General features: G+C 67.3%; 47 protein-coding genes (2 of these 47 only partly in view). 29 read left to right on the top strand and 18 right to left on the bottom strand.

The genetic code is table 11. The features are described 5' to 3' along the window. From K5L94_RS20240 to ampE, 4 genes are all read left to right on the top strand, one after another. Nucleotides 1–43, top strand: the 3' portion of a protein-coding gene (locus tag K5L94_RS20240) for a bactofilin family protein (protein WP_008268410.1). The gene continues 422 nt to the left of window position 1, outside the view; the window shows 43 of its 465 coding nt (coding positions 423–465); its start codon lies off the left edge, out of view; its stop codon occupies nt 41–43. Nucleotides 44–74: 31 nt separating this feature from the next. Then, nucleotides 75–467 (top strand): iron-sulfur cluster insertion protein ErpA, encoded by a 393-nt coding sequence (erpA, locus tag K5L94_RS20235; protein ID WP_049456218.1) that lies wholly within the window; start codon nt 75–77, stop codon nt 465–467. A gap of 136 nt (nt 468–603) precedes the next feature. Beyond that, complete coding sequence (gene nudC, locus K5L94_RS20230; protein ID WP_274511248.1) at nt 604–1509, top strand: NAD(+) diphosphatase; 906 nt, start codon at nt 604–606, stop codon at nt 1507–1509. A gap of 133 nt (nt 1510–1642) precedes the next feature. Next, nucleotides 1643–2530, top strand: coding sequence for a regulatory signaling modulator protein AmpE (ampE, locus tag K5L94_RS20225; protein WP_053450985.1), 888 nt, complete (start codon nt 1643–1645; stop codon nt 2528–2530). A gap of 495 nt (nt 2531–3025) precedes the next feature. On the opposite strand, the gene K5L94_RS20220 is transcribed toward ampE, so the two are convergent. The 9 genes from K5L94_RS20220 to K5L94_RS20180 form a co-directional block, all read right to left on the bottom strand. Next, nucleotides 3026–3451: a DUF2752 domain-containing protein gene (locus K5L94_RS20220; protein WP_053450984.1), complete on the bottom strand. Its 426-nt coding sequence runs from the start codon at nt 3449–3451 to the stop codon at nt 3026–3028. 43 nt (nt 3452–3494) lie between these two features. Next, nucleotides 3495–3773, bottom strand: a complete 279-nt coding sequence (locus tag K5L94_RS20215; protein WP_006473644.1) for a CD225/dispanin family protein — start codon at nt 3771–3773, stop codon at nt 3495–3497. Between the two features lie 34 nt (nt 3774–3807). Further along, nucleotides 3808–4095 (bottom strand): CD225/dispanin family protein, encoded by a 288-nt coding sequence (locus K5L94_RS20210; protein WP_008265497.1) that lies wholly within the window; start codon nt 4093–4095, stop codon nt 3808–3810. Between the two features lie 181 nt (nt 4096–4276). Beyond that, entirely contained in the window at nt 4277–6166 is a 1890-nt protein-coding gene (locus tag K5L94_RS20205; RefSeq protein ID WP_053511604.1) for an MFS transporter, read from the bottom strand. Between the two features lie 154 nt (nt 6167–6320). After that, entirely contained in the window at nt 6321–7115 is a 795-nt protein-coding gene (locus K5L94_RS20200) for an SDR family NAD(P)-dependent oxidoreductase (RefSeq protein ID WP_274511247.1), read from the bottom strand. Nucleotides 7116–7258: 143 nt separating this feature from the next. Next, nucleotides 7259–9436: a YccS family putative transporter gene (yccS, locus tag K5L94_RS20195; protein WP_274511246.1), complete on the bottom strand. Its 2178-nt coding sequence runs from the start codon at nt 9434–9436 to the stop codon at nt 7259–7261. 164 nt (nt 9437–9600) lie between these two features. Then, nucleotides 9601–12723 carry an efflux RND transporter permease subunit gene (locus tag K5L94_RS20190; protein ID WP_053511607.1) on the bottom strand — a complete coding sequence of 1041 codons (3123 nt, stop codon included), beginning with the start codon at nt 12721–12723 and terminating at the stop codon, nt 9601–9603. 31 nt (nt 12724–12754) lie between these two features. Continuing rightward, a complete protein-coding gene (locus K5L94_RS20185; RefSeq protein ID WP_053450980.1) occupies nt 12755–15988 on the bottom strand; it encodes an efflux RND transporter permease subunit in 3234 nt (1077 codons plus the stop codon). A gap of 74 nt (nt 15989–16062) precedes the next feature. Next, on the bottom strand, nt 16063–17307 hold the full coding sequence (locus K5L94_RS20180; RefSeq protein ID WP_274511245.1) for an efflux RND transporter periplasmic adaptor subunit: 1245 nt from the start codon (nt 17305–17307) through the stop codon (nt 16063–16065). A gap of 186 nt (nt 17308–17493) precedes the next feature. On the opposite strand from K5L94_RS20180, the gene K5L94_RS20175 reads away from it, so the two are divergent. From K5L94_RS20175 to K5L94_RS20120, 12 genes are all read left to right on the top strand, one after another. After that, nucleotides 17494–18813, top strand: coding sequence for a M20 family metallopeptidase (locus tag K5L94_RS20175; RefSeq protein WP_006473586.1), 1320 nt, complete (start codon nt 17494–17496; stop codon nt 18811–18813). 501 nt (nt 18814–19314) lie between these two features. Next, nucleotides 19315–20133: an NADPH-dependent 7-cyano-7-deazaguanine reductase QueF gene (queF, locus tag K5L94_RS20170; RefSeq protein ID WP_133935748.1), complete on the top strand. Its 819-nt coding sequence runs from the start codon at nt 19315–19317 to the stop codon at nt 20131–20133. 197 nt (nt 20134–20330) lie between these two features. Then, on the top strand, nt 20331–20624 hold the full coding sequence (locus tag K5L94_RS20165; protein ID WP_006473550.1) for a LysM peptidoglycan-binding domain-containing protein: 294 nt from the start codon (nt 20331–20333) through the stop codon (nt 20622–20624). Nucleotides 20625–20670: 46 nt separating this feature from the next. Then, nucleotides 20671–21183 (top strand): hypothetical protein, encoded by a 513-nt coding sequence (locus K5L94_RS20160; RefSeq protein ID WP_006473548.1) that lies wholly within the window; start codon nt 20671–20673, stop codon nt 21181–21183. Nucleotides 21184–21328: 145 nt separating this feature from the next. After that, complete coding sequence (locus K5L94_RS20155; RefSeq protein WP_274511244.1) at nt 21329–21847, top strand: hypothetical protein; 519 nt, start codon at nt 21329–21331, stop codon at nt 21845–21847. Nucleotides 21848–22077: 230 nt separating this feature from the next. Continuing rightward, on the top strand, nt 22078–24300 hold the full coding sequence (locus tag K5L94_RS20150) for an NADP-dependent isocitrate dehydrogenase (protein WP_006473546.1): 2223 nt from the start codon (nt 22078–22080) through the stop codon (nt 24298–24300). Nucleotides 24301–24582: 282 nt separating this feature from the next. Beyond that, nucleotides 24583–25548, top strand: a complete 966-nt coding sequence (locus K5L94_RS20145) for a hypothetical protein (protein WP_274511243.1) — start codon at nt 24583–24585, stop codon at nt 25546–25548. Further along, complete coding sequence (locus K5L94_RS20140) at nt 25541–26089, top strand: GTP-binding protein (RefSeq protein WP_274511242.1); 549 nt, start codon at nt 25541–25543, stop codon at nt 26087–26089. The genes K5L94_RS20145 and K5L94_RS20140 overlap by 8 nt, the downstream gene beginning before the upstream one ends. Continuing rightward, nucleotides 26082–26498 carry a roadblock/LC7 domain-containing protein gene (locus K5L94_RS20135; RefSeq protein WP_274511241.1) on the top strand — a complete coding sequence of 139 codons (417 nt, stop codon included), beginning with the start codon at nt 26082–26084 and terminating at the stop codon, nt 26496–26498. Before K5L94_RS20140 ends, K5L94_RS20135 begins: the two co-directional genes overlap by 8 nt. 54 nt (nt 26499–26552) lie before the next feature. Next, complete coding sequence (locus K5L94_RS20130; protein ID WP_274511240.1) at nt 26553–26912, top strand: hypothetical protein; 360 nt, start codon at nt 26553–26555, stop codon at nt 26910–26912. Between the two features lie 146 nt (nt 26913–27058). Then, nucleotides 27059–28789 (top strand): bifunctional isocitrate dehydrogenase kinase/phosphatase, encoded by a 1731-nt coding sequence (gene aceK, locus K5L94_RS20125; RefSeq protein WP_274511239.1) that lies wholly within the window; start codon nt 27059–27061, stop codon nt 28787–28789. Between the two features lie 61 nt (nt 28790–28850). Further along, the gene (locus tag K5L94_RS20120) at nt 28851–29741 is read left to right on the top strand and encodes an energy transducer TonB (RefSeq protein ID WP_053450973.1); all 891 of its coding nucleotides are present in this window, start codon (nt 28851–28853) and stop codon (nt 29739–29741) included. Nucleotides 29742–29775: 34 nt separating this feature from the next. On the opposite strand, the gene K5L94_RS20115 is transcribed toward K5L94_RS20120, so the two are convergent. The 3 genes from K5L94_RS20115 to K5L94_RS20105 all read right to left on the bottom strand — a co-directional run bounded on the left by K5L94_RS20115 (nt 29776) and on the right by K5L94_RS20105 (nt 35536). After that, on the bottom strand, nt 29776–31350 hold the full coding sequence (locus K5L94_RS20115) for a sensor domain-containing diguanylate cyclase (protein ID WP_008265935.1): 1575 nt from the start codon (nt 31348–31350) through the stop codon (nt 29776–29778). A gap of 114 nt (nt 31351–31464) precedes the next feature. Continuing rightward, entirely contained in the window at nt 31465–32481 is a 1017-nt protein-coding gene (locus K5L94_RS20110; protein ID WP_274511238.1) for a cupin-like domain-containing protein, read from the bottom strand. A 64-nt stretch (nt 32482–32545) separates the two neighbouring features. Further along, nucleotides 32546–35536 carry a TonB-dependent receptor gene (locus K5L94_RS20105; RefSeq protein WP_164086862.1) on the bottom strand — a complete coding sequence of 997 codons (2991 nt, stop codon included), beginning with the start codon at nt 35534–35536 and terminating at the stop codon, nt 32546–32548. A gap of 488 nt (nt 35537–36024) precedes the next feature. Here K5L94_RS20105 and K5L94_RS20100 point away from each other — a divergent pair, with 488 nt between their 5' ends. After that, entirely contained in the window at nt 36025–37221 is a 1197-nt protein-coding gene (locus K5L94_RS20100; RefSeq protein ID WP_274512644.1) for a sugar MFS transporter, read from the top strand. A 17-nt stretch (nt 37222–37238) separates the two neighbouring features. On the opposite strand, the gene K5L94_RS20095 is transcribed toward K5L94_RS20100, so the two are convergent. Next, nucleotides 37239–38246 (bottom strand): LacI family DNA-binding transcriptional regulator, encoded by a 1008-nt coding sequence (locus tag K5L94_RS20095; protein ID WP_274511237.1) that lies wholly within the window; start codon nt 38244–38246, stop codon nt 37239–37241. A gap of 341 nt (nt 38247–38587) precedes the next feature. Between K5L94_RS20095 and K5L94_RS20090 the strand changes: the two genes are divergently transcribed. After that, the gene (locus K5L94_RS20090) at nt 38588–41119 is read left to right on the top strand and encodes a glycoside hydrolase family 3 protein (RefSeq protein WP_274511236.1); all 2532 of its coding nucleotides are present in this window, start codon (nt 38588–38590) and stop codon (nt 41117–41119) included. Nucleotides 41120–41229: 110 nt separating this feature from the next. On the opposite strand, the gene rho is transcribed toward K5L94_RS20090, so the two are convergent. Together rho and trxA are read right to left on the bottom strand one after the other, a co-directional pair. After that, nucleotides 41230–42975: a transcription termination factor Rho gene (gene rho, locus K5L94_RS20085; RefSeq protein ID WP_053450968.1), complete on the bottom strand. Its 1746-nt coding sequence runs from the start codon at nt 42973–42975 to the stop codon at nt 41230–41232. A 228-nt stretch (nt 42976–43203) separates the two neighbouring features. Continuing rightward, nucleotides 43204–43533 carry a thioredoxin gene (gene trxA, locus K5L94_RS20080; protein WP_005411275.1) on the bottom strand — a complete coding sequence of 110 codons (330 nt, stop codon included), beginning with the start codon at nt 43531–43533 and terminating at the stop codon, nt 43204–43206. A 511-nt stretch (nt 43534–44044) separates the two neighbouring features. On the opposite strand from trxA, the gene rhlB reads away from it, so the two are divergent. The 8 genes from rhlB to K5L94_RS20040 all read left to right on the top strand — a co-directional run bounded on the left by rhlB (nt 44045) and on the right by K5L94_RS20040 (nt 51122). Then, nucleotides 44045–45766 carry an ATP-dependent RNA helicase RhlB gene (gene rhlB / locus K5L94_RS20075; protein WP_274511235.1) on the top strand — a complete coding sequence of 574 codons (1722 nt, stop codon included), beginning with the start codon at nt 44045–44047 and terminating at the stop codon, nt 45764–45766. Between the two features lie 132 nt (nt 45767–45898). Beyond that, the gene (ftsE, locus tag K5L94_RS20070; protein WP_006473446.1) at nt 45899–46585 is read left to right on the top strand and encodes a cell division ATP-binding protein FtsE; all 687 of its coding nucleotides are present in this window, start codon (nt 45899–45901) and stop codon (nt 46583–46585) included. Nucleotides 46586–46588: 3 nt separating this feature from the next. Further along, nucleotides 46589–47536: a permease-like cell division protein FtsX gene (gene ftsX / locus K5L94_RS20065; RefSeq protein ID WP_053450966.1), complete on the top strand. Its 948-nt coding sequence runs from the start codon at nt 46589–46591 to the stop codon at nt 47534–47536. Nucleotides 47537–47543: 7 nt separating this feature from the next. Then, a complete protein-coding gene (locus K5L94_RS20060) occupies nt 47544–48386 on the top strand; it encodes a response regulator (protein ID WP_053450965.1) in 843 nt (280 codons plus the stop codon). Continuing rightward, nucleotides 48383–49096, top strand: coding sequence for a uracil-DNA glycosylase (ung, locus tag K5L94_RS20055; protein WP_164086854.1), 714 nt, complete (start codon nt 48383–48385; stop codon nt 49094–49096). Before K5L94_RS20060 ends, ung begins: the two co-directional genes overlap by 4 nt. A gap of 278 nt (nt 49097–49374) precedes the next feature. Further along, the gene (rpoH, locus tag K5L94_RS20050) at nt 49375–50250 is read left to right on the top strand and encodes an RNA polymerase sigma factor RpoH (RefSeq protein WP_274511234.1); all 876 of its coding nucleotides are present in this window, start codon (nt 49375–49377) and stop codon (nt 50248–50250) included. A 166-nt stretch (nt 50251–50416) separates the two neighbouring features. Beyond that, nucleotides 50417–50806, top strand: a complete 390-nt coding sequence (locus K5L94_RS20045; protein WP_274511233.1) for a type II toxin-antitoxin system RelE/ParE family toxin — start codon at nt 50417–50419, stop codon at nt 50804–50806. Continuing rightward, entirely contained in the window at nt 50790–51122 is a 333-nt protein-coding gene (locus tag K5L94_RS20040; RefSeq protein ID WP_006473426.1) for a helix-turn-helix domain-containing protein, read from the top strand. The genes K5L94_RS20045 and K5L94_RS20040 overlap by 17 nt, the downstream gene beginning before the upstream one ends. A gap of 85 nt (nt 51123–51207) precedes the next feature. Here K5L94_RS20040 and purD read toward each other — a convergent pair whose 3' ends face one another. Genes purD through purH form a run of 3 tightly spaced genes read right to left on the bottom strand, consistent with a single transcriptional unit; the run spans nt 51208 to nt 55028 of the window. Further along, nucleotides 51208–52491, bottom strand: coding sequence for a phosphoribosylamine--glycine ligase (gene purD, locus K5L94_RS20035; protein WP_271261621.1), 1284 nt, complete (start codon nt 52489–52491; stop codon nt 51208–51210). Nucleotides 52492–52549: 58 nt separating this feature from the next. Then, entirely contained in the window at nt 52550–53428 is an 879-nt protein-coding gene (locus K5L94_RS20030) for a hypothetical protein (RefSeq protein WP_274511232.1), read from the bottom strand. 16 nt (nt 53429–53444) lie between these two features. After that, nucleotides 53445–55028 (bottom strand): bifunctional phosphoribosylaminoimidazolecarboxamide formyltransferase/IMP cyclohydrolase, encoded by a 1584-nt coding sequence (gene purH / locus K5L94_RS20025; protein ID WP_274511231.1) that lies wholly within the window; start codon nt 55026–55028, stop codon nt 53445–53447. 209 nt (nt 55029–55237) lie between these two features. Between purH and K5L94_RS20020 the strand changes: the two genes are divergently transcribed. The 3 genes in view from K5L94_RS20020 to K5L94_RS20010 are tightly spaced (at most 34 nt apart) and all read left to right on the top strand, a layout consistent with a single transcriptional unit that may run on beyond the window. Beyond that, entirely contained in the window at nt 55238–55855 is a 618-nt protein-coding gene (locus K5L94_RS20020; protein WP_053450961.1) for a CDP-alcohol phosphatidyltransferase family protein, read from the top strand. 34 nt (nt 55856–55889) lie between these two features. Further along, entirely contained in the window at nt 55890–57641 is a 1752-nt protein-coding gene (locus tag K5L94_RS20015; RefSeq protein ID WP_274511230.1) for a bifunctional alpha/beta hydrolase/class I SAM-dependent methyltransferase, read from the top strand. After that, nucleotides 57641–57671, top strand: the beginning of a protein-coding gene (locus tag K5L94_RS20010) for a phosphatase PAP2/dual specificity phosphatase family protein (RefSeq protein ID WP_274511229.1). It continues 1313 nt past the right edge of the window; the window shows 31 of its 1344 coding nt (coding positions 1–31); its start codon is at nt 57641–57643; its stop codon lies off the right edge, out of view. Before K5L94_RS20015 ends, K5L94_RS20010 begins: the two co-directional genes overlap by 1 nt.

Here is a 57671-nt window from a genome sequence, read left to right as displayed (position 1 = left end):
CGACACCGCCGCGCGTCGCAAGCTGGCAGAGGCGATGGCTTGAAAGCCATCCTCGGCACCCCCATGCTGACGGCATGAGCACGCTAGTCTCCCTGCCCGGCGCCACCCCGGCCGCCGCGCCCGATTACCAGTCGCTGGAGCGACCGCTGAACTTCACCGAGTCGGCGGCCGCCAAGGTCAGATCCCTGATCCAGGAAGAGGGCAACCCCGACCTGGCCCTGCGCGTGTACATCGAAGGTGGCGGCTGTTCGGGCTTCCAGTATGGCTTCGAGTTCGACGAGAACCGTGCCGAGGACGATCTGGCGGTACAGACCAGCGGCGTGACGCTGCTGGTCGACCCGCTGAGCCTGCAGTACCTGATGGGTGCCGAGGTGGACTACACCGAAAGCCTGACCGGTGCCCAGTTCGTGATCCGCAATCCGAACGCGAAGACCACCTGCGGCTGCGGCAGCAGTTTCAGCATGTAGTAGATCCACGCCATGCGTGGATGCGCCGGGCCCGTCCCCTGCGCGACAAGGTGTGTGGAGCAGGCTCCACACCCACCGCTGGTTTCCGCAAAGCCTGCGGCTTGCCACCTGCATCGATTGGCGGCACGCTTGCCGGATGCCCAATACTTCTTCGCCGCTTTCCGGTTTCGCCTTCGTAGGCGAACCGCTGGAGCGCGCCGATGCCCTGCGCGACGATGCCGATGCACTGGCGCGCCTGTGGCCGGGCGCGCGCATCCTCGTGCTTGATCAGGACGGCAGCGCCTTCACCGGCGATGACGATCAGCCACTGGCGCTGACCGGCGCCGACATCGGCGGGGGCCCCGGTGCCGCGATCTTCCTCGGCCTGCGTGGCGACCAGGCGTGGTTTTCAGTTGAAGCCGCCAGCGTGACCATCACCGCACCACGCCGTCTCGACCTGCGCCAGGCCGCGCTGCTGTGGTCGATGGCCGATGCGACCGCCTTCAGCTATGCCCGCGGCATGTCCTACTGGCACTCGCGTACCCGCTTCTGCGGCGTGTGCGGCGGTGCCGTGGCGTTCGCCCGTGGCGGCTTCGTCGGCCGCTGCGCGCAGTGCTCCACCGAGCATTACCCGCGGGTGGATCCGGCGGTGATCGTGGCGGTGGAGAACCAGGGCCGGCTGCTGCTGGGCCGGCAGTCGAACTGGGCGCCGCGCCGCTACTCGGTGCTGGCCGGCTTCGTCGAGCCCGGCGAGACCTTCGAGCAGACCGTGGTGCGCGAGGTGCACGAGGAGAGCAAGGTGCGGGTGAACGCCTGCCAGTACCTCGGCTCGCAGCCCTGGCCGTTCCCGGGGGCGCTGATGATCGGTTTCCGTGCACAGGCGCAGGATGATCTGCCGAGCGTGGACGGTGAGCTGGAAGATGCGCGCTGGTTCAGTGCCGACGAGGTGGGCGCGGCGCTGGCACGCGATGTCGAGGACGATGGCCAGGGCATCCGCGTGTCGCCGCCGATCTCGATTTCGCGTGGCCTGATCGAGCACTGGTACCGCCAGCAGAAGGGTTGAAGCGGGCCAGGCGCGGCGGCTGTATTGCCGCCACCTGAACACGGCCCGGGTTAGAGTCCGGTTCACCGCTGAGGGCGCCGCTGCGACAGGTAAGGTAGCGGCGCGAGCGTTCTGTTTCGTAGGGAGACCCGCCATGTTCACCACTCTGGCTGCCGTGCTGGTGGCGCTGGCCCTGGGCCATGTCGCCCCGGCCGCTGCTGCCTCGCTGCGCCGTTTCGACGGCTTCCGGCGCTGGCTGGGTTGGCTGGATGCCCGGGGTGGCAAGGCCTGGCAGAGCCCCGCAGGCGTGGCCCTGGCCCTGCTGCCGCCGCTGCTGCTGATGGCCCTGCTGGCCTGGCTGCTGCGCGGGGTGCTGTTCGGCCTGCCGTCGCTGCTGCTGGGCGTGGTGGTGCTGGCATGGTGCTGGGGGCCGCGCGACCTGGACCGCGATATCGAAGCGATCATCGACGCCGACGATGCCGCGACGCGGCAGGCGGCGGTGCGCAACCTGCAGACGGCCGGTGGCAGCCTGCGCGAGGACGTGCCGTCACTGGTCGAAGCAACGGTGCTCAATGCGCTGCGGCGCTGGTTCGCGGTGTTGTTCTGGTTCCTGCTGCTGGGCCCGGCCGGTGCGCTGGGTTACAGGCTGCTGGCGCTGATGGCCGAAAGCCCGATGCGCGCCCGCGTGCCGGTGGAACCGCTGGCGCTGGCGCAGCGCCTGCTGGGCTGGATCGAGTGGCCGGTGGCGCAGCTGATGGCGTTCTCGATGGCGCTGGTGGGCAACTTCGATACGGCGTGGAAGGCCTGGCGCCAGGCCCATGGCGAGCGCCTGGCCGGGAACATCGGTTTCCTCGGAGCGGTGGCGCGTGCCAGCGTCAATGCCGAGCTGCGCGAGGATGCGCACGACTACACCGAGGCGGGACTGCTGCCGGTGTGGCAACGGCTGCCGGACCTGCGTGATGCGATGAGCCTGGTGTGGCGAATGCTGCTGCTGTGGCTGGCGATCCTGGCCCTGCTGGTGATTGCAGGCTGGGTGACGTAGTTGTATTGCAGGGCTTGCAGCCCTGCACCTGCAGAGGCAACAGCAACGGCAACAGCAGCTCTGGATTGCTGAGGGTTGGGCGGGGCGGTGTGGGGCTGCAGGACACGCCGTAAACCCGTCCCTGGGGGCTCGATGGCGCCATCCATGGCGCCAACGGTCCTGCAGCCCCACACCGCCCCACCCCCGACAGATTCCGGCGGCTGTTGGTAGGTGTCGACCTTGGTCGACACGGTAGATCCACGCCATGCGTGGATGCGGAGCGAAGCGATCCGCTTTTGCTTTTGATTTTTTTCTTTTCCGTGGTGGACGCACACGGAAACTGTCCGTGGCCGGGTGGGATGGGTTTGCGGGGGTGTCCGCGGCATGGATGCCGCGGCCAAGCCTCCACGGACGGATTCACGGCGTCCCCCGCAAACCCATCCCGCCTGGCCAACCCCTAGGCTTCTGCCTTCAGATACCGACCCACCACGAGGGGCTGCGCCGTTGGCTGGAAACCTAGATCGGTGCCAGCGCGGTGAACGGCGGCCACGGCAGGTTGCGCAGCAGCGCATACCCGGGCAGCACCCAGAGCCAGAACACGGGATTGGCCAGTACCCGCATCAGCGGGTCGAGCACGCGCGGGCGAATGCCGGCGATGTTCAGCAGCATCAGCAACAGGAACGGCAGGCTGATGACCAGCAGCGGGTTCATCGCCATCGCGCCCGGAAGGTCGAAATGGACCAGCGAATACAGGCAGCGCGTGCTGCCACAGCCCGGGCAGTACAGGCCGGTCAGCGCGTACAGCGGGCAGCTCGGCAAGGGATTGCCGGCGACATACGGATTGACGTTGCGCAGCACCACCGTGGCACCCACGGCCAGGCCGGCGGAGACCAGCAGCGGCGCCCAGCGGGCGAGTCGGGAACGGGCGGGAAGCGCGGACATGCAACAACGGATCCGGCGCAGGCGCCGGATCCGTCCAGGCGTATCAGTAGCCGCTGTTGCTCATCGCGCCCATGCCGCCGAGCACAACGAAGAACAGCACGTACAGCACGACCACCACGACCCAGGCAATGGCCGACCAGATGGCCCACTTCTTGGCCTTGGCGGCCGAATCCTGGGCGCCGGCGATGTCGCCCGCAGCCAGCTTGCCGTTGACCTGTGCGGCGTAGACGATCGAGACGATGCCGGCCGGCAGACAGCAGAACAGGGTGGTCAGGATGGCCCAGACCAGGTTGTTCGGGACCTGCGGAGTAGCGGTGTTCATGGGTTCAAGCTCCTTGATGGGTGGTGGTTGTGAATCATTGGTCGGAAAGAGCGCCCAGTACGGCCAAGCCGCCGAACAGCCCGAACCACAACAGCAACAGGACCGGCAGGGTCACGGCCGAAGCCACCGCCCACCAGCCCGCCTTGCGCGACGCGCTATACGCCCCCGGCAGGTCGCCGGCCGCGCGGCGGCCATCGACCTGGGAAGCGTAGACGATCGACACCACGCCCAACGGCAGGCAGCAGAACAGCGTCGTCAGGATCGCCCAGACCAGATGGTTGGGGATGTAGACCGGACGGCTGAGCGGTGGTGGTTGATTCAAAGCGAGACTCCATTCCTTGGTGGCCGGCCATGATGCATCGGCCGGACCTCCCCCCTGTGGGTGCGTAATCTACCGCAACCGGCGTTGCATGTATGCGTTTACATGCACGGCATGACGTGCTCCCCACTGGACGGTGGCGTATGCGGGGAGGTCGCCGGGCCCGCCTGGCGGGCCGTTCCGGTCAGGCGTGATCCCCACGCAGGGCGCGCACCCGGGCTTCCAGCGCAGGGGCATCGGTGCCGTGGCCGTCCACGGCCGGAGCCGCCACCACCTCGACGGTGGCGCGGAAGCGGCGCGGCACGCGCATGCGCCCGAGGCGGCTGTCGCGGCGGCTCCACATGCTCGACCACATGCCACGCAGCGCCATCGGTACCACTGGCACCGGCCGCCGTTCGAGGATCTTCTCGACGCCGGACTTGAACGGCGCCATCGTGCCGTCCCTGGTCAGTGCGCCTTCCGGGAAGATGCAGACCAGCTCGCCCTCGGCCAGCGCGGCATCGATCTCGTCGAACGCGCGCTGCATCAATGCCGGGTCTTCGCGCGCACCGGCGATCGGGATCGCCTTGGCGGTGCGGAAGATCCAGCGCATCACCGGGATGTTGAAGATCTTGTAATACATGACGAAGCGCACCGGGCGCGGGATCGTCGCCGACAGGATCAGCGCGTCCATGTAGCTGACATGGTTGCAGACCAGCAGCGCGGCGCCTTCGTCGGGCACATTGGCCTCGATGCCGTGCGGGCGCAACCGGTACAGGGTGCGCACCATCACCCAGCTGAGGAAGCGCATCAGGAATTCGGGGACGATGGTGAAGATGTAGATCGCCACCAGCGCGTTGGCAATGGCCAGTGCCAGGAACTGCTGCGGAATGGTCCAGTGCAGCAGCTTGTGCGCGGCCAGCGACAGCAGGGCCGCGCCGACGATGAAGCCGGAATTCTGGATGTTCAGCGCGGCGAACACGCGTGACATCTGTGCCTTCGGCGTGCGGCTCTGGATCAGCGCGAACAGCGGCACCACGAAGATGCCGGTGAACAGGCCGATGCCGATCAGGTCGATGACGATGCGAAGGCTGCCGGGCTGTTGCAGGAAGGTGCCGACGGTCAGCCCGTGCACGGCGGCCTCGCCGCTGCGGGCGAAGTACAGATCAAGCAGGAACGCGGTCATGCCGAACGCGCCCAGCGGCACCAGGCCGATTTCCACCGTGCGTGCCGACAGCTTTTCGCACAGCAGTGAGCCGACGCCGGTGCCGACCGAGAACAGGGCGAGGGCGAAGATGTACAGGGTCGGCTCGCCGCCGAGATTGGTCACCGCGTAGGCCGGCAGCTGCGAGGTCAGCACGGTACCGACGAACCAGAACCAGGACACGCCCAGGATCGCGTTGCGCACCGCTTTCTGCTGGCGCGCCATGCGCAGCACCGCCAGCGATTCCGGCAGCGGGTTCCAGTTGATCTTCAGGTTCGGGTCGCCGGCGTCGACCTTGGGAATCAGCCGTGCGGCGATGTTGCCGCAGATGGCCAGGCCGATGATCGCGCACGCCGCCACCACCGTGCCGTGGCTGCCGGCCACGGTGAATACCAGGCCGCCGACGATCATGCCGGACAGGATCGACATCGACGTGCCCATCTCGACCAGGCCGTTGCCACCGGTCAATTCCTCGGGCTTGAGCACCGACGGCAGTACCGAGTACTTCACCGGGCCGAACAGGGTCGACTGCATGCCGGTGCAGAACAGCGCGATCAGCAGCACCGGCAGGCTCTGGGTCAGGAAGCCGGTGGCGGCCAGCGACATGATCACGATCTCCATGGTGGTGGTGATCACGATCAGCCGCGATTTTTCCAGCTTGTCGGCAATCTGCCCGGCCAGTGCCGAGAACAGGAAGTACGGCAGGATGAAGATGGCCGGTGCCAGCGTGGCGTACAGCCCCAGTTCTTCCTCCGGCACGGCCATGAACAGCAACATGCTGATGATCGCCTGCCGGTAGACGTTGTCATTGAATGCACCGAGCGCCTGGACCACGAAGAACGGCAGGAAACGGCGCTGGCGCAGCAGGGCGAACTGGTTGTGACCGGACATGGAGCCTCCTTGACCGGCGCAGCCTAGCATTCCTGCCCATCCACCGGGACCATGGCCGGATGCATCCACGCATGGCGTGGATCGACTGAAGCCCCACGACGGTGGGTGTGGACCTGTGGGTGCGGACCGTTGGTCCGCACACCTGCCGGCTGACTCAGACGATGTCGTCGACCACGCCGCCATCCACGCGAAGCGCCGCGCCGGAGGTGGCCGAGGCCTGCGGCGAGGCCAGGTACACCACCATGTTGGCCACTTCCTCGACCGTTGCGGCACGCTGGATCACCGAGGACGGGCGATGCTCCATCACGAACTCGCGGCCGATCTGCTCCAGCGGCTTGCCGCTGCGCTGGCGTTCATCTTCAAACATCGCGGCGAAACCGTCAGAGAGCGTCGGACCGGGCAGTACGGCATTGACGGTGACGCCACTGCCGGCCACGCGCTTGGCCAGGCCGCGCGACAACGACAGCTGCGCGGTCTTGCTGACCCCGTAATGGATCATGTCGGCCGGGATGTTGCGCGCCGATTCGGAGGAAATGAACAGCACGCGGCCCCAGCCGGCATCGACCATGGCCGGCAGCAGCGCACGCGACAGGCGCACGCCGGACATCACGTTGGTCTGCCAGTAGCGCTCCCAGGTGGCGTCGTCGGTCTCGAAGAAGTCCTCGGGGCCGAAGATGCCGGCGTTGTTGACCAGGATGTCGACCTTGGGCAGGCCGGCGAGCAGCGTTTCGACGCCGGCCGCATCCGAGAGGTCAGCCGCGACACCAAGCACATGGGCACCCGGTACCGTGGAGAGCAGGTGCTGGCGTGCGCGTTCAATGCTGTCGGCACTGCGGCCGTTGAGGACCACCGTGGCACCGGCCGCGGCCAAGCCTTGCGCGATCGCCAGGCCGATGCCGGCGGTGGAGGCGGTGACCAGTGCGGCGCGGCCGCCGAGTTCGATCTTCATGGGGACATCCAGGGCAGGGGGGATGCCCCAGTATCGATCCGGCGGCGTGATCGGGATGCAGCGCAGGGCGCAACGCGTTGTTGCACGCGGCGCGGTGGATCCACGCCATGCGTGGATGGCATGCCCGATTCAGCGGTGAGGGATCAGGTCAGGCTGGTCACCGCTTCATTGGCCGCCGCCCGTACCTTCGGCAGCAGGCGCAGCACCAGCGCCATCTGTGTGCGGATCAGCTGCAGCTTCGGTGGCATCGCCTCGTCGAGCTGCTCCAGCTCGGCGGCGACCGCGCGATCCGCATCGTTGTCGTCCTCCGCGACCGGCTGCCGTGCGATCAGCGCCGTCGCCAGCTGCTGCAGTGCCTTGCGCACGCGATCACCGGCGGCCAATGCCAGCGGATCGCCGGCATAGCTGTCCACCTGGTCGCGATGTGCGCCCAGGGCCGACAGGTGGCCGAGCAGGGTGTTGGACAGGGCCAGGAAGTGGAAGCCGGCGTCCAGGTTGCGGCGCACGTGGCCGGGCTCGCGCAGCATGTTCGACAGTGCGGTGGACAGCGCCGCGTCGGCGTTGTGCATGTCACGGCGGGCGATGCGGTAGGCCAGGTCGTCGCGCATGCCGCTGCGGTACTGGCCCAGCACCGAGTCCAGGTAACGTGCGGCGGTGTCCAGCACGCGCGCCAGTACGAGATGCAGCTGGCGGCCCTGCCAGTCGGGCAGGATCAGGAACGCCGCCGCCGCTGCGATCGCACAGCCCAGCACGGTGTCGACCATGCGCGGCACGATCAGCACGAAGCCATCGCCGATCAGGTTGAAGCAGGTCAGTGCCATCACCGTGATGGCTGCCGACGCCACCAGGTAGCGGTCGGTGCGGGTGAAGAAGAACAGCAGTGCCGACAACAATGCGATCAGCAGCTGCACGTGCAACTGCGGGAACAGCTGCAGCAGTGCCCAGGTCAGTACCAGCCCGGCGAGCGTGCCGACGATGCGCTGGGCCAGGCGTTGGCGGGTGGCGCCGAAGTTGGGCCGGCACACGAACACGATGGTCAGCAGCACCCATGAACCGTTCTGCGCATTGAACAGGCGGATCGCTACAAAGCCTGCGATCAGCGCCAGTGCCATGCGCAGGCCGTGGCGGAACAGCACCGAGCCGGGCGTGAGCTGCTGGCGCAGGCGCACGCCCATCTCGCGCAGCGTGTGCGGGTTGCTGTCACGCAGGCGGGTATCGACGTTGTCGAGGCTGGCCTCGGAGCGTTCGGCGTCGAGCAGGCGGCGCTCGATGCTGCGCAGGTTGTGCACCAGCAGGTCCAGCGAACCGAGCAGGCGCTGCCACTGTGGCCGCTGCTGGTCACGGAGGTAGGCCAGCGCATCGGCCAGGTCGCGCCCGGCCTGCTGGTTGTTCTCGCCATACACGAACGGGCGGCGCAGGCGGATCGCTTCGCCCAGCCGCGCGCAGGCCTGGCCCTGCAGATCGAGCAGGCGCTGGCAGCGGTACAGCACGTCGCTGTGGAAGAAGGCATCGACCAGCGCGCCATACGGGTAATGCGAAGAACTGGCGCGTTCGTGGAAATCCTGCGCCATGTAGTACAGGCGCAGGTACAGGCCGGAGTTGACGCCGGGCCGGCCGGAACGGCCGAAGCGCGCCAGGATCGCCGTCTTCGCCTCGTTCAGCGCGCCGACTACGCGCCGGTTCTGCTCGGCCAGGTCGAGCTGGCGGCGTTGCAGGTCGGCCTCGCGCACCGGTTCGAACAGGGCGGCTTTCAACTGCAGGTAGCGGCCCAGTTCCTGGTACAGCCGTGCCACGCGCTCGCGCACCGGCCGATTGGCGAACAGCGCGGTCCACAGGATCGACAGCAGGCCGTACCAGACCGCACCGGCCAGCAGGTGGCTGACGGCGTCCAGTGCGCTGTGCAGGTCGCTGGCACCATGCTGCTCCAGGCCGATCATGGTGTAGATGGCCAGCGTCACCGTGGCCTGGGCAATGGACGCATAGCGCTCGCCGAGCGCACCGAGCAGGGTCAGGCCGAAGGTGGACAGCGCCAGCGCGCCGATGAAGACCCACGGCCACGGGAACAGCCAGATCACCGAGGCCGCGGCGATGCAGAAGCACAGCAGTGACAGCAGCACGGCCTTGGTCCGGCCCCACCAGTTGTCGTCGGTCTCGGCGATGGCGCTGGCGATGATGCCCAGGAATACGCCGGGCAGGGCGGTCAGCGCATCCAGCTGCCAGCACGCGGCCACCGCTGCCGTGAGGGCGATGAACACCCGCAGGCCGTAACTGGCCTTCTCGTGGGCCCACAGGCGGCTGAGACGGGATTGTCGGGCGGACATGCAGGCTCGGTGGAAGGATCTGCCACCATTATTGCGGGCTGCGCGTGAAATATGGGGCCGGAGTGCGGACCAACGGTCCGCACCCACTCTTCGCAGCCATGGTAGTGCCGGCCGCTGGCCGGCAGATGCGCCGGGGAAGCCGGCCAGCGGCCGGCTCTACCGGGCTACGCCCGTTGCGCGCGCTTGAGCAGCTTCGCCTCGCGCTTGCGTGCGCGACGTGCCCGCCAGCGTTCGGCCAGGCACGAGAAGATCACGTACAGCGCCGGCGTGCTGAGCAGGGTCAGGCTCTGCGAGAACAGCAGGCCGCCGATCATCGCGATGCCCAGCGGGCGCCGCAGTTCGGAGCCTTCGCCGAGGCCGATCGCCAGCGGCACGGCGGCCAGGATCGCCACCATGGTGGTCATCATGATCGGGCGGAAGCGCACGATGCTGGCCTCGCGGGCGGCGTCGCGGGGCGCCAGCCCGTGCTCGCGCTGTGCTACCAGCGCGAAGTCGATCATCATGATCGCGTTCTTCTTGACGATGCCGATCAGCAGCACCAGCGCGATCATCGAGATCACCGACAGCTCGGTGTTGGTGCCGAACAAGGCCAGCAGCGCACCCACGCCCGCCGCCGGCAGCGTGGACAGGATGGTGACCGGGTGGATCAGGCTCTCGTAGAGCATGCCCAGCACCAGGTACACGGTGAGGATCGCTGCCAGCACCAGGATCAGCATGTCGCTGGGGTCGGAGTTGAACCCGAAGCCCGCATCATCGGCGAGGCGGATGTCGCCCGGCATGCGCATGCCGGCCACGGTCGCATCGATGATCGCCTTGGCCTCGCCCATGCTCACGTCCGGAGCCAGGTTGTAGCTGAGATCCATCGTCGTGTACTGGTTTTCATGGGTGATCTGCGACGGTGCCAGCCCCGGAATCTGGGTGGCCACCGCGGTGATCGGCACCATGTCGCCGTTGCGCGCCCGCACGTACACCTCATCCAGCGCCGCCGGCGTGGCGGTCTGCGAGGGCAGGGCGTTGACCACCACGCTGTACTGGTTGATGTCCGAGTAGATGGTCGAGATCTGGCGCTGGCCGAAGGCTCCGTACAGCGCGCCATCGATGGCGCCGACGGTGATGCCCAGGCGCGCGGCCTTGGCGCGGTCGATCTGGATGTTCTGGCGCAGGCCGGCGTTGTCGACATCGGTGCCGACGTCACGCAGTTTCGGGTTCTTCTTCAATTCCGCCTGAAGCTTGGGCAGCCATTCCTGCAGCGCGGCCAGGTCGTTGCCCTGCAGCGAAATGCGGTACTGCGCGCCCTGGCTGGAGCCACCGCCATCGTTGCTGGGCAGGTCCTGGATCGCGCGCAGGCGCAGCTGCAGGTCCGGGTAGCGGTCGGCCTTGGCACTCAACCGCGCCAGCGCATGCGCGGTGGTTTCGCGGCGGCCGTCGCTGCGCGATTTCAGCTCGATGTTGAACTGCGCGCTGGAGCCCTGGCGGCCGCTGCCCAGGCGTACGCCCACGGTCTTCACCGCCGGGTCGGCCATCAGCATGTCGGTGATGCGGCGCTGGCGGGCGACCATGTCCTCGAAGGAGACGGTGGCGCTGGAGTTGGCGCGGCCCCAGATCAGGCCGGTGTCCTGCGGCGGGAACGCACCCTTCTTCACTGCACCGAACAGGAACACGGTGACGCCGATCAGGATCAACGGGGTCAACGACATCAGCAGCGCGTGGCGCAGCGAGAAGTCGAGGAACACGGTGTAGACGCGCAGCATGCGCTCGTGGCCGGCGTCGAGCCAGCGGCCGAAGCGAGACGGTGGCGCCGCGTGGTCGTGCGCGCTGAGGAAGCGGCTGCACAGCGCCGGAGTCAGCGTCAGCGAGACGATCATCGAGACCACGATGGCCGCCACCAGGGTGACGGTGAACTCGCGGAAAAACGCGCCCATCATGCCGCTGGCGAACAGCAGCGGGATGAACACCGCCACCAGCGAGGCGGTGATCGAGACGATGGTGAAGCCGATCTCGCGTGCACCGGTCAGCGCCGCCTGCATGCGCGGCATGCCCTCGTCGAGGTGGCGCATGATGTTCTCGATCACCACGATCGCATCGTCGACCACGAAGCCGATCGCGATCACCAGCGCCAGCAGGCTCAGGTTGTTCAGGGTGAAGCCCATCACGTACATCACCAGCGCGGCACCGGCCAGCGACAGCGGCACGGTCACCGCGGCGATCAGCGTCGGTGCCAGCCGGCGCAGGAACAGCGCCATGGTCAGCACCACCATCGCCAGGCTGATCAGCAGGGTGATCTGCACTTCATGCAGCGAGGAACGGATGGTCGGCGTACGGTCGAAGTACGGCGTCATCGTGGTGCCCGGCTGCAGGTAGTCGCGCAGGGTCGGGATCTGCGCCTTGACCCGGTCCACGGTCTCCACGATGTTGGCGCCGGCACGGGTGAACACGTACATCACCACCGCCGGCTTGTGGTCGAACCAGGCCGCCTGGTAGGCGTCCTGCTGGCCGTCGTAGACGTTGGCGATGTCCTTCAGGCGGATCACCCGGCCATCGCCCTGGGTCTTGACCACCAGGTCGGCGAAGTCGGCCGCACGCGCCACCGAATCGTTGGCGATGATCGCGGTGGTGGTGTTGCCATCGCTGAGGAAGCCGGTGGGCGAGGTCACGTTGGCCGCGCGCACGGCGTTGCGCAGGTCGTCGGCGGTCAGGCCGAGGGCGTTCATCAGGCGCAGGTTGACGTCCACGCGCACGGCCGGCGTCGAGGCACCGGCAATGTCGACCGAGGCGACGCCGCTGATCTGGCGGATGCGCTGCGCCAGCAGTGAGTCAGCGACGTTGTACAGCTCGTCGGCCGACTGCGTCTGCGAAGTCAGCGCGATGGCGATCACCGGGTCATCGTTCGGATTCGCCTTCTGGTACATCGGCGAGCCCATGCCCGAGGGCAGGTCGGCCTGCGCCGAGTTGATCGCGGTCTGTACGTCCAGCGCCGCCGAATCGATGTTGTGACCGCTCTGGAAGATCATGAACACCAGCGAGCTGCCTTCCGAGCTCGACGAGCGCATGCGGTCGATGCCCGGCAGCTGGCCCAGGTGGCGCTCCAGCGGTGCGGTGACCGTGGTCGCCATGGTGGCTGCATCGGCGCCGGACTGGCTGGCGTGCACGAAGATCACCGGGATCTCGATGTTCGGCAGTGCCGACACACCCAGGCGCAGGTAGCAGATCAGGCCGACCATGAACAGGCCGATGGCCAGCAGCGCGGTGCCGATCGGGCGGCGGATGAAGGGGCCGGACAGGTTCATCGTGCGGCCCCCCGCAGCAGCGGGGCGTGGATCATGCCTGCGGCTCCTGCAGCGAACCGTTGCGCAGCGCACGCTGTTCGCGGCGGCGCGCAAGCCACTCGGAGAAGCGCTCCATGTACAGGTAGATCACCGGAGTGGTGTAAAGCGTGACCAGCTGCGACAGCAGCAGGCCGCCGACGATGGCGATGCCCAGCGGGCGGCGCAGCTCCGAGCCGATGCCGGTGCCCAATGCCAGTGGCAGCGCGCCGAGCATGGCGGCGGCGGTGGTCATCATGATCGGGCGGAAGCGCAGCAGGCAGGCGCGACGGATCGCTTCATGCGCGTTGGCGCCGGCGCGGCGCGCCTCGATCGCGAAGTCGACCATCATGATGCCGTTCTTCTTGACGATGCCGATCAGCAGCACGATGCCGACGATGCCATCCACCGACAGGCTCAGGCCGCACAGCATCAGCGCCAGCAGCGCACCGACACCGGCCGGCGGCAGGGTGGAGATGATCGTGATCGGGTGGATGTAGCTCTCATAGAGCACGCCCAGCACGATGTAGATCACCACCAGCGAGGCCAGCAGCAGCCACACCACATCGGTCTGGCTGCCGGTGAACTCGGCGGCCTTGCCGATGAACTCGGCATGCAGGTGGGTCGGCATGTCCAGGCTGTCCTTGGTCTCCTGGATTGCACGCACGGCCTCGGACAGCGAATAGCCCGGCGCCACGTTGAACGAGACCGTCACCGCCGGCAGCTGCTGCTGGTGGCTGACCACCAGCGGTGCGCTACTCACCTTGCCCTCGGCCAAGGCCGACAGCGGGATGATGTTGCCGGCGCCGACAGTGATGCCGGTGTTCTGCGCGCCGATGCCGGTGGCGGTGGACGAATTGGACGAGGTGACCTGGCCGAAGCTGGTGGCATTGGTGCCGGTCAGTGCGCCGGCGCCGTTGGAGGCCACGGCCAGCTGCTGCATCAGCGCGGTGCTGGTGCGGAACTCCGGTGCCACTTCCAGCACCACGCGGTACTGGTTGAGCTCGGTGAAGATGGTCGAGATCTGGCGCTGGCCGAACGCATCGTAGAGCGTGTCATCGATGGTCTGCATCGGCACGCCCAGTACGCTGGCCTTGTCGCGGTCGATGTTCAGCTCAAGCGCGCGGCCCTGGTTGGACAGGTTGTTGTCGACGTCGGCCAGTTCCGGGCGCTGGCGCAGCGCTTCGGTCAGGCGCGTGGCCTGGGTGGCCACCGTCGCCGAATCCACGTCCGACAGCGAGTACTGGTACTCGGTGGCAGCCACGCGGGTATCCAGGGTCACGTCCTGCACCGGCTTCAGGTACAGCGCCACGCCCGGAATGCCTGCCACTGCCTTCTGCAGGCGTGGCAGGATCTCGTCCAGGCCGTCGCGCTGGCTGCGCTCCTTCAGCACGATCGACAGCTGGCCCTGGTTGAGCGTGGGGTTCATGCTGCCGGCACCGATGAATGCAGAAACGCCGGTGACGTCCGGGTCCTGACGCAGTGCTTCTGCGACCTGCTTGGTGCGCTGCTCCATCTGCGGGAAGGCGATGTTCTGGTCGGCCTGCACCACGCCGGTGATCAGGCCGGTGTCCTGCTCGGGCAGCAGGCCCTTGGGAATCAGCACGTACAGCAGCACGGTCAGCACCAGCGCGCCGCCGGCCACGGCCAGGGTCAGGCGCTGGTGGCCCAGCACCCAGTCCAGGCTGTGCTCGTACAGGCCGACGGTGCGTGTCCACAGGTTCTGCTTGCCGGCCGCCGCTGCGCGCTCATGCGCGTCCTCGCCCTCGGGCAGGGCATCGGGCTTGAGCAGGTAGGCGCACATCATCGGGGTGAGCGTCAGCGAGATCAGCATCGACAGCACCACGGCGATGCTCAGCACCCACGCGAACTCATGGAACAGGCGGCCGGTGACGCCAGGCATCAGCAGCAGCGGCAGGAACACCGCCACCAGCGAGACGGTCAGCGACAGCACGGTGAAGCCGATCTGGCGCGCACCGATTTCGGCCGCCTCCTTGCCACTCTTGCCCTGCTCGATGTAGCGCACGATGTTCTCGATCATCACGATCGCATCGTCGACCACGAAGCCGGTGGCCACCACCAGCGCCATCAGCGAAAGGTTGTCCAGCGACATGCCGGCAAAGGCCATCACCGCGAAAGTGCCGGCCAGTGACAGCGGCACCGCCACCGACGGGATGATCGTGGCCCACAACCGGCGCAGGAACACGAAGATCACTGCCACCACCAGGCCGATGGTCAGGATCAGGGTGAACTGCACTTCGTGCACCGAGGCGCGGATGGTCTCGGTGCGGTCGTTGAAGATCTCCAGGTGCACGTCGGCCGGCAGCACGCCCTGCAGCTGCGGCAGGATCGCGCGGATGCGCTCGACGGTCTGCACGATGTTGGCGCCGGGCTGGCGGCGCACTTCCAGCAGTACCGCCGGCTTGCCATCGGCCCACGCGGCCAGCTGGTCGTTCTCCACGCCATCGACCACGTCGGCCACGTCCGACAGCCGCACCGGGCGGCCGTTCTTGTAGCTGATGATGGTGTCGCGGTACTCGGCGGCACTGGCCAGCTGGTCGTTGGTGCCGATGCTGTAGGACTGGGTCTTGCCGTTCAACGAACCCTTGGGCGCATTGACGTTGGCCTGGGTCAGCGCACTGCGCAGCTGTTCCAGGGTCAGGCCCATGTTCGACAGCTGCGCCGGGTTGACCTGGATGCGTACTGCTGGGCGCACGTTGCCGGCGATCGAGACCAGGCCCACGCCCTGCACCTGCGACAGGCGCTGAGCCAGGATCGAGTCGGCGTAGTTGTTGACGTCGCGCAGCGGGCGCGTGTCAGAGGTCAGCTTCAGGGTGACGATGGCCGCGTCGGCCGGGTTCACCCGGTTGTAGACCGGCTGGTAGGGCAGCGACGAGGGCAGGGTGGCCTGGCGGATCGCCGCCTGCACGTCCTGCGCGGCGATGTCGATGTCGCGGTCCATCGAGAACTGCAGGATGATCGTCGACAACCCGGCCGAGGAGTCGGAGGTCATCAGCTCCAGCCCGGAGATCTGCCCGAACTGGCGCTCCAGTGGCGTGGTGACCAGCGAAGCCATGGTGGTGGCATTGGCGCCGGGGTACTGGGTGGTGACCACCAGGCTGGGTGCATCGATTTCCGGCAGCGCCGACACCGGCAGCTTGCGGTAACCGAGGATGCCCAGCAGCAACAGCCCCGCCATCAACAGCGAGGTGGCGATGGGGCGGCGGATGAAGATCGTCGAAAAGCCCACGGACTGATCCTTGCTGGCACTTCATTGGCAGCGCCGGCGGGGATGCCGGCGCGGGAGAGGTCAGTGGCCTGCGCTCAGCGCGGGCCACCACCACGACGGCCACCGCCGCCACCGTTCTTCTGCTCGGCGGCCTTCAGTTCGGCCTCGGTCGGCGCGGCCGGCGTTTCGCCCGGCTTCAACGCGGTGACCTTGCTGCCCGGCTTGAGGCGGAACTGGCCTTCACTGACCACGCGCTCGCCACCCTTCAGGCCTTCGGCGATCTGCACCTGGCTGTCGCCCACTTCCACGCCGCTGCGCACGGTCTGCATCTTTACCGTGTTGTCGCCCTGCACGATGTAGACGTACTCGCCATCCGGGCCACGCAGCACCGCCTGGGTCGGGATGACCACGCCGCCACCGATGGTACGCAGCTGCATGCGCACGTTGACGAACTGGCCCGGCCACAGCCCGTTGTCGGTGTTGTCGAAGATCGCGCGGGCCTTGAACGTGCCGCTGTCGGCGCTGATCAGGTTGTCGACCACGTCCAGCTTGCCGTCACCGGAGAGCACGTGCGAATCGGCGCGGTCCAGCGCGGCCACCGGCACCGTGCCGGCCGCCTGCGCCTGGCGCACGTCGCCGAGCTGGCGCTCGGGCAGGTTGAACAGCACGTGGATCGGATGGATCTGGGTCAGCGTGACCAGCGCGGTACCCGCGTTGACCACGTTGCCGGCGTCGACCGCGCGGATGCCGGCAATGCCGGAGATCGGTGCGGTGACCTTGGTGTACTGCAGCTGCACCTGTGCCGAGCGCATGCTGGCCTCGTTCGCTGCGACCGCGCTTTCGTACTGTGCCACTTGGTTTCGCTGTGTATCCAGATCGGTCTTGGCAACGTACTGGCGATACTCGGGTGCGTTCGAGCGCTGGAAGTTGGAGCGTGCGGTGGCCAGCAGGGCTTCGTTCTGGCGCTTGGCCGCCGCCGCCTGGTCATAGCTGGCCTGCGCGGTGCGCGGATCGATCACCGCCAGCACGTCACCCTGCTTCACTTCCTGGCCTTCGCGGAAATTGAGGCTCATCAGCTGGCCGCCCACCTGCGGGCTGACGGTGACCGTGTTCATCGCCGTCACCGTGCCCAGCGCGCTGGCGTACACCGGCACGTCCTGGCGCGTGGCGTCGACCACGGTCACCGGCACCGGACCGGCATCCGGGTCTTCGCCGCCCTGGCGTGCGTCCGCAGCGGGTTTTCCAGCCTTGTCCTTGCCTCCGCCGACGACGCGCAGGCCGATCACGGCCAGCACCAGTACCGCCACGACCAGCAGCACGATCTTCCAAACACGTGACATTACGAGGACTCCAAGAGGGCTGGACCGGGCGGGACCCCGGGGGCAATGCGCAAAGCATACCTGTGCCACATCACGTTTCCTGCATGACGGATGGGACGGGCGCTAAGACCGGATCCAGCCGCGGAGGTTCCCGTGGCGGCAGTGTTGCCCTACATTCAGCTGGAACCCCTTGCCGTGGAGATTGCGATGCGCCGTTCGCTGCTGTTGTCCGCCCTGTTGCTGGCCCTGCCGGCGCTTGCCCATGCCCAGGACGGGCAGCGCCCGGAAGTGACCGCCGCCGCACAGCGGCTGCAGGCCCGGGTGGTTGAATGGCGCCGCGATTTCCACCAGCACCCGGAGCTGTCCAACCGCGAGGCGCGCACCTCGGCCGAGGTCGCCAAGCGCCTGCGTGCGATGGGCCTGAAGCCGAAGACCGGCATCGCCCATCACGGCGTGGTGGCGATCATCGAAGGCGGCAAGCCGGGCCCGAAGATCGCGCTGCGCGCGGACATGGATGCGTTGCCGGTGACCGAGCAGACCGGCCTGCCGTTCGCCTCCAAGGCCACCGACCAGTACCGCGGCCAGACCGTGGGCGTGATGCATGCCTGCGGCCATGATGCGCACACCGCCACCCTGCTCGGCGTGGCCGAAGCGCTGGTGTCGATGAAGAAGGACCTGCCGGGCCAGGTGATGCTGATCTTCCAGCCGGCCGAGGAAGGCGCACCGCCACCGGAAGAGGGCGGTGCGGCACTGATGTTGAAGGAAGGACTGTTCGCCGACTTCAAGCCGGAGGCGGTGTTCGGCCTGCATGTGTTCTCCAGCGTGCAGGCAGGGCAGATCGCAGTGCGTGGTGGCCCGCTGATGGCCGCCTCGGACCGCTTCGGGATCAAGGTGATCGGCCGCCAGACGCACGGTTCGGCACCGTGGAATGGCGTGGACCCGATCGTGGCCACCGCCGATCTGGTCGGCACCGCGCAGACCATCGTCAGCCGCCGCGCCAACCTGTCCAAGCAGCCGGCGGTGCTGACCTTCGGCGCGATCAACGGCGGCATCCGCTACAACATCATTCCGGATGAAGTGGAAATGGTCGGCACCATCCGTACCTTCGACGAAGGCATGCGCCAGCAGATCTTCGCCGACCTGCGCAACGTGGCCGAGCATACTGCTGCCGCGCACGGCGCGAAGGCAGTGACCGACATCTACGAGTCGGAAGGCAACCCGGCGACGGTGAACGACCCGGCGCTGACCGCGAAGATGCTGCCGAGCCTGCAGGCGGTGGTCGGCAAGGACAACGTGTACGAGCCGCCGCTGCAGATGGGCGCGGAGGACTTCTCGCTTTACGCGAAGGAAGTTCCGGGCATGTTCTTCTTCGTGGGTTCGACCAGCGTGGGCATCGACCCGGCGACGGCGCCGGCCAACCATTCGCCGAAGTTCCTGCTGGATGAGAAGGCGCTGGATGTTGGGCTGCGGGCGTTGCTGCAGGTGAGCCTGGATTACCTGCACGGTGCCGGCACTCCTGCGGGCTGAGGGTTTCCGGCAGGGCTTGCAGCCCTGGGTACGCGACATCGCATACGCGCTGTCGCTCCCACAGTTCGCTGCGCGAACCGTGGGCCCCCCTTACCAGCTTCCAGACCCCCGCCGCTTCGCGGCCGCCCCCTGACTCAGGGGGCTTTCCTCTAGACCCGATCCCGTGGCTTGCCGGTAGATCCACGCCATGCGTGGATGGCAGACATCCGGAATGTCTGAAGGATCGGCTTTTGATTTTGATTTTCCTGATCTTTCCCGTGGTGGTGGCCGCGCGTAGGGAACTGTCAGGGGCCGGGTGGGTAGGCGGGGCGGGGGTGTCCGCGGCATGGATGCCGCGGCCAAGCCCCCAGGGATGGGTTTACGGCGTCCCCCGACCCGCCTGCCCACCCGGCCAAGCCGAGAGACCGCCTTCCGCGACCAACCAACACACCCACCACAGAGGGGCTCCGCCGTTGGCCGGCCCGGCCGAAGGCCCGCTTCTGGCGCGATACAATGACGCCCATGAACACCCCACAGGATTCCAGCCTCGGTCGCGAGGTCAGTTACCCGTCGCAGTACGATCCCGGCCTGCTGTTCCCCATCCCCCGCAGCGGCGCCCGCGCCGAGATCGGCCTCGATGATGCGGCGCTGCCGTTCGTCGGCCATGACCGCTGGCATGCCTTCGAGCTGAGCTGGCTCGACCCGCGCGGCAAGCCGCAGGTCGCCGTCGCCACCGTGCAGGTGCCGTGCACCTCGCCGCGGCTGATCGAATCGAAGTCGTTCAAGCTGTACCTCAACTCCCTCAACAGCACCCGCATCGACACCGCCGAAGCGCTGCGCGCACGCATCGTCGCCGACCTGTCGGCCTGTGCCGGTGCGCCGGTCCATGTGGCGTTCGGTCTGCCGGGCCTGCGCGAGACGCCGCTCGGCGAATCGATTGACGGGCTGGAGGTGGAGATCGACTGCTATGGCCCCCCGCAGGCGGACTTCCTTGCCGCTGATGCCGGCCAGGTGGTGGAAGAGACCCTGGTCTCGGCGCTGCTGAAGTCCAACTGCCCGGTCACCGGCCAGCCGGACTGGGCCACGGTCAGCCTGCGCTACCGCGGGCCGAAGATCGACCGCGCCGGCCTGCTGCGCTATCTGGTCAGCTACCGCGAGCACGCCGAGTTCCACGAGCAGTGCGTTGAGCGGATCTTCAGCGAGGTGTCCACGCGCTGCCAGCCGGAGTGGCTGGAAGTGGAAGCGCGCTATACCCGTCGTGGAGGCCTGGACATCAATCCCTGGCGGGCCAGCCCCGGCATCGCCGCCCCGGCTGCGACCTACCGCGAACTGCGCCAGTAACCGGTAGTGCCGGCCGCTGGCCGGCAACCGCGCGCAACCCGCATCCAGGGCAGGCCGGCCAGCGGCCGGCATGACCAGGCACCCGCTCTCCCGATTGTTCAGCCGCCCCGGGGGGCGGCTTCACATCTGCACCATCCCCATTTAACAACCTCCATGGCAACGTGCGAACCACGTAGTCATGCAGACGGGAGTTGTGGATGAGTACCGAGAAGAAAGCCGATTTCTCCGGCGTCAGTGCCAGCGTCGACAGTACCGCCGAGCAGGTGCCGAAGGCGGACTTCTCCGGCGTCAGCGCTTCGGTGGACAGCACCGCCGAGGTTGTCAGCGGCGGCACCTACACCGTGCAGAAGGGAGATTCGCTGTCGAAGATCGCCAAGCAGCACCTGGGCGACGCCAATGCCTGGAAGAAGATCTTCGAAGCCAACCGCGATGTGCTCGATGACCCGGACAAGATCTTCCCGGGCCAGACCCTGAAGCTGCCGCCGAAGTAAGCCGGCAATCGAACGCCGTCCGACAATCCCCTGGGAGGAACCCCGAATGATCAAGACCACCCCGCTCCAGACCGCCCTGATCGCCGCCCTGCTGGGCAGCGTTGCCCTGGTCGGTTGCAAGAAGAAGGAAGAGTCGACCGACAGCAACGCCGCACCGGCAGCAACCGCGCCGGCTGAACCGGCAGCGCCGGCGCCGATGACCGGCGCACCGCCGCCGATGGCCGAAGCCGCTGCGGTCAGCGTCTCCACCGTTACCGTGGGCAAGACGGCCGCCGCCGACAAGTCGGTCGCACCGGCTGCCCTGTTCGCACCGAAGGATGACGTCATCGTCTCGATCAAGACCGACGGCGCCGCCAACAATGTCAATGTCGGCGCCAAGCTGACCTACCAGGACGGCCAGGTGGCCGGCGAACAGACCGCGACCCTGAACGCCAGCGGCGCGGAAACCACCAACGTCACGTTCAAGAATGCAAAGGGCTGGCCGGCCGGCAAGTACCGCGCCGAGGTCATGGTCGATGGCAAGGCGGCCGGAACGCCGCAGGAGTTCGAGGTCAAGTAAGTCCTGCCGACTCTCTCCCGGCAGGACTCACGATGGGCGCAGCCGCGAGGCTGCGTCCTTTTTTATTGGGCGATGCTCGCTCGACATGGATCTCGGGTACCCTCAGCCGCATACGGACAGGTCGGGGGACAGGATGCTCAGCTGGATGGCACTCACCCTCGCAATCGCACCCGCTGATCTGTGGAGCTACAGCTGCGACCACTTTCTATACGGTGCCTGTCTGCGCGTGCCTACGGGCATGTCCGTGACCTACGAGGCACCTGTCGACTTTGGTCTGCACCGCGTCAGGCGTGGCGATAGGGAAGTCGCCTTGATCTACGAGGGCGATGCACCTGAAAAGCCTGCGCCCGGAAGCACGCCGGATCTGCGCTTCACGGACAGCGGATATGCCGTGTCGGGGTACGCAAGCGCGGACGGAGGTTCCACCCGGTACGACGTCTACGTTCGACCCAGCGTGTCTGGCGCCGGTTCGCTGCACATCCGAGGTGCTGCTGCGACGGCAGATGAAGTCGCCAGCCTGGCCGCCGTCGTTGGAGGATTCCGCGTCTGCAGCTTCCGGCGAAGCAAACGCGCACAGACGTTGACCTGTCCGATGGGCGCCGAGTGGGGGCAGCGATTGTCGGAGTGGGTCGTGCGTGCCTCCACGAGCGAGAAGTCGAACTAGCCGACCAAGCCTCAGGTTCCAGGCGGGAAGCTAACCAGCCGCGCAACACAGTGGTGCAGTACCGCCGCGTATGGCGCGGCTTTGCCCCGCGCGGCTGAAAACGCGACAATGCAGGGGTTTCCCCACCGCGCGCCCACCCTGACGGCGGCAGGGAAAAGCGACACGGTTGCACGTGGCCCGGCGCTGGCGCCGGCCTTCCCCTGAGCACTGCTACAGAGTCCAAGTCCCCCATGTCCAAGATCCTCTACACGCTGACCGACGAAGCCCCGTTCCTGGCCACCCAGTCGCTGCTGCCGATCGTCGATGCCTACACCGCAACTGCCGGCATCGTGGTCGAAACCCGTGACATCTCGCTGTCCGGTCGCATCCTGTCGCAGTTCCCGGAACTGCTGTCCGATGCACAGAAGGTCAGTGACGACCTGGCCGAACTGGGCCAGCTGGCGACCACCCCGGACGCCAACATCATCAAGCTGCCGAACATTTCGGCGTCGGTGCCGCAGCTGAAGGCGGCCATCAAGGAACTGCAGGACCAGGGCTATCCGCTGCCGGACTACCCGGAAACCCCGGCCGACGACCAGCAGCGCGACTACAAGGCGCGCTATGACAAGGTCAAGGGCAGCGCGGTGAACCCGGTGCTGCGCGAAGGCAACTCCGACCGCCGCGCACCGCTGTCGGTGAAGAACTACGCGCGCAAGCATCCGCACCGCATGGGCGCCTGGGCCGCCGATTCGAAGTCGCACGTCGCGCACATGGCTGCCGGTGACTTCTACGGCAGCGAGAAGTCGGCCACCCTGGCCAACGCCGGTTCGCTGAAGATCACCTTCCACGGCAAGGACGGCAGCGCCGTCGTGCTGAAGGAAAAGACCGCGGTCAAGGCCGGCGAGATCGTCGATGCCGCGGTGATGAGCCGCAAGGCGCTGGCCGCGTTCATCGGCGAGCAGATCGCCGATGCCAAGGCCCAGGGCGTGCTGTTCTCGCTGCACCTGAAGGCGACCATGATGAAGGTCTCCGACCCGATCATGTTCGGCGTGGCGGTCAACGAGTTCTACAAGGACGTGCTGGCCAAGCATGCCGACGTGCTCAAGCAGGCCGGTTTCGATGCCAACAACGGCATCGGTGACCTGGCCGCGCGCCTGCCGTCGCTGCCGGAAGCCACCCGTGCCGCCATCGAAGCCGACCTGGCCGCCGAGTACGCACAGCGTCCGGGCGTGGCCATGGTCAACTCGGACAAGGGCATCACCAACCTGCACGTCCCGAGCGACGTGATCGTCGACGCCTCGATGCCGGCGATGATCCGCGACTCCGGCAAGATGTGGAACGCCGAAGGCAAGCTGCAGGACACCAAGGCGGTCATTCCGGACCGCTGCTACGCCGGCGTGTACCAGGCCGTCATCGACGACTGCAAGGCGCACGGCGCCTTCGACCCGGCCACCATGGGCTCGGTGCCGAACGTCGGCCTGATGGCGCAGAAGGCCGAAGAGTACGGCTCGCACGACAAGACCTTCCAGATCGCCGCCGATGGCGTGGTCAAGGTCACCGACGATGCCGGCAACGTGGTGTTCGAGCACGCCGTGGAAGCCGGTGACATCTGGCGCATGTGCCAGACCAAGGATGCGCCGATCCAGGACTGGGTGAAGCTGGCCGTCGAACGCGCCCGCCTGAGCAGCACCCCGGCCGTGTTCTGGCTGGACGCCGCCCGTGCCCACGATGCACAGGTCATCGCCAAGGTCGAAACCTATCTGAAGAACCACGACACCGCCGGCCTGGACATCCGCATCCTGCCGCCGGTGGAAGCCACCGCGTTCTCGCTGGACCGCATCCGCAAGGGTGAGGACACCATCTCGGTGACCGGCAACGTGCTGCGCGACTACCTGACCGACCTGTTCCCGATCATGGAGCTGGGCACCAGCGCCAAGATGCTGTCGATCGTGCCGCTGATGGCCGGTGGCGGCCTGTTCGAGACCGGCGCCGGTGGCTCGGCGCCGAAGCACGTGCAGCAGTTCGTCGAAGAGGACTACCTGCGCTGGGATTCGCTGGGTGAATTCCTGGCGCTGGCCGCGTCGCTGGAACACCTGGGCAACCGTTACGACAACGCCGCCGCCCGCGTGCTGGCCAAGGCCCTGGACGAAGCCAACGGCCAGTTCCTGGACAACGACAAGTCGCCGTCGCGCAAGCTGGGTGGCATCGACAATCGCGGCAGCCACTTCTACATCGCGCTGTACTGGGCCCAGGCCCTGGCCGCGCAGAATGAAGATGCCGCGCTGAAGGCACGCTTCGCCCCGCTGGCCAAGGCGCTGACCGACAACGAGCAGAAGATCGTCGACGAGCTGATCGCCGTGCAGGGCAAGGCCGTGGATATCGGCGGCTACTACCGCCCGGACGTGGCCAAGGCCAGCAAGGCGATGCGCCCGAGCGCGACCTTCAATGCCGCCCTGGAGCAGCTGCGCGGCTGATCCATCGCCGTCCCGTTGCGACCCCGGAACCCGCGCTTCGGCGCGGGTTTCTTTTTGCGTGGCCGGCCGCGTCCGATCTTCGGCCAGAACCGTGAAATCCGTCGGCTGTCGTAACGCCGTCAAGAGGGCATGAAACTTGCCCACGATGGTTGTCGCAGAAAGGAAATGGCTGCGTTCGCGATCACTTCCAATCTGAGCAATCGATCACGACGGTCGCCGCAGGCGATGCCCTAGCCTTGGCGACGCGAGGCCACCGGGGAGGTGGTCGCACGGGGAACACCGATGGCACGCGTGCTGGTAGTGGGAACCGATATCCAGGGCGAGCAGGCCCTGCTGCAACGGCTGCGCCTGGCCTCTGCACTGCCCGATGGGCAGGTGCGGCGCAGCCAGGACCTGGACGACTGCGACCTGCTGGTCATCCGTGATACCCCGGCGCTGCGCAATGCGGCCCAGCGCATGCGCCAGCAACGCCCGCGACTGCACTGCTGGATCGAGGACCTGGGAGGCCAGCTGCGTGATGGCGATGGCCATCAGGACGTACTGGATGACGGTGCCATCGCCCGCGCCTTGCGCGGCATGCAGGTGGCCGTGGAGCCCCTGGCCATGCACGCACCCGCTCCGATCCGCTTGGCCGATGGTGCGCATGCCATCACCCGACTGCTGCGCGAACGGCTGCCGCTGCGCCAGGGCCAGGCCCTGTTGAGTGATGCGGGCGAGCCGTTGCTGCTGATGGATCTGGAGCATGACCAGGCGGTGCTGCTGCAGGAGCCTTCCGCCGCACTGGTAGAGCGCCTGGCCGACGCCTTCGAGCGACTGCAGCTGGATGCGCTGACACCGGCACGACTGCAGGCGTTGGCCGGCGACCGTGCACGCCAGCCACTGCGGCCGTTGCTGTGGCAGTGGGCGCAGCGCAGTCGTCACTGGCAGGCGCTGGACGAGCGCCTGCGCGGTGCTTCGGTGAAGCTGCTGCGCTGGCCCGATTTCCGCGTGCTGGGCCACGATCACGATGGCTTCCGCCTGTGCTCGCTGCTGCTCAAGCGGGCCTGCACGGTGGACGAGTGCGCGATGCTGCTGGAACTGCCGGCGGCGGCGGTGCGCGACTTCATCCATGCGGCCTATCTGTGTGGCTATGCGCAGCTGCAGGCCGCACCGACGTCGTCGGTAGCGACGGCGCGCAGCGTGGGTGCCGATCACGGCCTGCTCGCCCGCCTGTGGCGGCACCTGCGCGGGAGCGAGCGCAATGCGTGAGCACAAGGTGGTGGTGCTGGGCGGGATGGGCAGTGGCAAGTCGACCCTGGTGCGCAGCATCGCGGCCGGCGCGGTGATCGATACGGATGTGGCCAACAGTGATCGCCTTGGCGCCGACAAGGCCTCCACCACCGTCGCGCTGGACTACGCCGACATCGACCTGCCCAACGGCGAACGGCTGCGCCTGTACGGCACCCCGGGCCAGCAGCGCTTCGACTTCCTGTGGCCGATCCTGCTGCAGGGTGCGCGCGGTGCGGTGTTGCTGCTGGATGCGCGTCGCGCCGGCATGGCCGCCGAGCTGCAGGACTACCTGCAGGTGCTGCGGCCGTTTGCATCGGCGCTGGCGCTGGTGGTGGCGGTCACCCATCTCGATCAGGCGCCCCATGCCGCGCTGGATGACTGGGCCACGCGTGCCTGCCTCGACGACCAGCCACTGCCGCTGCTGGCGGTCGATGCCCGCGACCGCGAGCAGGGACTGCTGCTGATGGATGTGTTGATGGGCGAAATGGAAGCGCATGCACTGGTGGCCGCGCATGGCTGACGGGCAGGTGGCGGTCCTGCCCGATGCCGGTCAGCGCGAGCGCCTGCAACCGCTGCTGCACGACCTGCAGCAGCGGGTCGAAGGTGTGCGCACGGTCGTGCTGGCCAGCGTGGATGGTTTCGCGCTGGTCAGCGCCGGTGCTGACGGTCGCGGCGAACGGTTGGCGGCGATGACCAGCGCGATGCTGGCGCTGGCCGCGGCGGTGGGGCGCGAGCTGGTGCTGGGCGATCTGCAGACGCTGATGCTGGAAGCCGCGGGGGGCAAGGTGCTGATGCTGGCGATCCAGGCCGAACGGCGCGCGCCGCTGCTGCTGATGGCAGCCTGCGACCAGCGCAGCGTGATCGGCCAGGTGCTGTGGCAGAGCAGGGAATGTGGCCAGGCGATCCTGGCCGAACTCAGCGGATCGTGAGCCCGGCCGCAGGGGAACAAGGGGCTCGAACCAACACTGACAAGGGGATACGACGTGGCTGGATTGACTGAATCGTTGAACGCACTGATGGGCATCGATGGCGCACAGGCGGTGGCGCTGGTCGATTATGAAAGCGGCATGCTGCTGGGCGAAGCCGGTGCCGGCATGGACATGGAAGTGGCCGCGGCCGGCAACACCGAAGTGATCCGCGCCAAGATGAAGACTGCCGCGTCGCTGAACCTCAACGACACCATCGAGGACATCCTGATCTCGCTGGGCAAGGCGTACCACATCATGCGTCCGGTGGCGAAGAAGAAGGGGCTGTTCTTCTACATCGTGCTGGACCGCACCAAGTCCAACCTGGCACTGGCGCGGCGCAAGGTGCAGGACGTGGAGACCGAACTGGCAATCTGAGCCGGTAGTGCCGGCCGCTGGCCGGCATCTGCATGGATCCACCGGACGTCCAGGGGCTGCCGGCCAGCGGCCGGCACTACCTGCGCGCTCGACGGCGCCACACACGCCAGCGTATGGTGAAGCCGGTCCTCTCCGGTGAGCCCTGCATGTCCGAGCCTGACATCGCCGCCGAGCTGGCGTCGCGCATTGCGGGCGCCATCCGTGATGGTTTCGAGCAGTATCACGCCCGCTTCGCGGCGATCACCGCGCGTGCGCGGCAGCGCTTCGAGCAGCGCGACTGGGCCGGCGCCCGCCAGGATGCCGTCGAGCGCATCGCCCTGTACGACCTGTGCATCGCCGAGCAGATGGATGCCCTGCGCCGCCTCGCCGGTGAGGCGATCGGCGCGCGCGCGCTGTGGCTGCAGGTGCACGCGCGCTACAGCGCCCTGCTGCAGGGGCTGATCGATGCCGAGCTGTACAAGACCTTCTACAACACCTTGTCGCGGCGCCTGTTCGCTACCCGTGGCGTGGACCCGGCGCTGGAGTTCATCGCCTTCGACGTTGAACCTTCCGATGCCATCACCCATCCGGTCGCACGGCATACCTACGCGGTCTCGCCCACGCGGCCGGTGGAGGCGCTGCAGCGGGTGCTGGCCGACTACCGCTTCGACATTCCCTATGCCCACCAGTTGCGCTGCGCGGCGGCGATCGCAGTGCGCCTGCAGGACGATCTGGCCCATTGGGGTGACACGCCGGTACGCAGCATCGAGCTGCTCGACACCGTGTTCTATCGCGAGCGCCGCGCCTATCTGGTCGGCCGCGTGTTCGGCGAGCATCGCTTCTCGCCGTGCGTGATCGCCCTGGTCAACGATGAGCGCGGGCTGCGCGCCGATGCCGTGCTGACCCGGCGCCGCGATGTCGCCCACCTGTTCGGCGTGTCGCGCAGCTACTTCCAGGCCGACCTTGCCACGGTGGGGGATGCGGTGGTGTTCCTGCGCAGCCTGCTGCCGGGCAAGCCGATCGACGAGATCTACACCGTGCTGGGCCGCGCCAAGCAGGGCAAGACCGAGCGCTACCGCACCTTCTTCCGCCACTTCAACGAGCATCCGCAGGAGCGGCTGGTGCCTGCCGAAGGCACGCCGGGCATGGTCATGGCGGTGTTCACCCTGCCCAGCTATCCGCTGGTGTTCAAGCTGATCCGCGACCGCTTTGCCTGGCCCAAGGCAATGTCGCGGCAGCAGGTGGAAGAGAAGTACGCGCTGGTGTTCAACCTCGACCGTGTCGGCCGCCTGCTCGACGCACAGCCGTATCGCCATCTGCGCTTCCCGCGTGACCGCTTCGCGCCGGCGCTGCTGGACGAGCTGCTGCAGCAGTGCGCGCAGAGCGTTCGCGTCGATGGCGACCAGGTGGAAGTCGCGCTGTGCTATGTGCAGCGTCGCTTCCGTCCGTTGAATCTGTACCTGCGCGAGCAGGGTGGGGAGGCGGTGCGGGCGGCGGTGCTCGACTATGCGCAGGCCATCACCGACATGGCGCGCAACAACATTTTTCCCGGTGACATGCTGCCGAAGAATTTCGGTGTGTCGCGGCATGGGCGTGCCGTGTTCTACGACTATGACGAGCTGTGCCTGGTCAGCGACTGCGTGTTCCGCGCCTGGCCGCAACCGCGCAGCCCGGAAGAGGCAATGGCCGATGAGCCGTGGTTCCATGTAGGCCCGCGCGATGTCTTCCCTGAGCGCTTCGGCCCGTTCATGGGCCTGCCAGCCGCTGAACTGGCCGCGGTGCGCGAGCATTTCCGGCACTTGTTCGATCCGCAGTGGTGGCAGCAGCTGCAGGAGCGGTTCGCGCGTGGTGACTACCCCGACACCCCGCCGTACGCGGGCGCCCACCGGCTGGCGTGAACGGGCTGCCGTGGCGGCGCCGACTGGGGTACGCTCGGTATTCATCACCAAGGACCAGGCAATGATGCGTTCCCCCCTGTTTCTCGCCCTCGCGCTGGCCGTAGGCTGCGGCGCCCCCTTGCTGGCCGGCGATGCCAGTGCACAGACCGCACGCGCCGTGCGCGCCACGGCGGAAATGAGCATGGTGCTTTCCGGCCATATCGAGATCACTGCCGATGGTTCGGTCAGCACGCTGGTACTGGACCAGAAGTCGATGCTGTCTCCGAGCATCGCATCCTTCGTCGAGGGCACCATTGCAGGTTGGCGCTTCGAGCCGACGCTGCGTGATGGCAAGGCGGTGGCGACGCGTGCTCCGCTGCACGTGCGCCTGCGCGGCAAGTCGATGGCAGATGGCGGTTACGAAGTCAGCATGACCAGCGTCAACTTCAGCGAATACGATCCGAAGGCGACCGACTCGGTGACTGACCGGCGCATGACGCCGCCGCGTTACCCGGAAGAGGTCTATCGGAACGGTGGCCAGGGCGAGGTGGTGCTGATGGTCAAGGTGGCCCGCGACGGTACGGTGGCCGATGTCGTTGCCGAGCAGGTCAACATGGCCGTGATCGGGCCCGAGCGAACCCTGGCCAAGATGCGCGACAGCCTGGCCAAGGCCAGCGTCAGCAGCGCCCGCAAATGGACCTTCACCCCGCCGACCACTGGCGAGGACAGCACCCGGGACAGCTGGACGGTACGCGTGCCGGTGAACTTCGCCCTGAACAATGATCGCAATGCCGGGCCGGAGCGTCTGGGGCGCTGGCGCGTCTTCATTCCGGGGCCGCGGCAGGCCGTGCCGTGGCGCAGGGCGGACCCGATCGAGCAGGCCGGTAGTGACCTGCTGCAGGAGGGCGGCGTCTACATGGTGGATGGCGCCCGGCGCGGCGTGCGCCTGCTGACCCCGCTGGAACAGGGCTGAGCAGGATGGCGGAGCTGGCCGGGCCGGCTCCGCATCAGTCGGCGTAGGGGTAGACCACGACCCGGTTGCGGCCCTGTTCCTTGGCCATGTACAGCGCCTTGTCGGCCAGCCGCAACGCCTGCTCGGCATCGACATGGAAGCTCGGGAAATGGGCCACGCCCAGTGACACGGTGATGGTGCCCACCGGCTCGAACGGGTGGTCGGCGATATGCTGGCGCAGGCGTTCGCCGGCCTGGCGTGCCGGCTCGGCGTTGATGCCCGGCAACAGCAGCAGGAATTCCTCGCCGCCGGCGCGGCAGAGGATGTCGCTGTCGCGCGAATAGCGGCGCATCTGATCGGCGATATGGACGATGGCGGCGTCGCCGACGTCGTGGCCGTGGGCATCGTTGATCGATTTGAAGCGATCGATGTCCAGCGCCAGGATCGCGAACGGGATGCCCTGCACCTGCAGCGCATCCAGGGCCTGCTGCAGGCCACGACGATTGAGCAGGCCGGTCAGCGGGTCGGTGCGGCTGGCCCGGTTGAGCGTGCCGATCCGGTCCTGCAGTGCGTTGAAGCTGTGTAGCACCGCGTGTTTCAGCTGCGCGACCTCGAAGTACCACGCACGGATGCCGCTGACATGGTTGATCGCATTGCCGGTATCTTCGCCGCCCTGCACGTTGCGCGCCAGCTGCCACAGCGGCATCGAAATGCGGCGGGCGAACCACCAGGTGACCAGCAGCGACAGCAGGCCGAGCGGAATCGCGTTCCAGATCACTGCGGTCATCAACCGCGACAGCGGTTGCAGGGTGGCCTCGGTCGGACGCTGGGCGATGATGCCCCAGCCGGTCGCCGGTACCGGTGCATACCCGGCCAGCATCGACACGCCCAGGTTGTTGCGCACCTGCTGGGCGCCGCGCTCGCCACGCACCACCGCCTTCACCGCCGGATTGCCGACCACGTAGTCACCGACCCGCTTGCCATCGGCGTGATAGAGCAGGCGACCATGACGGTCGACCACGTACAGGTAGGAACCGTCGCGGTAGTAGTGCTTGCCCAGCAGCGTATGCAGTGCGCTGCGCTGGCGCAGGTACAGGGTCCCGCTGACGTAGCCGCGGTAGTGGCCCTGGCGGTTGAAGATCGGGTGCGACAGCGATACCAGCAGCTTGCCGGTGGCCGATTGGTACGGATCGCTGATCATCGGCTGGCGTGCCGCCAGTGCCGCGTTGTTGCCGACGCTGTGCAGCACCTCACCCTGCAGTTGCAGGGTCTGCGGCGAAGTGGCGATCACCAGGCCATCGGCATCCACCACCAGCGAGGAGTTGAAGCTGTTGGTCTGCAGCTGCAGGCGGCTGGCCTCATCCTGCGCCCGCTGCGGATCCAGATCGTCCTGGCCGAGCCGGGTGGCCGCATAGGCAAGCTCCTGCTGTGCGGCCAGCAGGAAGTTCTGGGTGGTCTCGGCCAGCTTGGTGGCATAGACGCGGTTGGCTTCCAGGGTATTGCCGACCAGCTGGTCGCGCTGCACCCGGTAGCTGGCCAGCAGGGTATTGGCCAGCGCGATGATGGCGCTGAGCAGGGCCAGGGCGAGGATCAGCTTGCCCAGGTTGAGGCGGGGCGAAATCAGGCGCATGCGGGGCAAACGAGGGCAGAGGGCGCTCGGCGCGGTCAGGTACCGGCGGAGGCGGGGCTGCATTATCGCCACAAAAGGGCCGGGCGCGGGTGAAGCACGCGCCCGCCACGGGATTCACCGTTGCAGTCGCTGGCGCAGGATCTGCCGTATCTGCGCGGCGCCGTCGGCGTGCAGCGGGGCCAGCACGCCACGCGCATGCGCAGGAATTTGTGCGCTGGTCGCCGTATCGGCGTCGAACACGTAGTGATCGAACATCGCGCGCCAGTGCGCGCGCTGGGGTTCGGGAAGGTCGCGCACCGCCAGGATCGCCAGCATCAGTGCGTTCATCGGCGAATCCATCCAGGCCGGCACCGGGCGCCACCAGCTGTTGATCAGCACGTTGAACGCGTCCAGTCCTTCCATGTGGTGCCACCAGAGCGAAGGAATGAAGACGGCATCGCCCGGCGCCAGTTCTGCCACCTGCGCCTGCGCCAGCGCCTCGCGGAAGCGTGGGAAGCGCTCGAAATCCGGTGCGTGGAAGTCAACCAGGCTGATCGCCTGGCCGGCCGGGGTCAGATCCAGCGGGCCGACATAAAGATTGCGCACCTGGTCGGGGGCGAACAGGGTGACCCGGCGACGCCCCGCAGCCACGCAGGCAAGGTTGTCCGGTACATCCTGGTGGGCGGCGATGCGCGAGCGATTGCCGATCCAGATGCTGGTCAGCGGGTCGGCCACGCCCAGCTGCAGCGGATTCGCTTCGGCCAGGCCGGGCAGGAAGCTGTCCAGCGTGGTCGAGGCGACGTAGATCGACGGCGGCGACGGGTCGCGTGCGTACTTCAGCAGCGTGGCCAGCACGACCTTCAGCGGCACCTGTTCGCGGCGGAAGTTGAAGCCGCTCATGTCCTCGTTGTAGAACAACCGCCCCTGTGCTTCGGGCGCTGCGGTGGTGGCGGTCACCGGCATCCGGCCGGGATCGAAGCTGGCCAGATGAGCGACTGCAGCGGCATCGGAGGTGCGTGCGGCGGCCACCAGCGGCCAATGCGAGACCAGCCCGCGGATCACCTTCGGCGTGGTCCATCCCGGCAGCTGCTGGTGCAGCTGTGCCGGGTCCAGGCCATGTATTTCATCGATGGGGCGGAGAGGCGGCAGCATGCGCGGATATCCGGTGGGGTGTGTGGAGCCGGGCCTGCGCCCGGCTCCACGATACCGTGGCCGGTCAGAACTTGTAGCGCACGCCGAACATGTAGCGTGGGCCGGTCTGGGTCGCGTAGCGCAGCATGTTGGTATGGCGCGAGTACGTGCGCATGGTCTCGTCGGTGAGGTTGATCGCTTCCAGGCTCAGGGTCAGCTGTTCGCTCACCGCGTAGCTGATGTTCAGATCGAGCTGGCCGTAGGCGGCGGTGTAGTTCGGATTGGGACCCTGGCCGCCGATGCCGTTGAGGAACTTGTCGCGCCAGTTGTAGGCCGCACGGATCTGCCAGGCGTGCTTGTCATAGAAGGCGACAACGTTGGCCGAGTCGCTCAGGCCGATCATCGGGTACTGGTCACCCAGGCTCAGGTTGTTGAAGGTCAGCCCCGACTTCACCTTGGTGTAGTTGGCCGCGACGCCGAAGCCGGACTGGCCGAACAGGTGCTGTACCGCCACTTCCCAGCCATCGAGGTGGTCCGAGTGCTGGTTGGCGGGCACGGTGACGTCGAAGCCGGCGATCGGATCACCCGGCAGGCCGGTGATGGTGCCGGTCTTCTGCCCGGCCGAATTGGTGCCGGTGTAGGTCACGCCCGGATCGCCGGCATGGTTGGTGAAGATGTAGTCGCGGATGCAGGGCATGTCGGTGGTGCCGCAGCCGGAGGCCAGTGCCTCGTTCCAGTACGCACCTCCCACCGGGGTGTGCAGCGTGCCGGTGTTCTCGCGCACGATGGTGTCGCTGATGAAGTTCTTGATGTTCTTGCGGAAGAAGCCGACCGAGGCATAGCTGGCCTCGCCGTAGTACCACTCCAGCGACAGGTCGAAGTTGTCCGAGATCAGCGGCTCCAGCCCCGGGTTGCCACGACTGGCGGTGCCGCCCTGGGTGCGCACGATGTCGGCCAGCGACTGGCCGCTCTGGATCTGGGTCCAGCTGGGGCGGCCCAGCGTGCGGCTGTAGCTGCCGCGCAGCGCCAGCGATTCGCTCAGGTCCAGCTTCAGGTCGACGTTGGGCAGCATGTAGTCGTACTTGCCACGGCCACCGATGAAACTGCTGTCGGCCGCGTAGACGATGTTCAGCTCGTTGGCCGAGCCCCAGCTGATGCCGGTGGGCACGCGTACCATCGCGTTGGATTCCACTTCGGTGCGCTCGTAGCGCACGCCGGCGGCCACGTGCAGCGGCATCGACCAGTCGAAGCTGGTGCGGTACTGCAGGTAGGCGCTGCGGGTCTTCTCGGTGGTGCGGATGTCCTCTGAATACTGGCTGGGCGCGTAGTAGCAGCTGGGGCAGGCCGGATCGGAGGCGCTGCCGACCTGTGCGGCGCGATCGATCAGGCGGTCGAAGTCGAAGACCAGGAACTGGCCGGTCAGGCGCGGATCACTGTGGCCGGAGAACGCCTTGAAGTACTTGGCCATGTTGTCCGCATACCAGATGTCATCGGCGTAGTCGGACGGTGTTCCCAGGCCACCCCAGGTATTGCGCTGCATGATCGCCGACGCCGAACGATTCTCCACCTGGGCATGGCCGATGCCGAAGTCCAGCGCCGAGTAGTCGGCAAAGCGGAACGTACCGCGACCCTGGTACTGCTGCACTTTCGACTTGTTGTAGCTGTTCTGGAACACCGAACCGGTCACCAGCGCATCGGACGCCTGCACGCCGCCGGGCGGCAGCGCGATGTTGATGATCGGCAGGTCGCCGCTGTAGTCCACCGTGGTCTTGCCACGCACGAAGGCGGCCACGCCCAGCACGCCGGCCGAGCCATACGGACTGTCCGGCTTCGATTCGGCGGTGGAGTTGTGGGCATCGAACGAGAGGTCCAGCGCGTCGTTCACTTCCCAGTCCACGTTGAAGCCCAGCGAGTGCATGCCGGTCTTGGTGGCCAGCTTGGCGCCGCCCATCGACACGTCCGAATTGGTCATGTCCTCGCTGTAGATGATCGGCGCGGCCACCGGCCCGTTGGTCCAGGTGCTGTCGCCGGGTCCGTAGTTGAACCACACGGACAGTTCACTGCGTTGCTGCTGCACCTTGTTCTCGACATAGGTGTAGTCCAGCGTGGTCGTCACGTTGTCGGCCGGCTTCCACTGGAACGTGGCCTGCGCATTGGTGCGCTGGCGCTGCACGCCGTTGACGTTGTACGCGGTGTTCTGCGGGCGTGCGTACACATCGTTGGGCCCGGGCCGGTTGGTGATGCGGTCGGCATAGCCCTGGCCCGGCTGCGGCAGCGCGCGCCAGTCGGTGGTGTTGTTGCCGTACAGCGTCGCCCAGCCTTCGGCCACCGTGGCCTGGTTGAAGCCCGAATCGCGTTCCTGATGGCTGGCACTGAGGGTCACGCCGAAGCGGTCATCGGCGTAGCGCTGGCTGAAGATGCCCGACAGCTCGCCGGTGATGTTCGAGCCCTGCAGCGTGCGCGGCAGGTTGTCGTTGGACGAATCATTGACCGCCTTCAGGCCCAGGCTGATCACCGGCTCCGACTCCAGCGGGCGCATCGTCCTGATGTTGATGGTGGCGCCGATACCGCCAGCCGGGTTGTCGGCACGGCTGGTCTTGTACACCTCCACCGCCGAAACCGATTCGGAGGCAAGGTTGGCGAAATCGAACGAGCGCGAGCCATTCAGGCCGCCACCACCGTTGCCAAGGTTGGAGGCGGGCATCTGGCGACCGTTCAACAACACCAGGTTGTAGTCCGGGCCGATGCCGCGCACGGTCACCTTGGAGCCTTCGCCGCTGGAGGTACGGTCGATCGACACGCCGCTGATGCGCTGCAGCGATTCGGCCAGGTTGGTATCCGGGAATTTGCCGATGTCCTCGGCGACGATGCCATCGACCACGCCCTGGCTGTCGCGCTTGAGGTTCATTGAAGACTGCAGGCTGCCCCGGATACCGGTGACCTGCACGGTATCCAGCGTGGCCGGATCGGCCGGGCCGGCGGCGGGTGCGTCCTGTGCCCAGGCCGGTGCAGCCAGCGCTGCCAGCAGCGCGGAAGTGAGCATCGTCTTGCGAGGTACTGCCCTGTACGTCTTCATGCAAGCTCCCTCCCCAGGGAATCCGGTTGTGTTGTTGCGTTGTTCTGATCGCGGTTACTGCACGTGGCCGGATTGGAGCGACGGTTGACAGCGTTGTCAACAAACTGCCATCAAGTGCGCCTGACCAGCGACCGTGCAGGTCGGGATGTAACCGTTGCCAGGAAGCCGCTCGCATCTGCGAATTGCCTTTATTGAAGGCGTTTGCAGCGGTTTTTCAGGTATGACAGCGCTGCCAATCCGGATGCGGAAAAGCGTTGTGCGGTGCAGAACGAAACTGCGCGGATGACGGTGCGGGGGCGTGCCGGGGAGGCTGTGCAGCGTGTTGACAGCGCTGGACAATCCAGTTGGCCTTCGCGTGCCGCGCATGACCGATGGATGGCTTGAAACACTGACCGGGAGGACAGGCTTTGGACACAGCAACGACCGTCAGCGGACAACACGTGCAGGGCAATACCCGCGCGTTGGCCGTGGTGACCGCGATCTTCTTCATGTGGGGCTTTCTCACCTGCCTCAACGACATCCTCATTCCCCACCTGAAGGCCGCCTTCGCGCTCAGCTGGGTGCAGGCGATGCTGATCCAGTTCACCTTCTTCGGCGCCTACTTCCTGATGTCACTGCCGGCCGGACGGCTGGTCGCGGCGCTCGGCTACAAGCGCGGCATCGTCGCCGGCCTGGCCATCGCCTGCGTGGGCGCGCTGATGTTCTGGCCGGCCGCTGCCGCGCATGTGTACGGCCTGTTCCTGGCGGCGCTGTTCGTGCTGGCCACCGGCATCACCGTGCTGCAGGTGGCGGCCAATCCCTATGTCGCGCTGCTCGGTGACGAGCGCACCAGCTCCAGCCGGCTGACCCTGGCGCAGGCGATGAACTCGCTGGGCACCACGCTGGCGCCGCTGTTCGGCGGCCTGCTGATCCTCTCGGCGAAGCCACGCAGCGAGGATGAGCTGGACCTGCTGCCGCAGGCCGAAGCACTGGCCTATCGCGCGGCCGAAGCGCAGTCGGTGCAGCTGCCGTACTTCGGCCTGGCAGTGGCGCTGTTGCTGCTGGCCGTCGCGATCTGGATGTTCCGCCTGCCCACCATTCCTGGCGTGGAGGGGCGCGCCAGCAGCGAAGGCCGCGTATGGGACGTGCTGCGCCATCGCCACGTGCGCCTGGGCGTGCTGGCCATCTTCTGCTACGTCGGGGCCGAGGTGTCCATCGGCAGCGTGCTGGTCAATTTCCTGTCCTCGCCGGGCATCGGCCAGGGCCTGACCGAGCAGGAGGCCACCGGCTATGTTTCGCTGTACTGGGGCGGCGCGTTGGCCGGCCGCCTGGTGGGGGCGGCGCTGCTGGCACGGCTGGACGCACGCCATCTGCTGGGCCTGTTCGCGGTAGCGGTGATGATCCTGCTGGGCATCACGGTCACCGCCAGCGGCGGCCTGGCCAAGTGGGCCGTGGTCAGCATCGGCCTGTTCAACTCCATCATGTTCCCGACCATCTTCGCCCTGGCCATCGCCCGCCTTGGTGCACTCACCGGAAAGGCGTCCAGCCTGCTGGTGATGGCCATCGTTGGTGGCGCGGTGATTCCGCTGGCGATGGGCTGGCTGGCCGACCGCCATGGCCTGCAGCTGTCCTTCCTGCTGCCGGTGCTGTGCTACGTCTACATTGCCTTCTATGCGTGGAAGGGCTCACGGCTGCCGGCGTCATGAGCCCGTTTCCGCCGCCGTCAGCGCCGCCGGGGCGCGGTGGTCGACTCGCGATCCAGCACCGCATGCTCGACCGTGATCATGCGTCCTGCGGTCTCGGTGCGGATGTGCTCGATCAACTGCTCGGTCGCCAGCCGGCCCATGTGCGCGGTCGGCTGGCGCACCGTGGTCAGCGCCGGATAGATGTGCCCGGCGATAGGGGTATCGTCGAAGCCGCACACCGAAAGATCGCGCGGGACGCGCAGGCCACGTTCGCCGGCCACGCGGTATACCGCCGCGGCCATGTCATCGTTGGCCGCGAAGATTGCCGTTGGCGGATCGTCCAGGTCCAGCAGGATGTTGGCGGCATCCACGCCCGACTCGAACGAGAACTGGCCGTTGACCACCAGCTGCGGGTCGTAGGCGATACCGGCGCCGCGCAGCGCCTGGCGATATCCGGCGTGGCGCCACTGGCAGGCACCGTGTGCGCGGGGCCCCTTGATGTGGCCGATGCGGCGATGGCCCTGCGCGACCAGGTGGCCGATCAGTTCGACCACCGCGGTGGTTTCGTCCATGCGCACGCCGATGCGGCCTTCCGGGTGGCGTGGCGCGATGCAGGCGAAGGGAATGTCCTGCTCTTCCAGGTAGGACAGCACCACCTCATCGTCGGTCAGGGGTGGAATCAGCACGACGCCGTCCGGGCGCGAGTTCTCGAACAGCGCGGCCAGGTCGGGCAGGGTGCGGCGGCCGGTACCGACCGGCCCCAGGATCAGGTTGTAGTGCTGCGCATGGCAGGCTTCCAGCATGCCGCTCTGGATTTCCATCAGGTAGTTGCGCGAAGGATTGTTGTAGACCAGCGCCAGTGCATACGAGCGCTGGCCGGCCAGGCTGCGCGCCGACAGGTTGGGCTTGTAGCCCAGCCGCGCCACTGCCGCCAGCACGCGTTCGCGCGTCTGCTCGCGCACGTTCGGCTCGTGGTTGAGTACGCGGGACACGGTCTTGATCGAAACCGCGGCGACGGCGGCGACATCCTCGATTCGACTGCGCATGGTGCGATGGATCCTCCTGGAAGGCGGCGGGCACGCGGCGATGGTAGAGCGTGCTGGCCCGGTCGATGTTGCCGAAGCAGGCGGATGTTGCCACGACAGGAGGTCCGCTGGCACGTCCGGATTCCTTGTCGCGATGCAGCACCCGGGCGTGACCGCGGTGCGCCACGCGCGCGGCGGAGCCCGTCGTTGCGCGGCCACCACCGCATTGCGCACGAACAACGATTGACAGCACGTGAGCGGACTTATATGACAGCGCTGTCAGGAGCGGTGCGCAGGCACCCATGCCGGCGTGCCATCGCCGCCGCGCATGCCAGGAACTTCATCCACGGAGGTAGAGCCCAGTGAATCGCCCCACCCAGACCCTTCTTGCCAGCTGCCTGCTGGCCGCCCTTGCCGCACCGGCCGGTGCCGCGCAGGCCGAGGGCGAACGCCTGCAGGACTGGCCGCGCGTGCACAGTGCGATCGCCACCGACGCCGGCATCGAACGCCGCGTGCAGCAGATCCTTTCGCAGATGACGCTGGCGCAGAAGATCGGGCAGATGACCCAGGCCGAGATCAAGACGATCACGCCGGAACAGGTACGCCAGTACTACATCGGCTCGGTACTCAACGGCGGCGGCTCCTGGCCGGGCATGGACAAGCACGCCAGCGTGCAGGCCTGGCTGAAGCTGGCCGATGCCTACCACGCGGCGTCGCTGGCAACGGATGCGAAGACGCCGGTGCCGGTGATCTGGGGTACCGATGCCGTGCATGGCCACAACAATGTGCTGGGCGCCACGCTGTTCCCGCACAACATCGGCCTGGGCGCGGCCGGTGATGCCGAACTGATCGAGCGCATCGGCGAGGCGACCGCACGCTCGGTGCGTGCCACCGGCATCGGCTGGGTGTTCGCGCCCACCCTGGCTGTGGCCCACGACCCGCGCTGGGGCCGCACCTACGAAAGCTATTCGTCCGACCCGGCGGTGATCCGCAGCTTCGCCCACGCCTACGTCAAGGGCGCGCAGGGGGCGTTCAAGGATGACGGCAACGTGGTCACCACCGCCAAGCACTACCTGGGCGACGGTGCCACCGACAACGGCCGGGACCAGGGTGAGGCGCTGGTCGACAAGGCCACCATGATCAACGTCCACGCGCAGGGCTATTACGGCGCGCTGGCCGAAGGTGCGCAGACCGTGATGGCCTCGTTCAACAGCTGGAACGACCGCGCGGGTGGTGTCGACTACGGCAAGATGCACGGCAGCAAGGCACTGCTGACCGATGCGCTGAAAGACAGGATGGGCTTTGACGGCTTCGTCGTCTCCGACTGGAACGGCATCGCCCAGGTGCCGGGCTGCCGCAACGACAGCTGCGCGCAGGCCATCAACGCCGGCATCGACATGGTGATGGTGCCTGATGACTGGAAGGCCTTCATCGACAACACCACCGCGCAGGTGCAGAAGGGCGAGATCCCGATGGCGCGCATCGACGATGCGGTGACGCGCATCCTGCGGGTGAAGCTGCGTGCCGGGCTGTTCGAGCACAAGCCGTCCGACAGCCGCTATGCCGGTGATGCCACGGCCGTGCAGCACCGCGATCTGGCGCGCCGCGCGGTGCGCGAATCGCTGGTACTGCTGAAGAATGAAGGCCACGCGCTGCCCTTGCGCCGCGACGCGCGCGTGCTGGTGGTCGGCAAGGGCGCCGACAACATCGGCGACCAGTCCGGCGGCTGGTCGCTGACCTGGCAGGGCACCGAGAACAGCAACGCCGACTTCCCCAACGCCGATTCGGTGCTGGGCGCGCTGCGCGCCGAACTCGGCGCGGACAAGGTCGGCTTCAGCGCAGATGGCCAGGGCATCGACCCGAACACCTTCGACGTGGTGCTGGCGGTGATCGGGGAAACGCCGTATGCGGAAACCAACGGCGACATCCTTGCTTCGGACACGGTCAGCCACAGCCGCGCCTACCCGCAGGACCTGGCCGTGCTGAAGGCCGCCGCAGCGAGCGGCAAGCCGATGGTGACGGTCTACCTGTCCGGTCGGCCGATGTACACCAACGACCTGCTCAACCTGTCCAGTGCGTTCGTTGCGGCCTGGCTGCCGGGCACCGAAGGCAAGGGTGTCACCGATGTGCTGGTGGCCGGCAAGGGTGGCAAGCCCGCGCACGACTTCCGCGGCCGCCTCAGCTTCCCGTGGCCGGGCGTGCCATGCCCGGCGCCGATCGACCAGCCCGATGCGAAGAAGCCGGCCCTGTTCGCGCGGGGTTATGGCCTGAGCTACGCCAAGGGCGGCAAGGTCGCGCGTCTGGACGAAGCCAGTCCGGACAGCTGCGGCGAAGTGACGGTGCTGCCGATCTTCAACCGCGCCGACACGCCGCCGTTCGCCCTGCACGTGGCCGCCGCTGGCGCAACGCAGCCGCTGGGCAATGATCTGAACGCCACGCTGCGCTGGCCGGCTGCCAAGCCGGTGGTGCAGGTGCGCACCGTGCAGGTGAACACCCAGCAGGACGCCAAGGAGGTGACCTGGCTGGCCCCCGCGCAGCTGATCGCGCGCAGCACCTCGCGCCGCAACCTGGGCGCACTGGCGCGCAGCAACGGCGCGCTGCAGTTCGATGTGCAGCTGGTGAAGCGCCCTGTCTCGCCGGTGAAGGTGACGATGCAGTGCGGCAGTGGCTGCGAGGGCGGGGTGGATATCGCCCCGTTGCTGGGCAAGCTCTCGCCCGGCCAGAAGCAGACGGTGACCGTGCCGCTGGCGTGCTTTGCCAAGCAAGGCGTGGCCCTGGGTGCGGTGGAAGCTCCGTTCGTGGTGACTGCCGACACGCCGTTCGCCGCGGCCTTCACCCAGGTCAAGCTGACCGCCAACACGGCCAATGCCGAGGGTGCGGTGGCCTGCCCGTAAGCCGCGCGGCCGCGCCGGGTGATGCCCGGTGCGGCCGGTAGATCCACGCCATGCGTGGATGCCGCCTATCCCGACGGCAAAAAAAAGCCCCGCAATGCGGGGCTTTTCTCTTATCGCTTCATCGAACCGAAGAACTCGTCGTTGGACTTGGTGTTCTTCATCTTGTCCAGCAGGAATTCCATCGCGGCCATTTCATCCATCGGATGCAGCAGCTTGCGCAGGATCCAGATCTTCTGCAGCAGTTCCGGTTCGATCAGCAGGTCTTCGCGGCGGGTGCCCGAACGGTTGATGTCGATGGCCGGGAACACGCGCTTCTCAGCGATACGACGGCTCAGGTGCACTTCGCTGTTGCCGGTGCCCTTGAACTCTTCGTAGATCACCTCGTCCATCTTCGAGCCGGTGTCGACCAGCGCGGTGGCGATGATGGTCAGGCTGCCGCCTTCTTCCACGTTGCGTGCGGCGCCGAAGAAGCGCTTCGGGCGGTGCAGGGCGTTGGCGTCCACACCACCGGTCAGCACCTTGCCCGAGCTCGGCACCACGTTGTTGTAGGCGCGGGCCAGGCGGGTGATCGAGTCGAGCAGGATCACCACGTCCTTCTTGTGCTCGACCAGGCGCTTGGCACGCTCGATGACCATTTCGGCCACCTGCACGTGGCGCGCGGCCGGCTCGTCGAAGGTCGAACTGATGACTTCGCCGCGCACGGTGCGCTGCATTTCGGTCACTTCTTCCGGGCGCTCGTCGATCAGCAGCACGATCAGGTGCACGTCCGGATGGTTGGTGGTGATCGCCGTGGCGACCTGCTGCATCATCATCGTCTTGCCCGCCTTCGGCTGGGACACGATGAGCGAGCGCTGGCCCTTGCCCTGCGGTGCCATCAGGTCGAGGATGCGGCCGGTAATGTCTTCCGACGAACCGTTGCCACGCTCCAGGGTGAAGCGGCGACGCGGGAACAGGGCGGTCAGGTTCTCGAACAGCACCTTGTTCTTCGATGCTTCGATCGGCTCACCGTTGATGGTGTCGACGATGTTCAGCGCGAAGTAGCGTTCGCCATCCTTCGGGAAGCGGATGCGGCCGGAGATGTGGTCGCCGGTACGCAGGTTGAAGCGGCGGATCTGGCTGGGCGAGATGTAGGTGTCGTCCGGGCCGGCCAGGTAGCTGGCTTCGGCCGCGCGCAGGAAGCCGAAGCCGTCAGGCAGGATTTCCAGCACGCCGTCGGCGGCGACGCCGTCACCGTGGCGGGTCAGCACCTTCAGCAGTGCAAAGATGACGTCCTGCTTGCGGGCGCGGGCGACGCCTTCGGAGATCTGCAGCTGCTCGGCGATTTCCAGCAGCTTCTGCGCCGGCATGCGCTTGAGGTCGCTCAGCGAGTAGACCGGGAAGCCCTCGGGCACGTTGGCATGCGGGCGCGGCACGAAGGGCTGCTGCTCGCCGCCGTCGTTGGGCATGCCATCGTCGCGGAAGCGGTTGTTGCGGTCACGGTCGCGGCGGTTGCGGAAGCGGTCGCGGCGGTTGCCCTGACCCTGTCCCTGTCCCTGCTGGCCGTTCTGGTTGTACGGGTTCTGGCCCTGGTTCTGGCCACCCCCCTGGTGATTCTGCTGGCGCGGCTGGCCGGATTCGCGGCCCTCACCACCTTCGCCGCCGCCACTGCTGGCAGGGGCCTCGGCGGCGGGCGCGCTCGGCGAAGGGGCTGCCGGCGCCGGTGCTTCCGGCGCGGCGGCCAGCGGCAGGGTCGGCTGCGCCGGCGCGGCGCTGGTTTCGGCGGCGGCCGGAGCGGCAGCCTTGGCTACGCGGGGCTTGCGCACGCGCTTTTCGGCGGGCGCATCGGCGCTGCCGGTTTCGGAAGTGTTATCGGACAAGAGCGTTATTCCTCGCTTGAAGGTGCGAGCGCCCGGCTGGGGCGGCGAACGTTGGGAATGGGTCTGGAAGACACTGCGTCCAGAAGGTGCGGCACGCGAACGCGGCCGGATGTGCCGACACTATCATCGGCCAGCGGCGCCGTGCAAGGGTCGCCGGGAACAGCATTCATCATGGGCGCGTGGCGCCCGCCGGCAGCCGCGGGCGGCGGCTGCCGGGGAACCACAGGATCAGGCCAGGGCCTTGTCCAGCAGGCCGGCCAGCTGGGCCTTGCCGACCGCACCGATCTGCTCGCCGACCTTTTCGCCGTCCTTGAACACGACCAGGTACGGAATCGAACGCACGTGGTACTTGGCGGCCAGCGCACGATTGTGGTCGACGTTGACCTTGGCGATCTTGGCGCGGCCCTGGTAGGCATCGGCCAGTTCGTCCAGCGCCGGGGCGATCATCTTGCACGGGCCACACCACTCGGCCCAGAAATCGACCAGCACCGGTTCCTTGGAATTCAGCACTGCGCTATCAAAGTCGGCGTCGCCGACATGTACAACCTTGTCGCTCATCTTGGTTTCTCGTCTTGGATTGCACCCGGCCATGCCGGAGGTGGGTGAACTGGGCCATGCCCGGTGGCGCGACCCTCGTCGTTGCCTCGCGGCGCACTGCCGCGGTGCGTTCGGCGGAATGCCTGGACGCTCACGGCCGGCAGTGTACCCCTATCGCAGGGCAGGGACAGGCGCCGGCTGGAACCCAGCGTATCGTGATCGGTTCGATGCCTGGTATGTGTCGGATTTCACTGTCTTCCTGTACATGGGGCTGGCAGTGGGCGACACCAGCGACCCTGGCCAGGCCGTTCAAGTCCGGTGTGGCTGGGTGAAGGTCGGCCGTCTCTCAGTCTATTGAGACTGCCCATTCCGGTTTGCCCGCCCGAGTGCGTTAAACTGGGGCATTGTGCGGCGCGCGGACCGGGTGGTCCCAGCCTGCCAACCCGCCGCAGGGGCCGCAGTTTGCGACGGTGCCCCTAGACGCTGAAGTGCCAGCCGCCCCACGGGCCGGCGGCCATACCAAGACGGACACATGAGCGACAAACCGCTGACCGATTTGACCTTCTCCTCCTTCGAGCTGCATCCGGCCCTGCAGGCTGGTCTTGAAGGAGCCGGATTCACCCGCTGCACGCCGATCCAGGCGCTGACCCTGCCCGTCGCGCTTCCCGGTGGTGATGTCGCCGGCCAGGCGCAGACCGGCACCGGCAAGACCCTGGCCTTCCTGGTCGCTGTCGTGAACCGCCTGCTGACCCGCCCGGCCCTGGCCGACCGTAAGCCGGAAGATCCGCGCGCGCTGATCCTCGCCCCGACCCGTGAACTGGCCATCCAGATCCACAAGGATGCGGTGAAGTTCGGTTCCGACCTGGGCCTGCGCTTCGCGCTGGTCTACGGCGGCGTGGATTACGACAAGCAGCGCGAACTGCTGCAGCAGGGCGTGGACGTGATCATCGCCACCCCGGGCCGCCTGATCGACTACGTCAAGCAGCACAAGGTGGTTTCGCTGCACGCCTGCGAGATCTGCGTGCTGGACGAAGCCGACCGCATGTTCGACCTGGGCTTCATCAAGGACATCCGCTTCCTGCTGCGCCGCATGCCCGAGCGCACCATCCGGCAGACCCTGCTGTTCAGCGCCACCCTCAGCCACCGCGTGCTGGAGCTGGCCTACGAGCACATGAACGAGCCGCAGAAGCTGGTGGTCGAAGCCGAGACCATCACCGCCGCGCGCGTGCGCCAGCGCATCTACTTCCCGGCCGACGACGAAAAGATCCCGCTGCTGCTGGGCCTGCTGTCGCGCAGCGAAGGCGCGCGCACCATGGTGTTCGTCAATACCAAGGTGTTCGTCGAGCGCGTCGCCCGTTCGCTGGAAAAGGCCGGCTATCGCGTCGGCGTGCTGTCTGGCGACGTGCCGCAGAAGAAGCGTGAGAGCCTGCTCAACCGCTTCCAGAAGGGCCAGCTGGAAATCCTGGTGGCCACCGATGTGGCCGCCCGCGGCCTGCATATCGACGGCATCAAGTACGTCTACAACTACGACCTGCCGTTCGATGCCGAAGACTACGTGCACCGCATCGGCCGTACCGCGCGCCTGGGCGAAGAGGGTGATGCGATCAGCTTCGCCTGTGAGCGCTACGCCATGGGCCTGCCGGACATCGAGGCGTACATCGAGCAGAAGATTCCGTCCGAGCCGGTGACCAAGGAACTGTTGACCCCGCTGCCGCGCCCGGAACGCCCGGCCCCGGCCGCTGGCGAGGAAGGCGAGGAGAACGAGAGCGTCGGCCAGATCTTCCGTGAAGCGCGCGAAGCCCGCGCCGCCGAGGAAGAGCGTCGTGGTGGTGGCCGCAGTGGCGGCCGCTCCGGCGGTGGTCGTGGCGAGCGTCGCGACGGTGAGCGCAGCGGCGAGCGCCGTTCGCGTGGCCCGCGCAAGCCGCGCGTGGAAGGCGGGCAGGCGTCCGCCGCGCCGGCTGAAGGTGCCGAGGCCGCCGTGGCACAGGCCCCGCGTCCGCCGCGCCCGCCGCGTGCCGAAGGCGCACCGGAAGGGGCGGTGGAGGGCGAGCGCAAGCCGCGCAAGCGCCGTCGTCGTCGCCACGGCCGTCCGGTCGAAGGCGCCGAGGGCGTGCAGAACACCGCCGGCAACGGCGCCAGCCCGGTCACCCCGGTGCAGGTGGTGGCCAAGCCGGTGCGAACCGCCGCCGATACCGGCGATTCGTTCCTGACCCGCATCGGCCGCAAGATCCGCCGGATGCTGTCGGGCAGCTGATCGGCGCTGCCGACCAGCGGGTAGCACCCGACCGTTGGTCGGGTGGCCTTAAAGGTAGTGCCGGCCAGCGGCCGGCACGACCGATCATGAGGCCATCTCCACGTCGTCGCGCCGCTCCTGCATAATCGGGGCATGAGTGTCCTGCGCTTCGACAATGTCAGCAAACAGTACGCCGGTGGCCACGAGGCGCTGATCGATGTCAGCTTCGAGGTCGCGCCGGGCGAGATGCTGTTCGTCACCGGCCATTCCGGTGCGGGCAAGAGCACCCTGCTCAAGTTGATCCACCTCGACGAGCGGCCCAGCCGTGGCGCGGTGGTGTTCGACGAGCGCAACCTGCTGAAGGTGCGTGGCGGCGATGTGCCGCGCCACCGACGCGCGGTGGGGGCGGTCTACCAGGACCATCGCCTGCTGATGGACCGCTCGATCGCCGAGAACGTGGCGCTGCCGCTGATCCTGCGCGGTACCCGCCGCGGCGACATCAGCAAGCGCGTGCGCTCGGTGCTCGAACGGATGGGCCTGGGCCATCGCGAGAAGGCGCTGCCCTCGCAGCTGTCGGCCGGCGAGCAGCAGCGCGTCGGCATCGCCCGCGCCATCGTCGGCGAGCCCAAACTGCTGGTGGCTGATGAGCCGACCGGCAACCTCGACCCGACCCTGGCGGCGGAGATCATGGCCCTGTTCGCCGAGCTGCCCTCGCGCGGCACCAGCGTGCTGGTGGTCAGCCATGACCTGCCGCTGCTGCGTCGCATGCGCAAGCGTGTGCTGATCCTCGACCACGGCCGGCTGGCGGACGACATCTCGCCGCAGGACCTGGCGGAGTAACGCATGGCGAAGAACGAAAACAGCGAAGCCGCCGCCCCCTCGCGGGTGGGCGTCTGGTTCCAGCACCACGTGCACAGCGTGGTGTTCAGCCTGGGCCGCGCCTGCCGCAAGCCGTGGGCGACGCTGCTGACGGTGATGGTCATGGCGCTGGCGCTGGCCCTGCCACTGGGCCTGTCGATCGCGCTGGACAACCTCAAGCAGTTCGCCGGCAGCGTGCAGCAGTCGCGCGATATCAATGTGTTCCTGAAGGGCAATGTCGATGGCCCCGGCGCGCTGCGCCTGGCCGGCCAGCTGCGCGACCGCGACGACGTCGCCGAAGTGAACGTGCGCACGCCCGAACAGGGCCTGCAGGAACTGCGCGATGCTGGCCTGGGCGAGGCGATCGACGCGCTCAACGACAACCCGCTGCCCTCGCTGCTGGTGATCACCCCGGGCCAGGGCAAGGACGATGCGCGCCTGGCACGTGCGCTGGAAAGCCTGCCCGAGGCCGACCTGGTGCAGCACGATGCGCTGTGGCGCCAGCGCCTGGATGCCTGGCTGGCGTTCGGGGCACGGCTGGTACAGGTGCTGTCGGTGCTGCTCGGCGCCGGCGCCGCGCTGGTGGTCGGCAACACCGTGCGCCTGGATATCCAGGCCCGCCGCGAAGAGATCGGCGTGCTGCAGTTGCTTGGTGCCAGCGACGGCTTCATCCGCCGTCCGTTCCTGTACCTGGGCGCCTGGTACGGCCTCGGTGCCGGTGCGGTGGCGCTGGCCCTGATCGCCGCCGCCGGCGCCGCACTGCGCATGCCGCTGGCCGAACTCTCGCGCAGCTACGGCAGCCCGTTCGTGCTGCATGGCCTGGACCTGCTGCATGGGGGCCTGGTCCTGCTCGGCACGCTGCTGCTGGGCTGGCTGGGGGCCTGGCTGGTCACCGGCCACTTCCTCCGCCAGACCCGTCCGACCGACACCTGAGACCGGCATGCAACCGCAAGCGCTGAAGCACCTTGATGGGCCCGCGACGCGGGTGATGGTGGTCGATGGCTCGAAGCTGGTGCGCAAGCTGATTGCCGACGTCCTGACCCGTGAGCTGCCGGGCGTGGAGGTGATCGGCTGCGACAGCATTGAGGATGCACAGCAGGCGCTGGCGCAGGGCCCGGTGGACCTGGTGACCACGTCGCTGACCCTGCGCGACGGGGATGGCCTGGCGCTGGCGCGGATGGTCCGCGACGCCGTGGGCCAGGCCTATGTGCCGGTGATCGTGGTGTCCGGTGATGCCCAGCAGCACCTGGAGCAGCGCCGCTTCACCGAATACGTCACCGACTATTTCGACAAATCGCTCGGCCACGAGGCGCTGGCGACCTTCATCCGCGGCTACGTGCAGCCGCAGACCATTCCTGGCGCGACCATCCTCTACATCGAGGACAGCCGCGTGGTGGCCGAGGCCACCAAGCGCATGCTCGAACGCCAGCAGTTGAACGTGCTGCACGTGGTCAGCGCGGAAGAGGCGTTCACCCTGCTCACCGCCGAGTCGCTGGGCCGCAGCCGCCACCGCATCGACCTGGTGCTGACCGACGTCACCCTGAAGGGTGAACTGAGCGGCCGCGACGTGGTGCAGCGTGTGCGCGTGGACTTCGGCTACGGCAAGCGCCGCCTGCCGGTGCTGGTGATGACCGGCGACGGCAATCCCCACAACCAGACCGGGCTGCTGCAGTCCGGCGCCAACGACCTGGTGCTCAAGCCGATCGAAGAACGGCTGCTGGTTACCAAGGTGCTGTTCCAGCTGCGGCTGGCCCGATTGAACGATGGACCCCTGATTCGATGATGGATGAAGTAGCCGACACCCCGACGATCCAGCTGGAACCGAGCTGGAAGCAGCACGTCGGTGATTACCTGCTGCAACCGCAGATGCGCGAGCTGTCCAGCTTCCTGCGCCAGCGCAAGGCGAGTGGTGCCGCGGTATTCCCGCCCGGCCCGCAGATCTTCGCTGCGTTCGACGCCACGCCGTTCGAGCAGGTGAAGGTGGTCATCCTCGGCCAGGACCCGTATCACGGCCGTGGCCAGGCCCATGGCCTGAGTTTCTCGGTGCCGACGGGCGTGCCGGTGCCGCCGTCGCTGCTGAACATCTACAAGGAGATCGAGAGCGATCTCGGTATCCCGCGTCCGGACCACGGCTGCCTGATCCCGTGGGCGCAGCGCGGCGTGTTGCTGCTCAATGCGGTGCTGACCGTGGAAGAGGGCAAGGCCGGCGCGCACCAGGGGCGGGGCTGGGAGGGCTTCACCGACCACGTGGTGGACGTGCTCAACCGCGAACGCGAAGGCCTGGTGTTCATGCTCTGGGGCGCCTATGCGCAGCAGAAGGGCAAGGTCATCGACACCCGCCGCCATCGCGTGCTGAAGTCGCCGCATCCGTCGCCGTTGTCGGCCCACCGCGGCTTCCTCGGCTGCCGGCATTTTTCGATGGCCAACGAGTACCTGCAGCGCCGCGGCCAGGCCCCGATTGACTGGTCGCTTCCGCCTCGTTCGGCGCTTTGAGCGCCCGCGGGCGGCTGGGCCTGAACATCGGGCAACGTCCCCGGCCCTGAATGGGCCTTCGAGGCAGCCCGTTCAGCTCCGCTTGACCGGAATCGGCCGGTTTCTGGTGTGTAATTGCTTGAATTCCAAGGGATTGTGAATCCCGAAAAGCGTGCTCGCCACTGTCATCAAATCGCGCTACGGTAGGGCTCTGTTTGGGACCAGTGTTGCATCAATAGGATGCTGGAACTTTTTCCTCCTTTAGCAGTCCAAATCCCGGACTGCTAAGATGGGTGCCTATGAGCCAGAACACCTCTACTGCCCTTGTGGCAAACAATCTCCCGATTCCCAGTGCGCTCGGTTCGCTGGACGCCTACATCGGTGCCGTGCACCAGATCCCGGTGCTGTCGGTCGATGACGAACAGGACCTGGCCCGTCGCTTCCGCGACGGCAACGATCTGGACGCCGCCCGCGAGCTGGTGCATTCGCACCTGCGCTTCGTGGTGCACGTGGCCCGCGGTTACAACGGTTACGGCCTTGCGCTGGGCGACCTGATCCAGGAAGGCAACATCGGCCTGATGAAGGCGGTCAAGCGCTTCGACCCGGACATGGGCGTGCGCCTGGTGTCCTTCGCCGTGCACTGGATCCGTGCCGAGATGCACGAGTTCATCCTGAAGAACTGGCGCATCGTGAAGGTCGCCACCACCAAGGCGCAGCGCAAGCTGTTCTTCAACCTGCGCAAGTCGAAGACGCGCCTGGGCTGGATGAACGCGGCCGAAGTCAGCGCGGTGGCCAAGGACCTGAACGTGTCCGAGCGTGAGGTCATGGAAATGGAATCGCGCCTGTCCGGTCGCGATATCGGTTTCGATGCGCCGACCGAGGAGGACAACGAACACGCGCCGCCGTCGCCGGCCGCGTTCCTGGTTGCCAACGACGAAGACCCGTCGATGGCCTACGAGCGTGCCGACAGCGAAGACAACCAGATGCAGCTGCTGCGCGAAGGCCTGGCCGAGCTGGATGCCCGTTCGCGCGACATCATCCGCCGCCGCTGGCTGGATGCCGACAGCAAGGTGACGCTGCAGGAGCTGGCCGACGAGTACGGCGTGTCGGCCGAGCGCATCCGCCAGGTCGAGGCGAACGCGCTGAAGAAGATGAAGGCGCTGTTCACCGCGTAAGGCGGGGTGGCGTTGGAATGGAGAAAGGCCCGGCAATGCCGGGCCTTTCACGTTTGTGGGGGGCATCCACGCCATGCGTGGATGCCCTGACGCCAGGACGGTGATTGCGCCGACCGGGTCCTGCGCTGGATCCTGATGTTCACGCCGTACCACTGGGTGGCACGGTATGATCATGCCACGCGTTTTCCGCACCCGAAGTTTCAACCGCAGCATGCGCAGGACCGTGCTGTCTGACGCTGCCTTGTGCCAGTCGGTAAGGGAAATGGAAGCGGGTCTGGTGGATGCAGATCTTGGCGGAGGCCTCTTCAAGAAGCGCGTCGCGTTGCCGGGACGAGGAAAGCGCGGAAGCGCTCGAACCATCGTCGCAACACAGCGAGGCGGGCATTGGTTCTTTCTTTTCGGATATGAAAAGAGCGAACGCGCCGCGATCACGAATGCGGAACGAGATGCACTGCAGTTGTATGCATCGGAGTTCCTGAAAATGAGTCCGGCACAGTTGAAGCGTGCCGTGGAGTACGGGGATCTACAGGAGATCTGCCATGGCAAAGGCCCCTGAGCGAAGGCGCGCAAAAAGTTTGCTGCTTGAGGCGGTGCACGATGCGGCCGTGAGTCTGCATGCGCACGGCTTCATCGACAAACGTCGGTTGAGCAGCTACGAGGCGCTGTGCCTTGAGCCTGTTCCCGAATACAGCAGTGCCCAGATCCGCGCGCTGCGTACATCGTTGCAGCTCAGCCAGCCAGTGTTTGCCGGGGTGCTGAACACCAGCGTCTCCACGGTGCGCAGTTGGGAGCAAGGCGAGAAGAAGCCCAGCGGGCCCTCACTGAAACTGCTGAACCTGATTGATCGGAAGGGACTCGAAGCAGTCCTGTAAAGCAAGGGCCCGGCATTGCCGGGCCCGTTCGTTTCGGCGCTATTCAATCCACGCCATGCGTGGATGTCCCGATGCCGTGACTGCCTCAGCCCTCGCGTGCGATCGCGCGCCAGCCGATGTCGTTGCGGTGGAACTCATTGGCCCAGGTCACCTTGGCCACGCCCGCATACGCATTCGCCTGTGCGTCGCGCACGCTGTGGCCCAGCGCCGCCACGCACAGCACGCGACCGCCGGCACTGAGCACCTGGCCCTGCGCGTCCAGCGTGGTGCCGGCATGGAACACCTTGGCACTGGCCGGCACGTCACCGAGGCCGGAAATGACGTCACCGGTAACCGGCGATTCCGGGTACGGCCTGGCGGCCATCACAACGCCCAGCGACGGCCGTGCATCCCACTGTGCTTCGATCTGGTCCAGGCGGCCGTCGATGGCCGCTTCCACCAGCTCCACCAGGTCCGACTGCAGGCGCAGCATCACCGGCTGGGTTTCCGGGTCGCCAAAGCGCACGTTGAATTCGATCACCTTCGGCGCGCCGCTGGCGTCGATCATCAGGCCGGCATAGAGGAAGCCGGTGAACGGGATGCCGTCGGCGATCATGCCCTGCACGGTCGGGTTCACCACCTCGCGCATCACCCGTGCGTGTACCTCCGGCGTGACCACCGGGGCCGGCGAGTACGCGCCCATGCCGCCGGTGTTCGGGCCGGTGTCGCCGTCGCCGACGCGCTTGTGGTCCTGCGAGGTGGCCATCGGCAGCGCATGCACGCCGTCCACCATCGAAATGAAGCTGGCTTCCTCGCCGTCGAGGAATTCCTCGATGACCACGCGTGCACCGGCATCACCGAACGCGTTGCCCGAGAGCATGTCACGCACCGCGTCCTCGGCTTCGGCCAGCGTCATTGCCACGATCACGCCCTTGCCGGCGGCCAGGCCATCGGCCTTGACCACGATCGGTGCGCCCTTCTCGCGGATGTAGGCCAGCGCGGCATCCACCTCGGTGTGCACGGCATAGAACGCGGTGGGAATGTTGTGGCGGGCCAGGAAGTCCTTGGCGTAGGCCTTGCTGCCTTCCAGCTGCGCGGCGGCGGCGGTCGGCCCGAAGATGCGCAGGCCGGCGGCGCGGAAGCGGTCAACCACGCCGGCTACCAGCGGCACTTCCGGGCCGACCACGGTCAGCGCCACGCCTTCGGCCTGGGCCAGCGCGAGCAGGCCATCAATGTCGGTGACCTTCACCGCCACGTTGCGGCACTTGTCTTCGTTGGCGGTGCCGGCGTTGCCGGGCGCCACGATCACTTCGGTGACACGGGAGGACTGGGCCAGCTTCCATGCCAGGGCGTGTTCGCGGCCGCCAGAGCCGATGACAAGTACGTTCATCACGAGATTCCAGATTGCGTGGGAAGGGAAGATCGGTATCCCCGGCGGCGCGCGTGGCTCACTCGCAGCCTTCGCGTCGCAGCGCTTCGGGGAAGGAATAGGTCCAGGTCTTGCTGTCCAGGGTGAAGCGGTGCTGCTGGCGGACTGGTTTGCCGCCACAGGTGGTGCCGGTCTCCTCGATCAGCAGCGGCCAGGTGCGCGCGCTGCGGTCACTGTCGTCGAAACGCAGTGCGAAATCGATGCTGAAGCGGCGGCTGCGGCAGTCTTCCGACGTTTCAGGATCGGCATTGGCGTCGACGTCGTCGCACTCGTACTGGGCGTCATTGTCGATATGGCTGCGCACGCTGCCACTGGCGACCAGGCCGTTCGGGCCGGGCAGGATCAGCGATTGCGAGAGAAGCGAGAAGCCCTGGCCGAACCAGCCGTCCTCGACACGGAAGCCATAGAAGTCGCTACCGGCGCGGATGATGCTGGCGGTGCCGGGTTGGCCGCCGCTGCCGAAACGCTCGCCGGTCAGTTCGCTGCTCACTTCGAAGCCCTCGCCCTGAGGGCGCAGCACGAAGAACTCGATGGTGCCCGGGTCAATGTGTGCGCCATCGACCAGCGCACCGCACACGGCCAGCAGCTGTTGCCAGCTGTCACCGCTCACTACCGGTTGTTCCGCGCAGACCTGCCAGTCCATCGCATGGGTGTCGCCATCGTCGGTCCAGCTGCCGCGCCATTCACCGGAGAGCTTGGCGTTGCTGCCGTAACGCTGGACCAGGAAAGCCTGCAGTCGTGCGGTGCGGCTGACATGCTGTGCCGGTGAGGCGGGGGCGACCGAAGGCGCATCCACCTTCGGCGCCACGCTGGGCTCGCCCGCAGGCTTGCAGCCCGCCAGTACGGCCGCACCCGCGAGGGCGAGGGCGGCCAGCGATTTCATCGAAACTGCGGACATCCGTGTCGCTCCAGTATCAATGACGGAAGTGGCGCACGCCGGTGAACACCATGGCCAGGCCATGTTCGTCGGCGGCGGCGATGACCTCGGCGTCGCGCATCGAACCGCCCGGCTGGATCACCGCCTTGATGCCAGCGGCAGCGGCGGCGTCGATGCCGTCGCGGAACGGGAAGAACGCGTCGGAGGCCATCACCGAGCCCTCGACCACCAGGTTCGCATCGGCGGCCTTGATGCCGGCGATGCGCGCCGAGTACACACGGCTCATCTGGCCGGCACCCACGCCGATCGTGCGGTTGTCCCTGGCGTAGACGATCGCGTTGGACTTCACGAACTTGGCCACCTTCCAGGCGAACAGCAGGTCGGTGAACTGCTTGTCGGTCGGCGCCAGTTTGCTGACCACCTTCAGTCCATCTCGGGTCATGCCGCGGTTGTCCGAGGACTGCAGCAGCAGGCCCGAGCCGACGCGCTTGCTGTCGAAGTTGTTCAGGCCATCGCCGTGCGGGATGCGCAGCACGCGCACGTTGGCCTTCTTCTGCGCGTATTCCAGCGCGGCCGGCTCGTAGTCCGGGGCAATCAGCACTTCGACGAACTGGCGGTCCAGGATCACCTTGGCGGTGGCGGCGTCCAGTGGTTTGTTGAAGGCGATGATGCCGCCGAAGGCGCTGGTCGGGTCGGTGGCGTAGGCCAGCTCGTAGGCATCGCCGTTGCCGGCACCGACGGCCACGCCGCACGGGTTGGCGTGCTTGACGATGACGCAGGCCGGCGCGTCGAACTGGCGCACGCATTCCCACGCTGCATCGGCATCGGCCAGGTTGTTGTAGCTCAGTTCCTTGCCCTGCAGCTGCTGGAACGTGGCCAGCGTGCCCGGCACCGGGTACAGGTCGCGGTAGAACGCGCCGCTCTGGTGCGGGTTTTCGCCGTAGCGCAGGTCCATCACCTTCACGAAGGTGGAGTTCATCTGCGCCGGGTACTCGGCACGCGCCGGTACCGCGGCGTCGGTGGCGGTGACCGCCGACAGGTAGTTGCTGATTGCCGCGTCGTACTGGGCGACGCGGTTGAACGCGGCCACCGAGAACGCGAAGCGGGTGGCGGCGCTCAGCTGGCCGTCGTTGGCGTCCAGCGAGGCCAGCAGTTCGGCGTACTGCGACGGATCGGTGGCCACCGCCACGCGGGCGAAGTTCTTGGCTGCCGAACGCAGCATCGCCGGGCCGCCGATGTCGATGTTCTCGACCGCGTCGGCCAGGGTGCAGTCGGCCTTGGCGGTGACCGACTCGAACGGGTACAGGTTCAGCACCAGCAGGTCGATGGCGCCGATGCCGTGCTCGGCCATCACCGCATCATCCAGGCCGGATCGGCCGAGCAGGCCGCCGTGCACCATCGGGTGCAGGGTCTTGACCCGGCCGTCCATCATCTCCGGGAAGCCAGTAACGTCGGCCACGTCCTTCACGGCCAAGCCCATGTCGCGAATGGCCTTGGCGGTGCCGCCGGTGGACAGCAGCTCCACGCCGCGTGCAGCCAGCGCAGTGGCCAACTCGGCCAGGCCGGTCTTGTCGGAAACGGAGAGGAGGGCCCGACGGACGGGCAACAGATCAGCAGTCATGGGACAGAATCGGCAGCGGAGCGGGGCCGATATTGTAGGCGGTGGGGGCCGGTGGCGGGCGCTGGCGGGCAAAATCGGCTGGCGCCGACGGCCCTGCGGCCGCCTTCAGCACACCCTGGGCCGGGGCGGCCTGCAAGCAATTGGATGGGGCGCACTGCCGCAATCGGGTAGGCTGTGCCCGAACTGCCAAGGATCAGCGGCTTCGGATCATGTCGATCTATGCATTGAAGGGACGTTTCCAGGACCTGTTGCGTCCAGCCGTACGCGGCCTGTACCGCATGGGGGTCACCGCCAACGCGGTGACCGTGGCCGCTGCCGTGGTCTCGCTGCTGGTGGCCGCTGCGGTGTGGTGCTGCGCCCCGGCCCAGCCGCTGCTGTACCTGCTGCTGCCGTTGTGGATGCTGCTGCGCATGGCACTCAACGCGGTGGACGGCATGCTGGCCCGCGAGTTCGGCCAGCAGTCGCGGCTGGGTGCCTATCTGAACGAACTGTGCGATGTGGTCGCCGACGCCGCGCTGTACCTGAGCCTGCTCAGCGTGCCGGGCGTGCGCCCGGAAGCGCTGTGGCTGCTGGCCTGGACGGCGGCGCTGAGCGAGTACGCCGGCGTGCTGGGGCTGATGGTTGGTGCCAGCCGCCGCTACGACGGCCCGATGGGCAAGAGCGACCGCGCGTTCGTGATCGGTGCGCTGGGCCTGCTGCTGGCGTTTGAGTGGGTTGGCGCGATGGCGGTCACTGGCGTGGCTGCGGCCATGGCGGCGCTGTGCATGCTGACCATGATCAACCGCGTCCGTCGCGGACTGCGGGAAGCGGCGGTTTCGCCTAATTAATCAAGCAGATACAAAAAGACAATCAGGAGATTGCATGCGTCAGGCGCAGGAACGGGAATTCCACAGCTTCGACCAGGTAGCGCTGTTCTACCGGTACTGGGCGGGCACCACCGCAACGCCGGCCAGCAAGGCCATCGTGCTGCTGCATCGTGGCCACGAGCATTCCGGCCGGGTCACCCACCTGGTCGATGAGCTGGACCTGCCCGATACCGCCTTCTTCGCCTGGGACGCGCGCGGTAACGGCCGCTCCCCGGGCGCGCGTGGCGATGCACCCGGCTTCCCGGCACTGGTACGCGACCTGGACAGCTTCATCGCCCACATCGGTGCCGAGCACGGCATCGCGGTGGAAGACATCGTGGTGATCGCGCAGAGCGTGGGCGCCGTGGTCGCCGCCACCTGGGTGCATGACTATGCGCCGCGCCTGCGTGCGCTGGTGATGGCCTCGCCGGCGTTCAAGGTGAAGCTGTACGTGCCGTTCGCACGCCCGGGCCTGGCGTTGATGCAGAAGCTGCGCGGCAACTTCTTCGTCAACAGCTATGTCAAGCCGCAGTGGCTGACCCACGACCCGGCGCGGGTGCAGAGCTACCGCACCGATCCGCTGATCACCCGGCCGATCTCGGTGCGCGTGCTGCTGGGCCTGTACGAGGCCGCCGACCGCGTCGTGGCCGACGCACAGGCGATCAGCGTGCCGGTGCAGCTGCTGGTGTCCGGTTCGGATTTCGTCGTGCATCGCGGCCCGCAGGACCGCTTCTACGAACGCCTGTCCAGCCCGATCAAGGAGCGCGTGCACCTGCCGGGCTTCTTCCACGACACGCTGGGCGAGCGCGACCGCGCGCCTGCGCTGGCGCGCATCCGCAGCTTCATCCAGGCGCGTTTCGCCGAACCGCTGCGCGAGCTGTCGCGACGCGATGCGCACCGCCATGGGCCGACCTTCGAGGAATCGGAAGTCCTGGCGTGGCCGCCAGAGCGCAACAGCGTGGCCGACCTGCGTTGGCGCGTGGTGCGCGGTGGCCTGCGCTTCGGTGGCACGCTGTCCGAAGGCATCGCGCTGGGGCTGCAGACCGGTTTCGATTCGGGCAGCACGCTGGACTACATCTACCGCGACGAAGCCCGTGGCAAGGGCCCGCTGGGACGCATGGTCGATCGCAACTATCTGGATGCGATCGGCTGGCGCGGCATCCGCGTGCGTGGCCAGCACCTGCAGGAACTGCTGCGCGATGCTGCCCAGCGCCTGCGCGGGCAGGGCACGCCGGTGCGCGTGCTGGACGTGGCTGCCGGCCATGGCCGCTACGTGCTGGAAGCGCTGGGCCAGGGCGAACAGCGCGCCGATCGCATCGTGCTGCGTGATTTCAGCGACCTGAATGTCACCCAGGGCCAGGCGCTGATCGAGCGGCTCGGGGCGGCCGACATCGCCCGCTTCGAGCAGGGCGATGCGTTCGATCCGGCGCAGCTGGCCAGGGTGGACCCGGCGCCGACGTTGGCGGTGGTCTCGGGCCTGTACGAACTGTTCCCCGACAACGATGCGGTACTGCGCTCGCTGCAGGGCATCGCCGCGACGGTGCCGGTCGGCGGCTACCTGGCCTACACCGGCCAGCCCTGGCACCCGCAGCTGGAGTTCATCGCCCGCGCGCTGACCAGCCACCGCGGCGGCGCGGCGTGGGTGATGCGGCGTCGTACCCAGCAGGAGATGGACGAGCTGGTGCGACTGGCCGGGTTCGAGAAGGTGGCGCAGCGCATTGATGACTTCGGCATCTTCACCGTGTCGCTGGCACGCCGGACCGCGTGATGGCGACGCTCGCCGCCGCCCCGCGGGCCG

Origin of the sequence: Stenotrophomonas forensis (genome assembly GCF_028752115.1) — a bacterium.
GTDB classification, from domain to species: Bacteria; Pseudomonadota; Gammaproteobacteria; order Xanthomonadales; family Xanthomonadaceae; genus Stenotrophomonas; species Stenotrophomonas forensis.
Note: the sequence above shows the minus strand (reverse complement) of the source record. Positions and strands in the feature narration are given on the sequence as shown.

What these genes read in the sequence shown, in the direction of transcription:
- K5L94_RS20115 (WP_008265935.1), bottom strand. Translation starts at nt 31,350, where the DNA reads ATGCGCCTGATTTCGCCCCGCCTCAACCTGGGCAAGCTGATCCTCGCC.
- K5L94_RS20060 (WP_053450965.1), top strand. Translation starts at nt 47,544, where the DNA reads ATGCAACCGCAAGCGCTGAAGCACCTTGATGGGCCCGCGACGCGGGTG.
- K5L94_RS20175 (WP_006473586.1), top strand. Translation starts at nt 17,494, where the DNA reads ATGCGCCGTTCGCTGCTGTTGTCCGCCCTGTTGCTGGCCCTGCCGGCG.
- K5L94_RS20095 (WP_274511237.1), bottom strand. Translation starts at nt 38,246, where the DNA reads ATGCGCAGTCGAATCGAGGATGTCGCCGCCGTCGCCGCGGTTTCGATC.
- K5L94_RS20200 (WP_274511247.1), bottom strand. Translation starts at nt 7,115, where the DNA reads ATGAAGATCGAACTCGGCGGCCGCGCCGCACTGGTCACCGCCTCCACC.
- K5L94_RS20110 (WP_274511238.1), bottom strand. Translation starts at nt 32,481, where the DNA reads ATGCTGCCGCCTCTCCGCCCCATCGATGAAATACATGGCCTGGACCCG.
- K5L94_RS20135 (WP_274511241.1), top strand. Translation starts at nt 26,082, where the DNA reads ATGGCTGACGGGCAGGTGGCGGTCCTGCCCGATGCCGGTCAGCGCGAG.
- K5L94_RS20040 (WP_006473426.1), top strand. Translation starts at nt 50,790, where the DNA reads ATGGCAAAGGCCCCTGAGCGAAGGCGCGCAAAAAGTTTGCTGCTTGAG.
- ftsE (WP_006473446.1), top strand. Translation starts at nt 45,899, where the DNA reads ATGAGTGTCCTGCGCTTCGACAATGTCAGCAAACAGTACGCCGGTGGC.
- K5L94_RS20045 (WP_274511233.1), top strand. Translation starts at nt 50,417, where the DNA reads ATGATCATGCCACGCGTTTTCCGCACCCGAAGTTTCAACCGCAGCATG.
- K5L94_RS20140 (WP_274511242.1), top strand. Translation starts at nt 25,541, where the DNA reads ATGCGTGAGCACAAGGTGGTGGTGCTGGGCGGGATGGGCAGTGGCAAG.
- K5L94_RS20150 (WP_006473546.1), top strand. Translation starts at nt 22,078, where the DNA reads ATGTCCAAGATCCTCTACACGCTGACCGACGAAGCCCCGTTCCTGGCC.
- queF (WP_133935748.1), top strand. Translation starts at nt 19,315, where the DNA reads ATGAACACCCCACAGGATTCCAGCCTCGGTCGCGAGGTCAGTTACCCG.
- ftsX (WP_053450966.1), top strand. Translation starts at nt 46,589, where the DNA reads ATGGCGAAGAACGAAAACAGCGAAGCCGCCGCCCCCTCGCGGGTGGGC.
- K5L94_RS20120 (WP_053450973.1), top strand. Translation starts at nt 28,851, where the DNA reads ATGATGCGTTCCCCCCTGTTTCTCGCCCTCGCGCTGGCCGTAGGCTGC.
- K5L94_RS20105 (WP_164086862.1), bottom strand. Translation starts at nt 35,536, where the DNA reads ATGAAGACGTACAGGGCAGTACCTCGCAAGACGATGCTCACTTCCGCG.
- K5L94_RS20180 (WP_274511245.1), bottom strand. Translation starts at nt 17,307, where the DNA reads ATGTCACGTGTTTGGAAGATCGTGCTGCTGGTCGTGGCGGTACTGGTG.
- K5L94_RS20220 (WP_053450984.1), bottom strand. Translation starts at nt 3,451, where the DNA reads ATGTCCGCGCTTCCCGCCCGTTCCCGACTCGCCCGCTGGGCGCCGCTG.
- yccS (WP_274511246.1), bottom strand. Translation starts at nt 9,436, where the DNA reads ATGTCCGCCCGACAATCCCGTCTCAGCCGCCTGTGGGCCCACGAGAAG.
- purD (WP_271261621.1), bottom strand. Translation starts at nt 52,491, where the DNA reads ATGAACGTACTTGTCATCGGCTCTGGCGGCCGCGAACACGCCCTGGCA.
- K5L94_RS20155 (WP_274511244.1), top strand. Translation starts at nt 21,329, where the DNA reads ATGGCACTCACCCTCGCAATCGCACCCGCTGATCTGTGGAGCTACAGC.
- rhlB (WP_274511235.1), top strand. Translation starts at nt 44,045, where the DNA reads ATGAGCGACAAACCGCTGACCGATTTGACCTTCTCCTCCTTCGAGCTG.
- K5L94_RS20030 (WP_274511232.1), bottom strand. Translation starts at nt 53,428, where the DNA reads ATGTCCGCAGTTTCGATGAAATCGCTGGCCGCCCTCGCCCTCGCGGGT.
- ampE (WP_053450985.1), top strand. Translation starts at nt 1,643, where the DNA reads ATGTTCACCACTCTGGCTGCCGTGCTGGTGGCGCTGGCCCTGGGCCAT.
- aceK (WP_274511239.1), top strand. Translation starts at nt 27,059, where the DNA reads ATGTCCGAGCCTGACATCGCCGCCGAGCTGGCGTCGCGCATTGCGGGC.
- K5L94_RS20145 (WP_274511243.1), top strand. Translation starts at nt 24,583, where the DNA reads ATGGCACGCGTGCTGGTAGTGGGAACCGATATCCAGGGCGAGCAGGCC.
- rpoH (WP_274511234.1), top strand. Translation starts at nt 49,375, where the DNA reads ATGAGCCAGAACACCTCTACTGCCCTTGTGGCAAACAATCTCCCGATT.
- nudC (WP_274511248.1), top strand. Translation starts at nt 604, where the DNA reads ATGCCCAATACTTCTTCGCCGCTTTCCGGTTTCGCCTTCGTAGGCGAA.
- K5L94_RS20100 (WP_274512644.1), top strand. Translation starts at nt 36,025, where the DNA reads ATGTGGGGCTTTCTCACCTGCCTCAACGACATCCTCATTCCCCACCTG.
- K5L94_RS20215 (WP_006473644.1), bottom strand. Translation starts at nt 3,773, where the DNA reads ATGAACACCGCTACTCCGCAGGTCCCGAACAACCTGGTCTGGGCCATC.
- K5L94_RS20015 (WP_274511230.1), top strand. Translation starts at nt 55,890, where the DNA reads ATGCGTCAGGCGCAGGAACGGGAATTCCACAGCTTCGACCAGGTAGCG.
- K5L94_RS20205 (WP_053511604.1), bottom strand. Translation starts at nt 6,166, where the DNA reads ATGTCCGGTCACAACCAGTTCGCCCTGCTGCGCCAGCGCCGTTTCCTG.
- K5L94_RS20190 (WP_053511607.1), bottom strand. Translation starts at nt 12,723, where the DNA reads ATGAACCTGTCCGGCCCCTTCATCCGCCGCCCGATCGGCACCGCGCTG.
- purH (WP_274511231.1), bottom strand. Translation starts at nt 55,028, where the DNA reads ATGACTGCTGATCTGTTGCCCGTCCGTCGGGCCCTCCTCTCCGTTTCC.
- trxA (WP_005411275.1), bottom strand. Translation starts at nt 43,533, where the DNA reads ATGAGCGACAAGGTTGTACATGTCGGCGACGCCGACTTTGATAGCGCA.
- K5L94_RS20160 (WP_006473548.1), top strand. Translation starts at nt 20,671, where the DNA reads ATGATCAAGACCACCCCGCTCCAGACCGCCCTGATCGCCGCCCTGCTG.
- ung (WP_164086854.1), top strand. Translation starts at nt 48,383, where the DNA reads ATGATGGATGAAGTAGCCGACACCCCGACGATCCAGCTGGAACCGAGC.
- K5L94_RS20020 (WP_053450961.1), top strand. Translation starts at nt 55,238, where the DNA reads ATGTCGATCTATGCATTGAAGGGACGTTTCCAGGACCTGTTGCGTCCA.
- K5L94_RS20165 (WP_006473550.1), top strand. Translation starts at nt 20,331, where the DNA reads ATGAGTACCGAGAAGAAAGCCGATTTCTCCGGCGTCAGTGCCAGCGTC.
- erpA (WP_049456218.1), top strand. Translation starts at nt 75, where the DNA reads ATGAGCACGCTAGTCTCCCTGCCCGGCGCCACCCCGGCCGCCGCGCCC.